The 57,671-nt window shown below is 66.6% G+C and carries 45 protein-coding genes and 1 tRNA gene (1 of these 46 running past the window's edge); 15 read left to right on the top strand and 31 right to left on the bottom strand.

Translation table 11 applies throughout. The features are described 5' to 3' along the window. The 3 genes from pepN to ACUJ46_RS11300 all read left to right on the top strand — a co-directional run. Positions 1-2,000, top strand: the 3' portion of a protein-coding gene (gene pepN, locus ACUJ46_RS11310; protein WP_445390598.1) for an aminopeptidase N. It extends 574 nt beyond the left edge of the window; the window shows 2,000 of its 2,574 coding nt (coding positions 575-2,574); its start codon lies off the left edge, out of view; the stop codon is at positions 1,998-2,000. Next, entirely contained in the window at positions 1,997-4,858 is a 2,862-nt protein-coding gene (locus ACUJ46_RS11305; protein WP_445390597.1) for a M16 family metallopeptidase, read from the top strand. Before pepN ends, ACUJ46_RS11305 begins: the two co-directional genes overlap by 4 nt. 70 nt (positions 4,859-4,928) lie before the next feature. After that, entirely contained in the window at positions 4,929-6,857 is a 1,929-nt protein-coding gene (locus ACUJ46_RS11300) for an FAD-dependent oxidoreductase (protein WP_445390596.1), read from the top strand. A gap of 130 nt (positions 6,858-6,987) precedes the next feature. On the opposite strand, the gene pnp is transcribed toward ACUJ46_RS11300, so the two are convergent. From pnp to mutM, 9 genes are all read right to left on the bottom strand, one after another. Next, positions 6,988-9,300, bottom strand: coding sequence for a polyribonucleotide nucleotidyltransferase (pnp, locus tag ACUJ46_RS11295; RefSeq protein WP_445390595.1), 2,313 nt, complete (start codon positions 9,298-9,300; stop codon positions 6,988-6,990). A gap of 161 nt (positions 9,301-9,461) precedes the next feature. Continuing rightward, on the bottom strand, positions 9,462-9,731 hold the full coding sequence (gene rpsO / locus ACUJ46_RS11290; RefSeq protein WP_445390679.1) for a 30S ribosomal protein S15: 270 nt from the start codon (positions 9,729-9,731) through the stop codon (positions 9,462-9,464). Positions 9,732-9,741: 10 nt separating this feature from the next. Further along, the gene (gene truB, locus ACUJ46_RS11285) at positions 9,742-10,650 is read right to left on the bottom strand and encodes a tRNA pseudouridine(55) synthase TruB (RefSeq protein ID WP_445390594.1); all 909 of its coding nucleotides are present in this window, start codon (positions 10,648-10,650) and stop codon (positions 9,742-9,744) included. Then, a complete protein-coding gene (locus tag ACUJ46_RS11280) occupies positions 10,647-11,477 on the bottom strand; it encodes a YbaY family lipoprotein (RefSeq protein ID WP_445390593.1) in 831 nt (276 codons plus the stop codon). Before ACUJ46_RS11280 ends, truB begins: the two co-directional genes overlap by 4 nt. After that, positions 11,474-14,269: a DNA polymerase I gene (polA, locus tag ACUJ46_RS11275; protein WP_445390592.1), complete on the bottom strand. Its 2,796-nt coding sequence runs from the start codon at positions 14,267-14,269 to the stop codon at positions 11,474-11,476. The genes ACUJ46_RS11280 and polA overlap by 4 nt, the downstream gene beginning before the upstream one ends. Before the next feature lie 42 nt (positions 14,270-14,311). Beyond that, positions 14,312-15,763 carry a coniferyl aldehyde dehydrogenase gene (locus ACUJ46_RS11270; RefSeq protein ID WP_445390591.1) on the bottom strand — a complete coding sequence of 484 codons (1,452 nt, stop codon included), beginning with the start codon at positions 15,761-15,763 and terminating at the stop codon, positions 14,312-14,314. Between the two features lie 90 nt (positions 15,764-15,853). Further along, positions 15,854-17,296 (bottom strand): chromosomal replication initiator protein DnaA, encoded by a 1,443-nt coding sequence (gene dnaA, locus ACUJ46_RS11265; protein WP_445390678.1) that lies wholly within the window; start codon positions 17,294-17,296, stop codon positions 15,854-15,856. Between the two features lie 1,186 nt (positions 17,297-18,482). Next, the gene (rpsT, locus tag ACUJ46_RS11260) at positions 18,483-18,746 is read right to left on the bottom strand and encodes a 30S ribosomal protein S20 (protein ID WP_445390590.1); all 264 of its coding nucleotides are present in this window, start codon (positions 18,744-18,746) and stop codon (positions 18,483-18,485) included. Positions 18,747-18,915: 169 nt separating this feature from the next. Next, entirely contained in the window at positions 18,916-19,728 is an 813-nt protein-coding gene (mutM, locus tag ACUJ46_RS11255; protein WP_445390589.1) for a bifunctional DNA-formamidopyrimidine glycosylase/DNA-(apurinic or apyrimidinic site) lyase, read from the bottom strand. A 248-nt stretch (positions 19,729-19,976) separates the two neighbouring features. Here mutM and ubiE point away from each other — a divergent pair, with 248 nt between their 5' ends. Next, a complete protein-coding gene (gene ubiE / locus ACUJ46_RS11250; RefSeq protein ID WP_445390677.1) occupies positions 19,977-20,675 on the top strand; it encodes a bifunctional demethylmenaquinone methyltransferase/2-methoxy-6-polyprenyl-1,4-benzoquinol methylase UbiE in 699 nt (232 codons plus the stop codon). A 7-nt stretch (positions 20,676-20,682) separates the two neighbouring features. Then, positions 20,683-22,233 carry an AarF/UbiB family protein gene (locus ACUJ46_RS11245; protein ID WP_445390588.1) on the top strand — a complete coding sequence of 517 codons (1,551 nt, stop codon included), beginning with the start codon at positions 20,683-20,685 and terminating at the stop codon, positions 22,231-22,233. A 5-nt stretch (positions 22,234-22,238) separates the two neighbouring features. On the opposite strand, the gene ACUJ46_RS11240 is transcribed toward ACUJ46_RS11245, so the two are convergent. The 13 genes from ACUJ46_RS11240 to ACUJ46_RS11180 all read right to left on the bottom strand — a co-directional run bounded on the left by ACUJ46_RS11240 (position 22,239) and on the right by ACUJ46_RS11180 (position 37,186). Continuing rightward, positions 22,239-23,387, bottom strand: a complete 1,149-nt coding sequence (locus ACUJ46_RS11240) for a GNAT family N-acetyltransferase (RefSeq protein WP_445390587.1) — start codon at positions 23,385-23,387, stop codon at positions 22,239-22,241. Between the two features lie 24 nt (positions 23,388-23,411). After that, positions 23,412-23,870 carry a RidA family protein gene (locus ACUJ46_RS11235; protein WP_445390586.1) on the bottom strand — a complete coding sequence of 153 codons (459 nt, stop codon included), beginning with the start codon at positions 23,868-23,870 and terminating at the stop codon, positions 23,412-23,414. Next, positions 23,867-24,475: an HAD family hydrolase gene (locus ACUJ46_RS11230; RefSeq protein WP_445390585.1), complete on the bottom strand. Its 609-nt coding sequence runs from the start codon at positions 24,473-24,475 to the stop codon at positions 23,867-23,869. The genes ACUJ46_RS11235 and ACUJ46_RS11230 overlap by 4 nt, the downstream gene beginning before the upstream one ends. Then, positions 24,472-24,705 carry a DUF3572 family protein gene (locus ACUJ46_RS11225; protein ID WP_445390584.1) on the bottom strand — a complete coding sequence of 78 codons (234 nt, stop codon included), beginning with the start codon at positions 24,703-24,705 and terminating at the stop codon, positions 24,472-24,474. The genes ACUJ46_RS11230 and ACUJ46_RS11225 overlap by 4 nt, the downstream gene beginning before the upstream one ends. 178 nt (positions 24,706-24,883) lie before the next feature. Beyond that, positions 24,884-25,051, bottom strand: coding sequence for a 50S ribosomal protein L33 (gene rpmG / locus ACUJ46_RS11220; protein WP_445390583.1), 168 nt, complete (start codon positions 25,049-25,051; stop codon positions 24,884-24,886). Between the two features lie 84 nt (positions 25,052-25,135). Further along, positions 25,136-27,379, bottom strand: a complete 2,244-nt coding sequence (locus ACUJ46_RS11215; RefSeq protein WP_445390582.1) for a ribonuclease R family protein — start codon at positions 27,377-27,379, stop codon at positions 25,136-25,138. A 164-nt stretch (positions 27,380-27,543) separates the two neighbouring features. After that, positions 27,544-30,150 (bottom strand): type I DNA topoisomerase, encoded by a 2,607-nt coding sequence (gene topA / locus ACUJ46_RS11210; protein ID WP_445390581.1) that lies wholly within the window; start codon positions 30,148-30,150, stop codon positions 27,544-27,546. A 57-nt stretch (positions 30,151-30,207) separates the two neighbouring features. Then, on the bottom strand, positions 30,208-31,326 hold the full coding sequence (gene dprA, locus ACUJ46_RS11205) for a DNA-processing protein DprA (protein ID WP_445390676.1): 1,119 nt from the start codon (positions 31,324-31,326) through the stop codon (positions 30,208-30,210). Between the two features lie 62 nt (positions 31,327-31,388). Next, on the bottom strand, positions 31,389-32,003 hold the full coding sequence (plsY, locus tag ACUJ46_RS11200) for a glycerol-3-phosphate 1-O-acyltransferase PlsY (protein WP_445390580.1): 615 nt from the start codon (positions 32,001-32,003) through the stop codon (positions 31,389-31,391). Positions 32,004-32,088: 85 nt separating this feature from the next. Then, complete coding sequence (locus tag ACUJ46_RS11195) at positions 32,089-34,545, bottom strand: TonB-dependent receptor (RefSeq protein ID WP_445390579.1); 2,457 nt, start codon at positions 34,543-34,545, stop codon at positions 32,089-32,091. 209 nt (positions 34,546-34,754) lie between these two features. Further along, positions 34,755-35,300 carry a translation initiation factor IF-3 gene (infC, locus tag ACUJ46_RS11190; protein WP_445390578.1) on the bottom strand — a complete coding sequence of 182 codons (546 nt, stop codon included), beginning with the start codon at positions 35,298-35,300 and terminating at the stop codon, positions 34,755-34,757. A gap of 169 nt (positions 35,301-35,469) precedes the next feature. After that, on the bottom strand, positions 35,470-36,339 hold the full coding sequence (locus tag ACUJ46_RS11185) for a pirin family protein (protein ID WP_445390577.1): 870 nt from the start codon (positions 36,337-36,339) through the stop codon (positions 35,470-35,472). Beyond that, entirely contained in the window at positions 36,308-37,186 is an 879-nt protein-coding gene (locus ACUJ46_RS11180; RefSeq protein WP_445390576.1) for a glycosyltransferase family 2 protein, read from the bottom strand. Before ACUJ46_RS11180 ends, ACUJ46_RS11185 begins: the two co-directional genes overlap by 32 nt. A 139-nt stretch (positions 37,187-37,325) precedes the next feature. On the opposite strand from ACUJ46_RS11180, the gene ACUJ46_RS11175 reads away from it, so the two are divergent. Together ACUJ46_RS11175 and ACUJ46_RS11170 are read left to right on the top strand one after the other, a co-directional pair. Continuing rightward, the gene (locus ACUJ46_RS11175) at positions 37,326-37,622 is read left to right on the top strand and encodes a DUF952 domain-containing protein (protein WP_445390575.1); all 297 of its coding nucleotides are present in this window, start codon (positions 37,326-37,328) and stop codon (positions 37,620-37,622) included. Beyond that, positions 37,619-39,364, top strand: coding sequence for a right-handed parallel beta-helix repeat-containing protein (locus tag ACUJ46_RS11170; RefSeq protein WP_445390574.1), 1,746 nt, complete (start codon positions 37,619-37,621; stop codon positions 39,362-39,364). Before ACUJ46_RS11175 ends, ACUJ46_RS11170 begins: the two co-directional genes overlap by 4 nt. Before the next feature lie 49 nt (positions 39,365-39,413). Here the strand turns inward: ACUJ46_RS11170 and ACUJ46_RS11165 are convergent, their stop codons facing one another. Beyond that, on the bottom strand, positions 39,414-41,162 hold the full coding sequence (locus ACUJ46_RS11165) for a right-handed parallel beta-helix repeat-containing protein (RefSeq protein WP_445390573.1): 1,749 nt from the start codon (positions 41,160-41,162) through the stop codon (positions 39,414-39,416). Between the two features lie 256 nt (positions 41,163-41,418). Next, positions 41,419-42,051, bottom strand: coding sequence for a glutathione S-transferase family protein (locus ACUJ46_RS11160; protein WP_445390572.1), 633 nt, complete (start codon positions 42,049-42,051; stop codon positions 41,419-41,421). Positions 42,052-42,183: 132 nt separating this feature from the next. Here ACUJ46_RS11160 and murA point away from each other — a divergent pair, with 132 nt between their 5' ends. Next, entirely contained in the window at positions 42,184-43,467 is a 1,284-nt protein-coding gene (gene murA, locus ACUJ46_RS11155; RefSeq protein WP_445390571.1) for a UDP-N-acetylglucosamine 1-carboxyvinyltransferase, read from the top strand. Then, complete coding sequence (locus ACUJ46_RS11150) at positions 43,460-43,876, top strand: DUF2948 family protein (RefSeq protein WP_445390570.1); 417 nt, start codon at positions 43,460-43,462, stop codon at positions 43,874-43,876. The genes murA and ACUJ46_RS11150 overlap by 8 nt, the downstream gene beginning before the upstream one ends. 9 nt (positions 43,877-43,885) lie before the next feature. Here ACUJ46_RS11150 and ACUJ46_RS11145 read toward each other — a convergent pair whose 3' ends face one another. Continuing rightward, positions 43,886-45,202, bottom strand: a complete 1,317-nt coding sequence (locus tag ACUJ46_RS11145; protein WP_445390569.1) for a hypothetical protein — start codon at positions 45,200-45,202, stop codon at positions 43,886-43,888. An 86-nt stretch (positions 45,203-45,288) separates the two neighbouring features. Continuing rightward, entirely contained in the window at positions 45,289-46,290 is a 1,002-nt protein-coding gene (locus tag ACUJ46_RS11140) for an NAD-dependent epimerase/dehydratase family protein (protein ID WP_445390568.1), read from the bottom strand. Positions 46,291-46,415: 125 nt separating this feature from the next. Here ACUJ46_RS11140 and ACUJ46_RS11135 point away from each other — a divergent pair, with 125 nt between their 5' ends. The 4 genes from ACUJ46_RS11135 to ACUJ46_RS11120 all read left to right on the top strand — a co-directional run bounded on the left by ACUJ46_RS11135 (position 46,416) and on the right by ACUJ46_RS11120 (position 51,659). Then, positions 46,416-48,029, top strand: a complete 1,614-nt coding sequence (locus tag ACUJ46_RS11135) for an O-antigen ligase family protein (protein WP_445390567.1) — start codon at positions 46,416-46,418, stop codon at positions 48,027-48,029. 12 nt (positions 48,030-48,041) lie between these two features. Beyond that, on the top strand, positions 48,042-49,484 hold the full coding sequence (locus tag ACUJ46_RS11130; RefSeq protein WP_445390566.1) for an SLC13 family permease: 1,443 nt from the start codon (positions 48,042-48,044) through the stop codon (positions 49,482-49,484). A gap of 24 nt (positions 49,485-49,508) precedes the next feature. Then, positions 49,509-50,618 (top strand): acyltransferase family protein, encoded by a 1,110-nt coding sequence (locus ACUJ46_RS11125; RefSeq protein WP_445390565.1) that lies wholly within the window; start codon positions 49,509-49,511, stop codon positions 50,616-50,618. Between the two features lie 99 nt (positions 50,619-50,717). After that, positions 50,718-51,659, top strand: a complete 942-nt coding sequence (locus tag ACUJ46_RS11120) for a ribose-phosphate pyrophosphokinase (RefSeq protein ID WP_445390564.1) — start codon at positions 50,718-50,720, stop codon at positions 51,657-51,659. Between the two features lie 28 nt (positions 51,660-51,687). On the opposite strand, the gene ACUJ46_RS11115 is transcribed toward ACUJ46_RS11120, so the two are convergent. From ACUJ46_RS11115 to ACUJ46_RS11100, 4 genes are all read right to left on the bottom strand, one after another. Beyond that, on the bottom strand, positions 51,688-52,089 hold the full coding sequence (locus ACUJ46_RS11115) for an MmcQ/YjbR family DNA-binding protein (RefSeq protein WP_445390563.1): 402 nt from the start codon (positions 52,087-52,089) through the stop codon (positions 51,688-51,690). Positions 52,090-52,100: 11 nt separating this feature from the next. Further along, on the bottom strand, positions 52,101-52,685 hold the full coding sequence (locus tag ACUJ46_RS11110) for a DUF2059 domain-containing protein (protein ID WP_445390562.1): 585 nt from the start codon (positions 52,683-52,685) through the stop codon (positions 52,101-52,103). A 59-nt stretch (positions 52,686-52,744) separates the two neighbouring features. Further along, positions 52,745-53,551 carry an undecaprenyl-diphosphate phosphatase gene (locus tag ACUJ46_RS11105; RefSeq protein WP_445390561.1) on the bottom strand — a complete coding sequence of 269 codons (807 nt, stop codon included), beginning with the start codon at positions 53,549-53,551 and terminating at the stop codon, positions 52,745-52,747. Between the two features lie 68 nt (positions 53,552-53,619). Further along, positions 53,620-54,606 (bottom strand): complex I NDUFA9 subunit family protein, encoded by a 987-nt coding sequence (locus tag ACUJ46_RS11100; RefSeq protein WP_445390560.1) that lies wholly within the window; start codon positions 54,604-54,606, stop codon positions 53,620-53,622. Between the two features lie 88 nt (positions 54,607-54,694). Here ACUJ46_RS11100 and ACUJ46_RS11095 point away from each other — a divergent pair. Together ACUJ46_RS11095 and ACUJ46_RS11090 are read left to right on the top strand one after the other, a co-directional pair. After that, positions 54,695-54,781, top strand: a tRNA-Leu gene (locus ACUJ46_RS11095). A 166-nt stretch (positions 54,782-54,947) separates the two neighbouring features. Next, positions 54,948-56,174, top strand: a complete 1,227-nt coding sequence (locus ACUJ46_RS11090; RefSeq protein ID WP_445390559.1) for a tyrosine-type recombinase/integrase — start codon at positions 54,948-54,950, stop codon at positions 56,172-56,174. A 117-nt stretch (positions 56,175-56,291) separates the two neighbouring features. Here the strand turns inward: ACUJ46_RS11090 and ACUJ46_RS11085 are convergent. Continuing rightward, a partial coding sequence (locus ACUJ46_RS11085; RefSeq protein WP_445390558.1) for a hypothetical protein occupies positions 56,292-57,671 on the bottom strand: 1,380 nt, incomplete at its 5' end.

Raw genomic sequence — 57,671 nt, 5'->3', positions numbered from 1 at the left:
TGGTGGCCGGCGATCTCGCCGCGCTGGAAGACAGTTTCACCACCCGCTCGGGGCGCAAGGTTGCGCTTTCCATCTGGGTGGGCGCGGCCGATGTGCCGCGCTGCCGCCACGCGATGGAAAGCCTGAAGGCAGCCATGGCCTGGGACGAGGCGGCCTATGGCCGGGAATATGACCTTGATGTCTTCAACATCGTGGCCGTCCATGATTTCAATTTCGGCGCGATGGAGAACAAGGGCCTCAACATCTTCAACGCCAAATATGTGCTGGCAGACCCGGACACCGCGACCGACTGGGATTTCGACGCCATCGCCGCCATCGTCGGACATGAATATTTCCATAACTGGTCAGGCAATCGCGTCACCTGCCGGGACTGGTTCCAGCTATCCCTGAAGGAAGGCTTCACCGTCTTCCGCGACCAGCAATTCTCCGCCGCGCTCGGTTCCCCGGCGGTGAAGCGGATCGAAGGCGTGCGCGCGCTGCGCGCCAGCCAGTTCCCCGAAGACGCAGGGCCGCTTTCCCATCCGGTCAGGCCCGATCACTATCTCGAAATCTCGAATTTCTACACCGCCACCGTCTATGACAAGGGGGCGGAACTGATCCGCATGATGGCCGGGCGTCTCGGCCCGGACCGGTTCCGCGCCGCCTGCGACCGCTATTTCGCCGACAATGACGGCAAGGCCGCCACCGTCGAGGATTTCCTTGCCGCCATGCAGGCCGAAGGGCTGGAAGCCCCGCTGTTCGCGCGCTGGTACGAGCAGGCGGGCACGCCACATGTTGCAGTGGAGGCGCGGCATGAGCCCGGCGCCGCGCGGCTCGAGCTGCTGATCCGCCAGTCGAACCCGCGCGCGGCAGACGCGCCGCCCCTGCCCATTCCCTTTCCCTTTGCCCTGTTCGCGCCCGACGGGCGCAAGCTGGCCGAAGAGCCGGCGCTGCTTCTCACCGAGCGCGAAACCCGGCTGTCGATCGATGGCGTGGGCGAGCCGCCCATCCTTTCGCTCAACCGCGGCTTCGCGGCCCCGGTCATCACCCGGCCGGCCCCCGGGCGCGCGGCGCTGTCCGTGCTTGCTGCCCATGAGGATGACAGCTTTGCCCGCTACGAGGCGATGCAGCAGCTCATGCTTTCGGCGCTGACGGATTCGGTGGTGCGGGGTTCTGCCGAAGGCGTCGAGGATGTGGCACGCGCCATGACGGCCGCGCTCGGCCAGTGGCGGGACGACCCGGCACTCGTCGCCGAAACCATCCTGCTGCCCGCCGAATCCCTCATCGGCGACCAGATGCCCGAAGTGGACCCGGAAGCGATCCACGCCGCGCGCGAAGGGCTGCGCCGCGCGCTCTTCGCCCGCCTCGGCGACCAGCTGTGGGACATATGGCACAGCTGCGACACTGACGGGCGTGACCTCTCCCCCCAGGCCAAGGGCCTGCGGCGGCTGAAGGGCATTGCGCTCGGCCTGCTGCTGGCAACCGACGATCATGAAGCAACCGCCGCCGCCTTCCTGCAATATGCAGACGCCAGCTCGATGACGGACCGCATGTCGGCGCTCACTGCGCTCAGCCATGGCAATGCAATCGAGCGGGTCGAGGTGCTAAAGCTTTTCCACGACCGCTATCGCGGCCTGCCCGAAGTGCTCGACAAATGGTTCCTGGTGCAGGCCGCCTCCACCCGGCCCGACACGCGCCGCGTCGTCGAGCATCTGGCAGGCCACCCCGCCTTCGACCCGCGCAACCCCAACCGGCTCAGGGCGCTGGTGCTGGGCTTCGGCATGAACCAGGCCCGCTTCCACGACCGCGAGGGCGCCGGCTACGCGCTGCTCGCCCGGCATGTGCTTGCAACCGACAGGCTGAATCCGCAGTCCGCCGCCCGGCTGGTACAGCCGCTGACGCGGTGGCGGCGCTTCGCCGCGCCCTGGGGGCCGCTGATGCGGGCCGAACTGGCGCGCATCGGGTCCGCGCCGGATCTTTCGCGCGATCTCACCGAAGTCGTGCAGGCGGGGCTGGCATGATCGGTCGCATCGCCACAGCCCTTCTTCTTGCCCTGGCGCTGCCGGCGGCTGTTCAGGCCCAGACAACGGCCCGGGCGCCGGCCACCACGGCTGAGGCAGGCCTTGCAGCGCCCGCCCCCATCGCGGCGCTCGTCAAGGGCGTCGACATTCCGTTCGAGCGCTTCACCCTGCCCAACGGCCTCGATGTTGTCGTCCACACCGACCGGAAGGCGCCCGTCGTCCATGTCGGGGTCTGGTATGCCGTCGGCTCGGTGGACGAACCGGCCGGCCGCTCCGGCTTTGCCCATCTCTTTGAACATCTGATGTTCTACGGATCGGCCCACCACCCGGATGATCATTTCAAGCCGCTGGAGGCGATCGGCGCGACCGATTTCAACGGCACCACCAGCTTCGACCGCACCAACTATTTCCAGACTGTGCCGACCCCGGCACTCGATCTGGCGCTGTTCCTCGAATCCGACCGCATGGGCTGGCTGCTGCCGGCGCTGACGCAGGAAAAGCTCGACGCCCAGCGCAAGGTGGTGCTGAACGAGAAGCGCCAGGGCGACAACCAGCCGGGCGGGCTGGTCTATTACCATCTGCTGTCGGCCCTGTTCCCGCCGCATCACCCGATGAGCCTGTCCACCATCGGCACCGAGGCCGATCTCGCCGCCGCGACGCTGGACGATGCCCGCGACTGGTTCCGCGATCACTACGGCCCCAACAATGCCGTTCTGGTTCTGGCCGGCGACATCGACGCCGGAACAGCCCGGCCAATGGTGGAACGCTGGTTTGGCCAGATCCCGGCTGGCCCCGTTCCGGGCCGCTTTGCGGCTCCCTTGCCGCAACGGCGGGAAACGACGCGCGCCGTCATGCACGACAAGGTGGCGGCCCCACGTATCTCGCGTTTCTGGGCGGTGCCCGGCCGCGGCACGGCCGATGCCGTCAATCTCGAAATCGCCATCGCGATCCTCGCCAGCGGCCCGACCTCCCGGCTGGATGATGCCCTTGTGCGCCGGGAACGGCTGGCCGTAGGAGTCGGCGGCTCGCTATCGGCGCAGAAACTCGCCGGAATCGCCAGCCTGTCGGCCGAAGCAGCCCCCGGCATCGATCCGGCAAAGGTCGAGGCGCGGATAGACCAGATTCTCGCCCGCTTCCTCGCCGACGGCCCCACGGCCGACGAAGTGGAGCGTGTGGCCATGCGCGCCGTATCCGGCACCATCCGCGGGCTGGAAAAGGTGGGCGGCTTCGGCGGCAAGGGCGTGGCGCTTGCCGAAGGGCAGCTTTACGCCGGCGACCCGGCCGACTGGAAACGCGAGCTGGCGCTGTTTGCCGAAGCGACGCCCGAAAGCGTGCGCGATGCGGCACGGCGCTGGCTGGCGCGCGGCGATCACCGGCTGACCCTTCTGCCCGGCGAGCGCCAGCCCAGGGACTTTACCCCGCCGCCCGCCATCCGCACCCTGGCCGTGCCGCCCCGGCCTGCCTCGCCCGGACAGACGGTGGGCGAGGCCGCAGACCGCACGCGGGGCCTGCCCGAAGCCGGCCCTGCCACCCGTTTCAGCCTGCCTGCCATCACGCGGGCGCGGCTATCCAACGGGCTGGAAGTGGTGCACGCCCGCCGCGACAGCGTGCCAGTCGTCCGCATGGCGCTGAGCTTTCCGGTCGGCGTTGCGGGCGATTCGCGCGAAAAGCCCGGCACCCAGCGGATGATGCTCGCACTGATCGACGAAGGAACCGACGGCCGCCTCGGCCGGCTGGACGGGCCGGCGATCGCCCGGCTTTCGGAAAGGCTGGGCGCCAGCATCGGCAATGGCACAACGCTCGACCGCACGCGCATCACGCTCAATGCGCTGTCGGCCAATCTGCCGCAATCCGTGCGCCTCTTCGCCGACATCGCGCGCCACCCGCTTTTCCCCGAGGATCAGATGGAACGCGTTCGCACCCAGGCGCTTGCCGCGCTGAAGCGGGAAGCGACCGACCCGAACGGCCTTGCCATGCGCGCCCTGCCGGCCCGGCTCTACGGGCCGGCGCACCCTTATGGCGCAAGCTTCAGCGGCTCGGGCACGCAAGCCGGGCTGGCGGCCATCACCCGCGGGGATATCGCGGCCTTCCACCGGCAGCTCGACCCGGCCGAAGCAAGCCTCATCGTGGTCGGCGATGTCGGGCTCGATACGCTGATGCCGCTGCTGGAGGAGAATTTCGGGGACTGGCAGGCGGAAGACCCCGCCCGTGGCACGGCAGCACCTGCACCGGCGCCGGCGGCTGCCGGCCGCATCCTGCTGATCGACCGGCCGGATTCGCCGCAATCGCTGATCGTGGCGGCTGCCCCGGCCAGCCTCACCGGGCGGGATGACATAGTGGCCGCAAACCTTGCCAACGACATCTTTGGCGGCCTCGCCTCGTCCCGGCTGAACCAGGAGCTGCGCGAAAGGCGCAACTGGTCCTATGGCGCATGGTCGAGCCTGCTGCCCACGCGCGAGGCCATGCCCTTCCTGATGACGGCGCCCGTGGAAACCGCCGCCACCGGCAGCAGCATCGCCGCCATGCGCGACCTGCTCGCGGCCTTTCAGGGCGATGCCCCGCCCACGCCCGGGGAAATCGCCCGCGCCCGCGCCAATCTCGTCCGCTCGCTTCCCGGCGACTTCGAGACCGGCGGCGCGCTCCTGTCCTCGCTGGAGCGCAACATCAACCTCGGGCGGGCGGACGATTATCTCGAAACCCTGCCGGAAAGGCTGATGGCCCTGCCGGATGCCGCCGTCGCTTCGGCCCCGCTGCCACGGCTCGGGGATCTGACATGGATCGTCGTGGGGGACAGGCGCCTCGTGGAACCGCAGCTGAAGGAACTGGGCCTGCCGGTAGAACATCAGGCCCCGGAATGAGGATGCCCCACAGAAGAACGGGGTGACGCCCCCGCCCGCAGCGGCTTTCATGGCCATGGGAGGAGACGTCATGACAAACGAATCACGCAAACCCTCGCGGGCGGATTTCGAAGCTGCGCTGCTGAGCACCCATCTGCCGACCCTGGCCGTGGTCACGGCACAGGCCGCCGGCGAAGACAGCCTGCTGGAAGCCGAACGCCCGGATTATGATTTCTTCGGCGATGGCATGGGCGGCTTCAGCGAAGCCTTTGCCGCCCGCATCCGTGCCGAGGCGGACAATATCCTCTGGCCGATCATCACGGGTGAAAAGCGGCCGGCCCCACCGCCGTCGGCATCCCGCGTGCGCCACATGATCGACTGGATCGCCGGGGCCGAGGTTCCGGCCCATTATCTGCCCTTCCTGATGGAAGAGCTGATGCTCGACGGAATCGATCACCGCGAACCCGCTCCCCTGCCCGAGGCCGGGCGGACGCTTTCGGCCATCGTCATCGGGGCGGGCATGTCGGGCCTTCTGGCCGCCTACCGGCTGCGGCAGGCGGGCGTGGATGTCACCATAGTGGAAGCCAATGCCGATGTCGGCGGCACCTGGCTGCTGAACCGCTACCCCGGCGTGCGCGTCGATACGCCGAACCACCTTTACAGCTATTCCTTCGAGCCGAACCACGACTGGCCGGAATTCTACAGCCAGGGCGATGTGCTGCTCGGCTATTTCCAGCGTTTTGCCGATCACCATGGCCTGCGCGCCGTCACCCGCTTCGGAACGCGGGTGGAGGAATGCCGCTGGCATGGCGACCGCGGCAAATGGTCGGTGCGCGCCAATGGCGGATCCGTTTCGCTCGAGGCCGACATGCTGGTTTCGGCCGTCGGCCAGCTGAACGAACCACGCTACCCCGACATCGAAGGCCGCGAGAGCTTTGCCGGGCCGAATTTCCATTCCGCCCGCTGGGATCATTCCGTCGATCTGAAAGGCAAGCGCGTGGCCGTGATCGGCACCGGCGCGTCGGCCTTCCAGTTCGTGCCGGAAATCGCGCCGGATGTCAGCCACATGGAGGTGTTCCAGCGCACGCCGCCGTGGCTCGGCCCGACGGACAATTACCATGACCCGGTGCCCGAGCCCTTCCAGTGGGCGGTGGAGCATATCCCCAACTATGACAAATGGTATCGCTTCTGGCTGTTCTGGATGATGACGGACGGCATCCTGCCGGCCGTGCGCGCGCAGGAAGGCTGGAACGGCCCCGAAGGCACCATCGGGCCGGAAAATGCCGAGCTTCGGGCCGCCCTGGTTGAAAAGGTCAAGGAGCAGCTGACCCGCCGCCCCGGCCTTCTGGAGCATGTTGTCCCGCGTTATCCGCTGGGCGGCAAGCGATCGCTGCGCGACAATGGCGTGTGGCTGAAGGCGCTGCAGCGCGACAATGTCGACCTGGTGACAAACCCCATCGCCCGGATCGAACCGGACGCCGTGGTGACGGAAGACGGCAAGCGCCACCCGGCCGACGTGCTGATCTATGGCACCGGCTTCCATGCATCCGATTTCCTGCGCAGCTTCAAGGTGATCGGCGAAGACGGCGTCGAACTGCATGACCGCTGGGGCGGCGATGCGCGCGCCTATCTGGGCCTCACCGTGCCCGGCTACCCCAATTTCTTCATGCTCTACGGGCCGAACACCAACATCGTGGTCAATGGCTCCATCATCTTCTTCTCGGAATGCGCCGTCCGCTATCTCGTGGAATGCGCCCGCATGCTTGCGGAATCGGGTGCGGTGGCGATGAAGGTCAGGCCCGAGGTGCATGACAGCTTCAACGCCCGCGTCGATGCCGAAAACGAGAAGATGGCGTGGGGGCAGCCCGGCGTGACGAGCTGGTACAAGAACGAGAAGGGCCGCGTGAGCCAGAACTGGCCCTTCGCGCTGGTCGATTACTGGAAGGCGACCCTGAAGCCGGACCCTGAGGATTATGATCTGGTACCGCCGCCATCCGAAAGGGCTGCAAGAGCCGCCTGAAAATCCCGCCCGGGACGATCAGGCGGACGCAGCGCAAAAGAAAAGCCGCCGGCGGATGACCCGCCGGCGGCTTTTTCGTGCCTGATGTCCGTCAGGAGGTGGCGCCGGGGAATAGCCCGGCGCCATCCTGTCAGTCGTCGTTGCCGGTCAGGAAGGAGGGCAGCGGCACATCGCCACCATCCTTGTCTTCCGACTGTTCACGGCGCGGGCCACGGTCGCGGCGCGGGCCGCCCCTTCCGCCATCGCGGCCGCCGTCACGACCACCCTCACGGCCGCCTTCGCGGCGCGGGCCACGGTCGCCGCCTTCACGATCGCCGCGCGGTTCGCGGGGCGGGCGCGTGTCCGGCAGTTCCTCGCCGGTTTCCTGGTCCACAAGACGCATCGACAGCTTGACCTTGCCGCGGTCATCGACGCCGATCACCTTCACCTTCACCATCTGGCCCTCGGACAGCACGTCCGACACCTTTGCCACCCGCTCGTTGCGGATTTCGGAGATGTGGACGAGCCCGTCGCGGGCGCCGAGGAAGTTCACGAAGGCGCCGAACTCGGGCATCCCCACGACCTTGCCGGAATAGATCTTGCCCACTTCCGGCTCGGCGATGATTCCGAGGATCCACTGGCGCGCCGCCTCGATCTTGTCGAGATCGGACGAGGCGATCTTCACCGTGCCGTCATCCTCGATGTCGACCTTGGCGCCAGTCGTCGCGACGATTTCGCGGATGACCTTGCCGCCGGTGCCGATGATGTCGCGGATCTTCTCCTTGGGCACCGACATCGTCTCGATGCGCGGTGCGTGGGCGGAAAGCTCCGTGCGCACTTCGGTGATGGCCCTCGACATTTCACCGAGGATATGGGCGCGGCCGGCATTCGCCTGGGCGAGCGCCTGACGCATGATCTCTTCGGTGATGCCGGCGACCTTGATGTCCATCTGCAGGCTGGTCACGCCTTCGGAGGTGCCAGCCACCTTGAAGTCCATGTCGCCCAGATGATCCTCGTCTCCGAGGATGTCGGAGATGACGGCAAAGTCCTTGCCCTCGAGGATGAGGCCCATGGCGATGCCGGCGCATGGACGCTTCAGCGGCACGCCTGCATCCATCAGCGCAAGGGAAGCGCCGCAGACCGTCGCCATCGACGACGAGCCGTTCGACTCGGTGATGTCGGACAGAACGCGGATCGTGTAGGGGAATTCTTCCTTGCTGGGCAGCAGCGGGTGGATCGCCCGCCAGGCCAGCTTGCCATGGCCGATCTCGCGGCGGCCAGGGGCGCCGAAGCGGCCAACCTCACCGACCGAATAGGGCGGGAAGTTGTAGTGCAGCATAAAGCGCTCATACTTCAGCCCGTCGAGACCATCGATCATCTGTTCCGCGTCGGCGGTGCCGAGCGTGGTCGTGACGATCGCCTGTGTCTCGCCGCGGGTGAACAGCGCCGAGCCATGGGTGCGCGGCAGGAAACCCACCATGCTTTCGATCGGACGCACGGTGCGCGTGTCGCGACCGTCGATGCGGCGGCCTTCCTTCAGGATCGCACCGCGGACGATGTCGGCTTCCAGCTTCTTGAAAAGCTTGAGCGCCTTCATCTGCTCCTGCGGGGTTGCGTCGGCGAACAGTGCCTTGGCCTTGGCCTTGGCCACTTCCAGCGCTTCGCGGCGCTCGCTCTTGCCGAGCATGCGGTAGGCGGCATCGATGTCGGAACCGACTTCCGCCTTCAGCTTCGCCAGCATGTCGCCGCCATCGTCGGTGGCTGCCAGCTCCCAGGGTTCCTTCGCAGCCTTTTCGGCCAGTGCGATGATCGCCTCGATCACCGGCTGCATGGACCTGTGGGCAAACATCACGCCGCCCAGCATGACCTCTTCCGAAAGCTCCTTCGCTTCGGATTCGACCATCATCACGGCGCTCTGCGTGCCGGCGACGACGAGGTCGAGCGCGCCTTCCTTGAGCGATTCCCGCGAGGGGTTCAGCTGATATTCGCCATCCTTGTAGCCGACGCGGGCAGCGCCGATGGGGCCGAGGAAGGGAACGCCGGAGAGCGTGAGCGCAGCCGACGCCGCGACCAGCGCCACGATATCGGCCTCATTCTCGCCATCATAGGAGAGAACCTGGGCGATGACGTTGATCTCGTTGTAGAAGCCTTCCGGAAACAGCGGGCGCACCGGACGGTCGATCAGGCGGCTGGTGAGCGTCTCATGCTCGGTCGCGCCGCGCTCGCGCTTGAAGAAACCGCCCGGAATACGGCCGGCGGCCGAGAATTTTTCCTGATAGTGAACGGTGAGCGGGAAGAAATCCTGCCCTTCCTTAACCGACTTGGCGGCGGTGACGGCGCAGAGCACGACAGTCTCGCCATAGGTGGCGAGGACGGCGCCGTCGGCCTGGCGGGCGACGCGGCCTGTCTCGAGCGTCAGCTTGCGCCCGCCCCAGTCGATTTCCTGCTTGTGAATGGTAAACATCGGTCAGTCTGCTCTCTTCAAGCCCCTGACCAGATGCCAGAGGCAGTTCGGACAAATGCCTCGGCCGCCCGATCGGGCGGCCTTGGCGAACATGGGCCCGGCGCATGCGCTCTTCGGGCCCGCTTGCGAAAACGGCCCCGTTTCCGGGGCCGTTCGTCAGCCTACTTGCGCAGGCCGAGTTTGGCGATCAGCGCCTGGTAGCGGGCTACATCCTTCCGCTTCAGATAATCGAGAAGGGAGCGCCGCTTGTTGACCAGCATCAGAAGACCGCGGCGGGAGTGATTGTCCTTGGCGTGGGTCTTGAAATGCTCGGTGAGATTCTGGATCCGCTCCGTCAGGATGGCGACCTGGACTTCGGGGCTGCCGGTGTCGCCCGAAGCGCGGGCATTGTCGGCGATGAGAGCGGCCTTGCGCTCGACAGTGATCGACATCATCAATCTCCTACGTCAGGTTGAACCCCCGCAGGACGCGCACGTCCTGTTCGGAAACCTCGACCAGCGCAACCGGAACAGGCCCGTCGGTTGCGAGATATTGGCCGGGCTTCACACGGGACCCCGTCAAACGCCGGCCCTGTCTGAGGGCTTCGGCATCGCGGGTGTCGACTGCCAGGGCCGGGATGTCGTCCAGTCCGGCAGTCAGTGGCAAAAGGGCCTGTTCGAAGCCGGCCCCTTGCACCAGTTCCTCCCATTTGTCCAGCGGGGCGGCATCGGCCAGGGCAAACGGCCCGGCGCCCGTGCGCCGCAACATGCCGACATGGCCGACCGTGCCCAGCGCCAGCGCCATGTCCCGCGCCAGGCTGCGGACATAGGTGCCCTTGGAACAGCGGACATCGAAGGTCGCGCTGTCAGGGCCTGTTTCCACCAGTTCCAGGGCATGGATCGTCACCATGCGCGGGGCAAGTTCGGGCGGGGCGCCGGCGCGGGCGAGATCATAGGCGCGCCGGCCATCGACCTTGAGCGCCGAATAGGCGGGCGGGCGCTGGCTGATCGGGCCGGTGAAGCGCGGCAGCAGGGCCTCGATCGCCGCCCGGCCGGGGCGGGCATCGCTCGTTTCCACGATGTCGCCTTCGGCATCCTCGGTGCTGGTGGCGGCCCCGAACTGCAGCGTGAAGCGATAGGCCTTGGGGCCGTTCAGCAGATAGCCGGTCAGTTTCGTCGCCTCGCCCAGCGCCACGGGCAGCACGCCGGTCGCCAGCGGATCGAGCGTGCCGCCATGGCCGATCTTCACCTTGCCATGGCCCGCCTGCCGCAAGGCGCGTTTCAGCCGGCCCACCACTTGCGCCGATGTCAGGCCCAGCGGCTTGTCGACGATGATCCAGCCGTGAAGGGGCAGCGCCTTCGTCGCTGTCATTCGCTCCCGCCGACCCGGGCAAGCAACAGGTCCGCGGGCTGGGGCGGGACATCCTCTTCCAGTACGAAATGCGCCCTGTCGGTCACGTAGAGCAGCTTCCCGGCCGGCGACATCGCGCGCGCCTGCAGACGATAGCTGTTGCCACGCGGGAGCACGCGATCAGGCGCATAGCGCAGCAGGAAATTGAGCGGCATCTGCGTATCGGTGGTCACGAGTTCCTGGGAGGCGATCTCGATCGCGGGGGCATCGGCGCGCGCGGCATCGACCAGCATGACCTTGACGATGGTGCCAGGCTGCAGGGCCATGCGGTCCAGCTTCGTCACCGTGCCCCAGAGGGCGCCGGCTTCCGGCGCTGCGGGGCGGAGAAGGCAGGTCTGGCGCAGTGCACGGCCGCGCAGCAGCCGGATCTGCCCGTCGCGCATGATGATCGTGTCCTCGTCGGCCGCGAAACGCATGGCCCGGCGGCTCACCAGTCGTTGCAACACGAAGGTCTCGCCACTGCGTGTCACCTGCAACACGCCGGCGGGCTCGTCATGGAACAGGGTGACGAGTGCGCCATCCGGGCAGACATAGGCGGGACGCGCTGCCGCAACAGCGGTCTCGGTGGAATCAGGCGCCGTCTCCGTCGCGTCGTCAGGCGCGGCAGCGGCTTCCTCGCGCAGGATATCCTGCGGAGAGGGAAGCGGATTCGTGACCTGTCCAGGGGCAGGGGCCTGCGGCGCCTCCTGCGACGCCTGCTGCGGGACGTCCTGTGGCATGGCCTGTGCACTGGCCGGTATCGCGGGCGCCGCCAGAAGCGCGGCGACAAGAAGGCAGGTGGGTTTCAATGCGCGGCTCCCCAGTTCGGCCCCGTCCCGATCTCCACCCCCAGCGGCACGCTGAGTTCGAGCGCCGGGCCGGCGGCGGATTCCATGACATTCCGGATGACGTCGCGGGCCTTGTCCACATCCGCTTCCGGCACTTCGAACACCAGTTCGTCATGCACCTGAAGCAGCATGCGCACGCCCGTCAATCCGGCTTCTGCAAGGGCCGGCTCCATCCGGACCATGGCGCGCTTGATGATGTCGGCGGCAGTGCCCTGCACCGGCGCGTTGATCGCCGCCCGCTCGGCGCCGGCGCGCTCGGACTGCACCTTCGAGCGGATCATCGGCACATGGATACGGCGGCCCAGAAGGGTGGTGACGAAGGCATCCTCGCGCACGCGCGCCACGGTTTCGGCCATGTAGCGTCGGATCCCGTGATAATGATCGAGATAGCGTTCGATGAAGGCCTGCGCCTCGCCGCGTGCGATTCCCAGCCGCTGGGCGAGGCCAAAGGCGGAAATGCCGTAGATGATCGAGAAATTGATCGTCTTGGCCCGCGCGCGCAGCTCCCGGTCCACCGGGGCATCGGGGGTGAGGCCGAAAATCTGCCGCGCCGTCAGGCTGTGGATGTCGACGCCATGATTATAGGCGTCCTTCAGCTCGGGCACGTCGGCGATGTGGGCCATCAGCCGCAGCTCGATCTGGTTATAGTCGGCTGCCATGATGACATGGCCTGGCGGCGCGACGAAGGCGTCGCGGATGCGCCGGCCCATTTCGGTGCGGATCGGGATGTTCTGGAGATTGGGGTCGGTCGATGCCAGCCGCCCGGTGGATGTGGCCGCCATGGAAAAGCTGGTATGCACCCGGCCGGTTTGCGGGTTGATCTGCTGCTGCAGCGCCTCCGTATAGGTGGAGCGCAGCTTCTGCACCTGCCGCCAGTCGAGCACGAGGCGCGCGATGTCCGCGCCGCCTTCCGCCAGCCGCTCCAGTTCGGTCACGTCGGTCGACCATGCGCCCGACTTGCCCTTCTTGCCGCCCGGAAGCCCGAGCTTGCCGAACAGGATCTCGCCCAGCTGCTTCGGGCTGCCCAGGGTGAAGGGCTCGCCCGCAAGCGCATGCACCTCGGCTTCCAGCCGCTCCATGGCGCCGGCGAACTCGGCTGACATCCGGGACAGTTCTGCCCGGTCCACAAGAACGCCGCGCCGCTCCATCCGCGCCAGCACCGGCACCAGTGGCCGGTCGCACCATTCATGCACCCGCGTCACCCGTTCCCGCCACAGACGCGGGCGCAGCAGGCCATGCAGGCGCAGGGTGACGTCCGCATCCTCGGCAGCATAGGCCGTCGCCTTGTCGAGCGGCACTTCGGCAAAACCCGTCTGCGCCTTGCCGCTGCCCGTCACATCCTTGTAGGCGATGGGCGTGTGGCCAAGGTGCCGCTCGGACAGTTCATCCATGCCATGGCCATGCAGCCCGCCGGCCAGCGCATAGGACAGCAGCATCGTGTCGTCGAAGGGGGCGATGGCGATGTCGTGGGCAGCCATCACCACCATGTCATATTTCAGATTCTGGCCCACCTTGAGCACGGCAGGGTCTTCCAGCAGCCCCTTCAGCCGCCCGAGCGCCGCCTCGATGCCGATCTGGGCCACCGGCTCCGCCAGCAGCCCCTCGCCCGAGACATGGGCAAGCGGCACATAGCAGGCCCGGCCGGGCACCGTGGCGAGCGAGAATCCCACGATCCGCGCGGCAACCGCATCGAGGCTCGTCGTCTCGGTATCGAAGCCGACAACGCCGAGACGACGCGCCTCGTCGATCCAGGCATCGAGACGCCCCGGGGTCGTCACCGTTTCATAGGCGCCATGGTCGATGGGCACGGTCTCGGGCGCGGCCATCCCCGGCACTGCATCCGGGTCGGACGCCGCAATAGTCGCGGCGGCCGCCTTCCCGGCATCGCCCAGGCGGGCGAGAAGCGTGCGGAAGCCATGCTTTGCCAGAAAGGCCGCCAGCTTCTCCGGATCCTCGCGATGGTCGAGCTTCAGGCTCTCGAGGGGCGGGTCGAGCGGCACGTCGCGCTTCAGCTCGACAAGCTTGCGCGACAGGCGCACCCGGTCCGCATGGGCGGCGAGATTTTCCTTGAGCTTCGGGCCTTTCACCTGGTCGATGCTGGCCAGCACCTGCTCCACGTCTCCGAACTGGTTGACGAGGTCGGCGGCCTTCTTCGGACCGACGCCGGGCACGCCGGGCACATTGTCGACACTGTCGCCCATCAGGGCCAGCACTTCGGCCAGCATGTGCGGCGGCACGCCCCATTTCTCGCGCACCTCGGCTTCGGCGAAGCGCTTGTTCTGCATGGTGTCGAGAAGAGTGAGGCCCGGCCGCACCAGCTGCATCAGATCCTTGTCGGAGCTGACGATGGTGACGGCCATGCCCGCCCCGACCGCCGCCTCGGCATAGGAGGCGATGAGGTCATCCGCCTCATAGTTCGGCTTTTCGATGCACGGCACGCCAAGGGCTGCGACCGCATGGCGGATCAGCGGAAACTGCGGCACCAGGTCTTCGGGCGGTTCGGGCCGGTTGGCCTTGTAGTCGGGATAGAGTTCGTTGCGGAAGCTCGTCTTCCCGGCATCGAGGATGACGGCGAGATAATCATCCTCGGGCGATTTGCGCGCAGCCTCGATCAGGTTCCACAGCATCGCGGTGAAGCCGAAGACCGCGCCGACCGGAGTCCCCTCCGGGTCGGTCAGCGGCGGCAGGCGGTGATAGGCCCGGAAGATGAAGCCGGAACCATCGATGAGGGTAAGGTGGGGCGGGTTGGCCATGACGACCATCTAGCCCGCCCCAACGGGAATGGCGAGGCGGCTTCAGCCCTTCAGCTGGCTGGCCAGGGCCTTGCGGGTCTTTTCGCCATAGGGCGGCTTGAAGCCCGCCATGCCGGCCAGATCGATCTTCGGCTGGCGGTAGACGCTCTTCGGGTGGCTGAAGGTCTTGAAGCCGTCGTGGCCATGGTAATTGCCCATGCCCGCCGGGCCGATGCCGCCGAACGGCAGGTTTTCCACCGACACATGGAAGACGACGTCATTCACCGTCACGCCGCCGGATATGGTGCGGTCAAGCACCTGCCGCTCCTCGCCACGGTCGGTCCCGAACCAGTAGAGGCCAAGCGGGCGGTCGCGGCGGTTCACATAGTCGATCGCCTCCTCGACACGCTCGTAGCGCTTCACCGGCAGCACCGGGCCGAAGATCTCCTCCTGCATCACCGTCATCTCGTCCGTCGGGTTGCGGATGATGGTGAGCGGCATCTTGTTGGTGTTCTGCTTCGAGAAATCGTCATTTGCAGGGTTCACCTCGATCACCTCGGCGCCCTTGGCGCGGGCATCGGCGACATGGGCTTCCAGCCTGTCGCGGTGCCGCTTCGAGATGACGCTGGTGTAATCGTCATTGGCGAGAAGCGAGGGATACATGCGCGCCGTCGCGGCCTTCAGCCCCTCGATCACGGCATCTTCCTGCTCGGCGGGAACGAGCAGATAATCGGGCGCGAGGCAGATCTGGCCGGCGTTCATCATCTTGCCCATGGCCACCCGCTCGGTCGCCATGGCGACATCGGCCGACCGGCTGATGATGGTGGGCGACTTGCCGCCCAGTTCGAGCGTGACGGGCACGAGATTCTTCGCGGCCGCCGCCATGACGTGGCGCCCGATGGACGTGGCGCCGGTGAAGATGATGTGATCGAAGGCGAGTTCCGAAAAGGCCCGCGCCACCTCCGGCCCGCCCAGGACGACCGCCACTTCCGTCTCGTCGAAGAAGCGGGCGAAGGCGCGCTTCATCAGCTCTGACGTGGCAGGCGTGAATTCCGAGGGCTTGATCATCGCCCGGTTGCCTGCGGCGAACACATTGGCGAGCGGGGCGAAGGTGAGGTTCACCGGAAAGTTCCAGGGCGCGATGATTCCGACGACACCCTTGGGCTGCCACTCGACCATGGCCTTTGCCCCCAGAAGGCCGAGCGGGAAGTCGAGCTTGCGGCTTTCGGGTCGCATCCATTCATCGACATGCTTCAGCGAATGCTTCAGCGGCTTCACCGAGCCCATGATGTCGGTCACCATGGATTGTTCGATGGAGCGGTGGCCGAAATCATCGGACAGCGCCCTGGCGAAATCATCCTTGTGTTCCAGCACCAGCTGGATGGCGCGTTTCAGCCGGTCCTTACGGACGGCTGCACTGACGGGCAGCTCGGCGGTGAAGGCGTCGCGCTGCGCCTTCAGCAGCGCCTGCATGGCGGCGGTGTCACGCGCGACGGCGTCTTCTGCGATGGACATGAAGCTTCTCCCTCGGATCCTGATTGCCCCCCTACATAGGGCCGGGCCCGTGGCCCGCAAGCTAATCAAGAAACGGGAAGGAAGACAGCCTCAGCCGTCGAGCGCGCGGCGCAACTGGTTGATGTCGCGGTCGAGTTCGTGATCCGTCGCGCGCAGCGCCTCGATCCGCTTCACCGCATGCATCACCGTGGTGTGATCGCGACCGCCGAAGCGGCGGCCGATTTCCGGCAAGGAGCGCGGCGTCAGCATCTTGGCCAGATACATGGCCACCTGCCGCGGGCGCGCCACCTCGCGCGCCCGGCGCGGCGAAATCATGTCGTTGATTTTCAGCGCATAATGGTCGGCTACCCGGCGCTGGATCTCGTCGATGGTCAGCTTTCGGCTGTGGGCACGCAGCACATCGGCCAGCACCTCGCGGGTGAAATCCAGGTCGAGCTTGCGGTTGACCAGATTGCCATAGGCGATGACCCGGTTGAGCGCGCCTTCAAGTTCCCGGACATTCGCCTGGATCTTGCGGGCGAGGAACTGCACCACGTCATCGGGCACATGGGCCTGGGGCATGGTGGCCAGCTTGGCGCGCAGGATGTTGTAGCGCAACTCGTAATCGGCCGGGTTGATGTCGGCGACAAGGCCCCAGGCAAGGCGGGAGAGGATCCGGCTTTCGATTCCCTCGAGATTCTGCGGCGACCGATCGGCCGAAATCACCAGCCAGCGCCCGGCCGAGATGATCTCGTTCATGGTGTGGAAGAATTCCTCCTGCGTGGAATCCTTGCCGGCAATGAACTGCACATCATCGACCATGAGGAGATCGGCCGAACGCAGCCGCTGCTTGAAGCTGAACGTGTCCCGTGCACGCAGCGCTGCCAGGAACTCGACCATGAACTTCTCGGCCGAAAGATAGACGACCTTCGCCGCCGGATTGGCCGCCTGCACCGCGCTGCCGATGGCGTGCATGAGGTGGGTCTTGCCGAGGCCGGTGGGGCCGTGAAGAAACAGCGGGTTGAACCCTGCCGACCCGCCACCGGTGGCAGCACCGACCATCGCCTGGGCGGCATTGAAGGCCAGTTCATTGGCCTTGCCGACAACGAAGCTGTCGAAGCTGTAGCGCGGCTCGAACTGGCTGAAGCTGTCAGCGGCCGGAAGGGCGGCTGGCCCGGCTGCTTGCCCGGCGGATGAGAGGGCTGCCGGCAACGGGGAATCGGCCGCTGCCATGGCCGGAGCGTCCGCGCCTTGGGCAAGGCTTCCGTCCATGCCACCGTCGGATGGCCAGCCGGATGTTTCGGCATGAAAGGCCGGCGCTGCGGCAACCTCGACCTGAACCGCCCTGACCCCGGGCAGATGCGCTGCAAAGGCATGTCGCAGCCTGTCCGCATAATGGTTGCGCACCCAATCCGCCCGGACATGCGAGGATATGGACAGCTGCACCACGCCATGCCGGACCGAAACCAGCTGCAGTGGCTTCAGCCAGCTGTCGAAGGTCTTTGCGCCGAGATCGGACAGAAGGTGCGCCCGCACCAGCCCCCAGGCGCGAATGGCCTGGGCATCAAGCCCGTCCTGAAGCCTGCCCTCCTCGACAGCCGGCGACTGCCTGCCGGGCTGGGCGCTCTGGCCGGGCTGGCCCGGCTGGAACGACAGCGGCTCGTCCGGCACCGGGTCGGGCCATGCGGCGGCTTGCTTGGTCAATGGTCTGGCGTTGCGGGGTAGCATGATGAAACCTGACAGAAAGAAACGAACGATGAAGGGCCTTTCGGCGGATCGGCCCAGGGATCGGAACCGGCCCTCAGGCCGGGCACGTCTCCCGCTGTCCGGTCTCCCGCATGCTGTGCCAGAAGGCGGTGCTTGGCCTGAAAGCCATCGAATCCTGAAATGGACCCTGAAAAACAGGGGAAGAACGGGGACGCAGCCGGGACTTGTGCATGGACGACAGGTGCCTGCCCGGTCGTGCGGTGGCGCCAGGGCCAGCATTGGACCGGAGCTCGTTCCGACTTGCGTGTCGACCCATTTTGTCAGAGCCCTCCTTTATCTCGTCCTCGACGCTCTTGCGGCCTTGCAGCCACGAACGCCCGTTTTTCGTCAGGCAGACAGGGGCATTTTCGACGGACAGGTCCGTCGAACTTATGTGCCCATCCCGCTTGCCAGCTCGCTGGCAGCCAGGGGTGCTGCTGATGATCCTCCGCTTTGGAACAGGGCCGGATGCCAGGCGATTCGCGCCGGCCAACCCAATTTCCGCAGCGGCTTGCCTGAGACTAAAACAGCCTCGCGCGCCGGGCACAAGGCCGCAAAATTCACCGCAGGCCAAATAATCCGGGTTGACAGGCCAAGGCCCGGATTTTCAGGGATTTTTGCCTAAGTTGCTGAAAATAAACGATTAACTTTTTCGCTTCGATTCTCTTCCCCCATTCTCCTCCCCAGGGTGCGCCGGTGCTGGCGCCCCCGATCGCTGCGAGCGGCCATGCCCGTGCGAAGGGGCCGAAGAGGGACGATGCAACAAGGCCGAGACAGCAAAAAGGCGGGCGGTCATAGACCGTCCGCCACAAGGCTCGATACCCGCGCCACAAGGCTCTGCGATCGGCTGTACAAGGAAGCCGCAATGGGCAGGAACGGGACTGGAAGGGCGGCTGGCCAAGGCATTGGGGGTAGCGTGCCCCCTGTTACCGCCATGGCGCCGCAGCCCGCCCTCACCCGGCCGCCCGCATTCTGCAGGTAGCCCGATTCGGCCTCAGGCCAGCGCCGAGACCTTCTTGGTGAGGCGCGAAATCTTGCGCGCCACACTGTTCTTGTGGAGCACGCCCTTGGAGACGCCCCGCATCATTTCCGGCTGCGCCTGCTTAAGCGCGGTTTCGGCAGCGCCCTTGTCACCGGAAAGAATGGCCGACTCGACCTTCTTCACCTGGGTGCGGATGCGGGACAGACGGGCCTTGTTGACGGCAGCGCGCCGCGCGTTGCGACGGATGCGCTTTTCGGCCTGCGGGGTGTTCGCCATGACGTCCAAATTCTCCAAGACAAGCGTATCGGCCAGGCAAGAAACCCGCCGGGAAAGGCGGCGTCATTACCGGCCGGGGCGGGGGGCGTCAAGCGGGACGCCGATTCGGGCGGCAGCCGATTCGGTCGGCGCTGGCGCGGCTTTCCCGGCAGGGCGTGGCTTTCCGGGCCTAGCGCTGGCAGCGGGGGCAGTGAAAGCTCGACCGACCGGACTGCACAATGCGCCGGACAGGGCCGTCGCAGGCCGGGCAGGGTTCGCCCGCCCGGCCATAGACGAGGAAGCGATGCTGGAAATAGCCGAGTTCGCCCGAAACCTGCGCATGGTCCCGCAGGGTCGAGCCGCCGGCCTCGATCGCTTCGGCCAGCACGGCCTTCACGGCATCGGCGAGGGCATCGAGGCGGGCGCGGGCGATCCGGCCAGCCGCGCGCGTCGGGCTGATTCCGGCGCGGAACAGCGCCTCGGACGCGTAGATATTGCCGATTCCGGCCACCACCCGCTGATCGAGCAGCAGCGCCTTGACGGGCGTGCGCCGCCCGGCCGCCACATGGGCCAGCGCCGCACCATCGAAATCCGGCCCCAGCGGTTCCGGCCCGATGTGCGCGAGCAGCGGATGGGCCGCCGCCTCCGCCGTGGGAACGAGATCCATCGATCCGAATCGGCGCGGGTCGGCATAGGCGAGGCGCAGGCCGCCAGCCTCGAAGAGCACATGGTCGTGCGGGCCGGGCAGGCCTTCCAGCGGGTGGAATCGCCCCGACATGCCGAGGTGAAAGACGAGGGTGTCGCCCCGGTCGGTTTCCATCAGCCCATATTTGGCGCGGCGGCGGATGGCGGTGACGCTGGCCCCGGTCAGGCGCTGGCCGAGATCGGGCGGCAGCGGGCGGCGCAGATCCGGCCGCCGGGCGACCACCCGGTCGAGCCGCCTGCCAAGGAGCATGGGCCTGAGGCCGCGCACCACTGTCTCGACTTCGGGAAGTTCGGGCATGGGGCCGCCCTGCCACGCCACCGGGGCCGCCGCAATGTGGATCACGGGCGCGGATTACAGGCGCGGATCACGGGTGCTGGACCATGCGCGCATCAGGCAACTGGCGGCGCGGCGTGCAAGCCGCTAGAGCACAGGCCGTGACACAGGACATCCCCCCCCAGGCGGCCGTCGCCGACTCCGCTGAGAGATCCGCTGAGAGATCCACCGAGAGATCCGCAGACAGGCTCGTCAGCCTCGGCTTCCGCGATGTGCGGCCGGATGAGAAGACCCGCGCCGTGGGCGATATCTTCGCCCGCGTCGCCGGTCGCTACGACCTGATGAACGACCTGATGTCGGGCGGCATGCACCGGCTGTGGAAGGATGATTTCGTCCGCAAGCTGAAACCGCAGCCGCACGAACATGTGCTGGACCTTGCCGGCGGCACCGGCGACATCGCCTTCCGCATCGCGGCGCGCGGCGCGCAGGTGACCGTGGCCGACATCAACCCCGAAATGCTGAAGGTGGGCATGGCGCGGGCGGAAAAGCGCGGCCTTGCCGGCCTCTCCTTCGTCGAGGCCAATGCCGAGGCCATGCCCTTTGCCGACCAGAGTTTCGATGCCGCCACGATTTCCTTCGGAATCCGCAACGTGACCGACATTCCGAAGGCGCTGAAGGACATTCACCGCGTGCTGAAATGGGGCGGGCGCTTCTTCTGTCTCGAATTCTCCACCTGCGAATGGCCCGGATTCGCGAAAATCTATGATGCCTATTCCCTGAAGCTGGTTCCCAGGATTGGCGCAGCCGTCGCCCAGGACGAAGAGGCCTATCGCTATCTGGTCGAATCGATCCGCCGTTTCCCCGACATGCAGGGCTTTGCGCGCATGATCGAGGCCGCCGGCTTCCGGCAGGTGCGCGTGCAGCCGATTCTGGGGGGCGCCGTCGCCATCCACAGCGGCTGGAAATACTGATCCGGCCATGGGCGGCTGGCTGCATGGCTGGCGGCTGGCGGGCGATGCCCGCAGGATCGCCCGGCACGGAGGCCTCAGGCCGTTCGAAACCCACCCCGATGTCCCGGCCCCCGCCCGGCTTCTGGCCCGGCTGCTGCGGCTGGGAACGGGCGCGCCCGAAACGCCTGACCATGCCGCCGGCCTGCGGGCCTGCGGGCCGGCGGCCATCAAGCTTGGGCAGGTGCTTGCCACACGGCCCGATCTCGTCGGCCCCGAAGTGGCCGAGGGCCTGCGCCGCCTGCAGGACAATCTGCCCCCCGCCCCCTGGGCCCGGATCGAAGCAGAGCTGGACAGGGCGCTGCCCGGAGGCTGGCGCGCCCATTTCAGCAGCATCGCCGAAACCCCCGTCGGCGCCGCCTCCATCGCGCAGGTGCATCGCGCCACCACCCATGACGGGCGTGTCGTTGCGCTCAAGGTCTTGCGCCCGGGCGTCGAGGAAGCCTTTGCCGGGGCGCTGGCCAGCTATGGCTGGGCCGCGGCGCGGCTGGAACGGCTGGGCGGCGATTTCGCCCGGCTGAAACCCCGGCTGGTGATCGAGACCTTCCGGCAATGGACTCTGGCCGAACTCGACCTGCGACGCGAGGCGGGCAATGCATCCGAACTGGCCGAGGCCGTCCGGGGCGAACCGAAGGTGGCGGTGCCCAGGGTTCACTGGGATCTCACCACCCGGCGCACGCTGGCGCTGGAATGGATCGATGGCGCCAGGCTGACCGACCCTGCCGCCCTTGCCGCCAGCGGGGCAGACCGCCCGGCGCTTGCAGCGGCGCTGGTGCGCGCCTTTCTCGCCCAGGCGATCGGCCAGGGCTTCTTTCACGCCGATCTCCATCAGGGCAACATCATCGTCACCGCCGATGGCAGGCTCACCCTCATCGATTTCGGGATCATGGGCCGGCTCGACAGGCGGGCGCGCGTCTATCTTGCCGAAATCCTGCATGGCCTCATTGTCGGCAACTACCGGCGCGTGGCCGACATCCATTTCGAAGCCGGCTATGTGCCGCCCCACCATGACCCTGCTGCTTTCGCCAGCGCCCTGCGCGCAGTGGGGGAACCGATCCGCGGGCGCAGCACGCGCGACATTTCCGTCGCCAATCTTCTCGACGGCCTGTTCGCCATCACGCGCAGCTTCGACATGCCCGTCCAGCCCCATCTTCTGCTGTTGCAGAAGACAATGGTGATGGTGGAAGGCGTCGCCCTTTCGCTCGACCCGGACGTGAACATGTGGGACGTGGCCAGCCCCTATGTGCGTGACTGGATCCGTGACGAGCTTGGCCCCGAGGCCTGGCTGGCCGACGGCATCGTCGCCAATGCCCGGATGCTGCGCGGCCTGCCTGCACTGGCCCGGCGCTTCGTCCGCCAGATACCGCCCGAATCGGCAGCGCCGCCGCTTCCGCCCCTACCAGCGGCGGAACCCGTGCCAGCATGGATTCCGGCACGGATTCCGGCGCGCTGGCCGGCGGCCCTGTGGGGCGCGGCGGCGGGTGCGGCCATTGCCATCATCGCCATGCTGCTGGCAGGCTGACCGGCTCAGCCGGCGCGGAAGGGCAAGGCCTCGGCCAGTGCCCGTGCCTCTGCCTCAACCGCCGGGCGCTCGCGTTCGAGATAGTCGGCAACTGCAGCGCGGAAACCCGGATCGGGCAGATAGTGCATGGAGCGAGTGAGAACCGGCTGATAGCCGCGCGAGACCTTGTGCGCCCCTTGCGCGCCGGCTTCCACCCGCGCGAGCTTCCTGTCTCCGGCAATGTCGATTGCCTGATGGTAGCAAAGCTCGAAATGCAGGAAGGGAATATCCTCGATACAGCCCCATTGCCGGCCATAGAGACACTCCGCGCCAAGGAAGTTGAGCGCGCCGGCAACGTGGCGCCCGTCCTTGCGGGCCATCACCAGCATCACCCTGTCGGCCATGCGCTCGCCAATCAGCGAGAAGAAGGCGCGGGTGAGATAGGGCCGCCCCCATTTCCGGCTGGAGGTGTCCTGGTAAAAGGCCCAGAAACTGTCCCAGGCGGCCTCTGTGAGATCGCTGCCGGTCAGCCACTCTATCTCGTCTATGGCCGACAGGGCGGCTTCCCGCTCGCGCCTGAGGGCCTTGCGCTTGCGTGAACTGAGCGCGCCGAGAAAGTCCGCGAAGCCCGAAAACCCATCGTTGCGCCAGTGGAACTGAATGTCATTGCGTTCGAGCCAGCCAGCCGATGCGAAGATTTCCGCATCGGTGTCGCCCAGAAAGGTTGCGTGCGCGCTCGACAGGGCATTGTTCCGGGCCAGCGTCTCGCTCGCCGCGACGAGGCGGGCGCGGACCAGCGGGTCGGCCGACAGCAGTTTCGGCGCGCTGGCCGGGGTGAAGGGCGTGGCGTGCTGGAGCTTGGGGTAATAGCGGTGCCCGGCCCTTTCCCAGGCGTTCGCCCAGCCATGGTCGAACACATATTCGCCCTGGCTGTGCGATTTCAGATAGCCGGGCAGCAGGCCGGTGGGCGTGCCATCGGCGGATTCGGCCAGCAGATGCACGGGCTGCCAGCCGGCGTGTGCCGTGGCGCTGCCCGAATCCTCGAGAGCGGTGAGAAAGGCGTATGAGGAAAAGGGGTTGCCCGCACCGGCAAGCCTGTCCCACGCGGCCGCCGGAAGATCGGCGGCGCGAGACAGCAGCCGGATGGCCGGCTCCCTGCCCTGCCCCCCGATCACACCAGTTCGCTCATATCGGCTCGATCAGGCCAGCTCGATGATGGCGTCGACCTCGACGGCGACGCCGCGCGGCAGGGCGGGGACGCCAACGGCGGCACGGGCATGCTTTCCGGCATCCCCCAGCACTTCGACCATAAGGTCGGATGCGCCGTTCGCCACTTCGGGCTGCTTGGTGAAATCGGCTGTGCACTGGACGAACACGCCCAGCTTCACCACGCGCTTCACGCGCTCGAATCCGCCCAGCGCCGCCTTCACCTGCGCCAGGATCATCAGCGCGCAGCGGCGGGCGGCGTCCTGGCCGGCCTCGACGCTCATGTTCTCGCCAAGCCTGCCGGTGATGAGGCTTCCATCGGCGGCAAAGCTGATCTGGCCCGAAACATGAAGCAGGCCATTGGCCTCGACAACCGGCACATAGGATGCAACGGGGGCGGCCGCTTCCGGCAGGGACAGGCCAAGCGCTTCGAGCTTCTGTTCGACAGTCATGCTTTCAATCCTTCCAGATGGGTGCGGATCCAGCGCCCGGCATCGTCCCAGCGGTCGATCCGGGCATGGGCGTCGGGTGCAGCGGGAATGAGCGGGCGCAGCCCGGCATCCGCCACCATGTGCAGGCGGCCGACATCTGGGGCATGTCTGGCGGCGCTGCTGTGGTGCGGGGGCAGATCGTCGACGAAGACGGCCGGCCGGCCGGCCGCCAGCTCCTTCACCATCCGCCCCTTCGGCCCGTCATTGGCATGGACCGGCACATCGAGGCCATGGCCTTTCAGGATGTCGAGCCGGATGTCCCGCCAGCGGGCGGGTATGTTGGTCAGCACCACGATGTCCATTTCGCGGCGAAGGTCGGCGAGCGTCTCGAGGGCATTTTCGGCAGGGGCCTGAAGATGCTGGCCATGTTCGAAGAAGCCGTCGAGAAGCGCCGGGAATTCCTGCGCCTCGACGGGGCGGCCATCGGCGATGTGGCGCATGTTGCCTGTCAGGGCGAAGCTCTCGAACTTCAGCTCCACGTCCCGCGCTTCGCGCAGCCAGCGGGCGAAGGGGGCAGCGAATTCCAGGATCACCTCGTCGCAGTCGAGGATGAGAATCGGCTTCATGCGCGGGCTCCGGCAAGGATTTCGGGGGTGACGGACAGCGCCGCGGCGGTCTTCACGAGATCCGGCTCATGGGCGCAGAGAAAGGCGATGACGGCGTCGAGAACGTCAGCCTCACCGGCGCGGGCGCGCAGGGTCTGCGGGTCATAGCCGGTGAGCGCGAGGAAGCGGTCGCGCAGGGGCTCGTCAGCCATGACGGCGGTGAGGGCACGAAGGGCGAGAATGTCGTTCACAGGCCCTGCTCTAGCCTGCCCGGGCAGGGCAGGAAAAGCACGGAATGAAGAGGACCGGAGGACAAATGGAAGCGGCGCGGGGGTTGCCCGCGCCGAATGGCCCTGCGTGGGGCCAGTACCAGTCCTGCCGCCATGATCCGGCCCGAAAAAGACCGGAAAACAGGGGGACGGAGCCGGATTACTTGATCTTGGCTTCCTTGAACTCGACGTGCTTGCGCGCGACGGGATCATATTTGCGGAAGTTCAGCTTTTCCGTCTGGGTGCGCGGGTTCTTCTTGGTCACATAATAGTAACCCGTGTCCGCCGTGCTCACCAGCTTGATCTTGACCGTCGTCGGCTTAGCCATGTCGTCCTCGAACCATGCAGAATGGGGCCGGAAGGCGATGCTTCCGGGAAAGGACGCGGCCTTAGGGGAGAATCAGGGCCGAGGTCAACCCCGGCGCCCCCGGCGGACGCCCGGCGGCGGGCCGCCACGGCGCGGCAATGGCGCGCGCGGCTTTTGCCCGTCGCGCCCGTCCCGGCGAAAGCGCGGACCCTTCCGTTCGGCGGGCGGCACATCGGGAAGCGAGAATCGCAGCGATCCCGTGGCCGGGTCGGCTTCCTCGAGCCTGAGGTCGAGATACTGGCCGACCGCATAGCGGGTGCCTGTTTCCGCGCCTTCGAGAAAGCGCCCGGCCTCGTCGAAGCGGAAGCGTTCGGCCCCCAGCGTCGACACCGGCACCAGGCCGTCGCCGCCGATATCGGCGACCGTGGCGAAGAAGCCGAAAGCCTTCACGCCGGAAATCCGGGCGCGCACGATCTCGCCGACATGGTCGGCAAGGTGGCGGGCGATATAGCGGTCGAGCGTCTCGCGCTCGGCTTCCATCGCCCGGCGCTCGGTGAAGCTGATATGTTCGCCGATGGCGCCAAACCGGTCGCCCGCGCCATCGGGCAGCCCGCCCTCGCCCAGCCGGAAGGCCGAAACGAGCGCGCGGTGCACGCAGACATCGGCATAGCGGCGGATAGGTGAGGTGAAATGGGCGTAGCTGCCCAGCTGAAGCCCGAAATGGCCGGTGTTGCGCGGGGCATAATAAGCCTGCGTCTGCGACCGGAGGACGGCTTCGGAAATGTCCTGGATGTCCGGGCGGTCACGCACCCTGTCGATCACCCGGTTGAAGACCGCCGGCGTGATCACCTGCCCCAGCGCGAAGTTCACGCCCAGCGTGTCGAGATAGGCCTTCAGGCTGACGAGCTTCTCGCGGCCGGGCTCTTCGTGGCAGCGGTACATCACCGGGGCCTTGCGGCTTTCCAGCGCCCTGGCTGCCGCCACATTGGCCGCGATCATCATGTCCTCGATCAGCCGGTGCGCTTCCAGCCGCTCACGGACGGCGATTCCCGCCACCCGCCCCTCGGTATCGAGCACGACACGCTTTTCCGGCAGCTCCAGCTCCAGCGGGCCGCGCGCCGCCCGTGCCTTCTCCAGCGCCCGCCAGCAGCCCCACAGCGGCTCCAGCACGGCATCCTTCAGCGGGCTGTCCGCGTGGCCGTCCATGATCGCCTGGGCGGTTTCATAGGCGAGATTCTCGGCGATGCGGATCCGGGCGCGGTGAAAGCTGAACCCCATGATCGCGCCATCGGCCGAAAGCCGGATGCTGGCGGCAAGGGCTGCCTTGTCCGTGCCGGTCTTGAGGCTGCACGCACCGGCCGACAGGGCCTCGGGCAGCATCGGCACCACCTGATCGGGGAAATAGACGCTGTTGCCACGGTCGAAGGCGCTGCGGTCGAGCGGGGAGCCCGGCCGGACATACCAGCTGACATCGGCAATCGCGACCAACAGCCGCCAGCCGTCGCCATCCTTCTCGGCCCAGACGGCATCGTCATGGTCGCGCGCGTCGGGCGGGTCGATGGTGAGGAAGGGAATGCCGGTCCAGTCCTCGCGCGGGCCGAGGGCGGATTGCCCCATGCGTTCGGCATCGGCCTCGACACCCTCGGGAAAGCTGTGGGGGATGCCCTTGGCGGCGATGGCGATGGAACTGAGGGACAGGCCCTGGAACGGATCCCCCAGGCGGTCGGTGACATGGGCTGCGGCCTTGGCGCCGCTGCCCTTCAGTTCAGCGCGCACCAGTTCACCCGGAACGACCTCACTGCCATGGTGGATGGGCCACTGGCGCCGCTCGCGCCGGTCGATGGGGCTGAGCGCGAGATTTCCGCGCGCATCCTTGCGCACGACGCCCATCAGCATCGCATGGCCACGAGCCAGCCGCTTGATGATGGTGCCGAGATGGCGCGGCGCCTCGCCCTCGATCCGGGCGAGGATTCGGTCGCCGGCTTCGAAACGCTCGCGCCGGCCGCCGGCATGGCCAGCCCGGCCACGGCCGCGCGGCCCGGCCGCCGCCACCAGCACCTTGGGCGGCGCGCCCTCGCCTTCCCAGCGTTCCGGCACGGCGAGGATGCGCGCGCCCTCGGACGACACGACCGTAAGGACCGCCACGCGCGGCAGGCCGCCCGCCCGGTGCAGCATCCGCCCCGGCCCGATGGCGAGAAGCCCCTCCTCCTCCATCTCGCGCAGAAGGGCCTTCAGCGCCTCGCGCTCGGCCCCTTTCAGATTGAAGGCGCGGGCAATCTCCCGCTTGCCGACGGCTGATGGCGTCTGGCGAATGAAATCCAGGATCGCGTCCCGGTCAGGAAAGGTCATGCCCGCTTATCCTCCAGCCGGCGGCAGCGGACAAGAGCATCAGACAGGAACATCGGACAGGAGCATCGGACAGGAGCATCGGACAGGAGAACCGGTCAGGGGCGGTGAAAAGCGCCTGACCGGAGGAAGCGGCGGGCCTGCCCTGCCCTGAGCGTCCAAGACCCCTAGGCGTCCCCGGCCTTTTCTGCCGCAGATTTCTTCACGGCAGGCTTTTTCGCGGCAGGCTTTTTCTCGGCGGGTTTCTTCGCGGGCGCTTTTTTCGTGGCCGTCTTGCCTGTGGCGGCGACCTTTGCCGTGGCGGCCTTCCTCGCCGGCTTGCGGGCTGGCTTGCGGCCCCCGGCCGGCCCCTTGGCGGCCTTTTCGGCCAGCAGCGCCACCGCTTCATCGAGCGTCAGGCTCGCCGGCTCGCGGTCCCTGGGAATGGTGGCATTGACCGAGCCATCGGTCACATAGGGGCCATAGCGGCCCGGCATCACCTTCACCTCGGCGCCGCTTTCCGGGTGCTGCCCCAGCACGGCCACCGGTTCGGCCTTGCCACGCCGCGCCGCGCCCTTCGGCTCCGCCAGCTTCACGACAGCCGCGTTCATGCCGATGTCGAAAAGGTCCGCGGTGTCCTTCAGATTGGCGTATTTGCCATCGTGCAGCAGATAGGGGCCATAGCGGCCAAGGTTGGCAATGATGGGCAATCCGGTTTCCGGGTGAAGCCCCACCTCGCGCGGCAGCGACAGAAGCTTCAGCGCCAGGGGCAGATCGAGATCCGCCACATCCTTCGGGATCGAGCTTCGCTTATCCCCGGATTGCACATAGCGTCCGAAACGCCCGCTCTTCACTTCGACGGGAAGCCCGGTTGCCGGGTCATCGCCCAGGGTGCGCGGGCCTTCCTGGTCCCCACCGGCGAACTGGCGGGTGAAGCGGCATTCCGGATAATTGGAGCAGGCAATGAACGGCCCGTAGCGGCCCACCTTCAGCGACAGCCGGCCCGCGCCACAACCGGGGCAAAGGCGCGGATCGACGCCATCGGCCTGCGGCGGGAAAAGATGCGGCGCAAGATATTCGTCGAGCGCCTGCTCGACTTCCATGGGGCTGCGCTCCAGCACTTCCCTGGTGCGGGGCTGGAAATCCTCCCAGAAATTGCGCAGCACGGCGAGATATTCGGCATCGCCGGCCGAGATGTCATCGAGCTGGCCTTCGAGGCCAGCCGTGAAATCATATTCCACATAACGTTCGAAATAACGCTCGAGGAAAGCCGTGACGATCCGGCCCTTTTCCTGCGGCCGGAAGCGTTTCTGCTCCAGCACGACATAATCCCGATCCTTCAGGACCTGGATGATGGAGGCATAGGTGGAAGGCCGGCCGATCCCCAGTTCCTCCATCCGCTTCACGAGGCTTGCTTCGGTGAAGCGCGGCGGCGGCTGGGTGAAATGCTGCGACTTTTCCACCCGGTCGATCGCGGGGCGGTCGCCCACTGCAAGCCGGGGCAGGCGCGCGCCATCCTCGTCCCCGTCGTCGTCCGTGCCTTCGGCATAGAGGGCGAGGAAGCCCGGAAAGACGACGACCGTGCCGGTCGCGCGCAGCTCGGCCGAACCATCGTCGGCGATGAAATCGACTGTCGTGCGCTCCAGCTGGGCCGAGGCCATCTGCGAGGCGACGGCGCGTTTCCAGATGAGGTCGTAGAGCCTCGCTTCGAGGTCGGAGACACCGAGCGCGCCGGCCGTGCGGGCGAAATCCGTCGGGCGAATCGCTTCATGCGCTTCCTGCGCATTCTTTGCCCTGGAGGAATAGACGCGCGGGCGCTCGGGCACATGCTCGCGGCCGTAGCGCTCCATCACCACATCGCGGGCGCGGGAAATGGCGCCCGGGTCCATCGCCACACCATCCGTCCGCATGTAGGTGATGTGCCCGGCTTCGTAGAGCTTCTGCGCGGCGCGCATCGTGTCCTGCGCGGAAAGGCCAAGCTTGCGCGCGGCTTCCTGCTGCAGGGTGGACGTGGTGAAAGGCGGCGCAGGATTGCGCACCGCCGTCTTCACATCGACGGCGCCGACGGACAGGCGCGCTTCCTCGACCACGCGGCGGGCCGCTTCGGCCGTGGTTTCATCCGGCAGGGCGAACTTGTCGAGCTTCCTGCCCGACAGCGCCGTCAGCCGTGCACCGAAGGCGTGGCCGCCAGGCCCCTTCATCCGCGCTTCCACGCTCCAGTATTCGCGCGCCGTGAAGGCTTCGATCTCGCGTTCCCGCTCGACGATGAGGCGAAGCGCCACGCTCTGCACGCGGCCGGCGCTCCGCGCGCCGGGAAGCTTGCGCCACAGCACGGGGGAAAGCGTGAAACCGACAAGATAATCCAGCGCGCGGCGGGCGAGATAGGCATCCACCAGCGGCTGGTCGATGTCGCGCGGGGCGGCCATGGCCGCCTTCACTGCATCCCTGGTGATGGCGTTGAAGGTGATGCGCTGCATGCCGCCCGGCGGCAGGGCCTTCTTCTGCCGCAGGATTTCGGCAAGATGCCAGGAAATGGCCTCGCCCTCGCGGTCAGGGTCGGTCGCGAGGATGATGCGGTCGGCCTTCTTAGCGGCATCCGTGATCGCCTTCAGCTGCTTCTGCCGGTCGGCGGAAACTTCCCAGCGCATGGCGAAATCATGCTCGGGATCGACGCTGCCGTCGCTGGCCGGCAGATCGCGCACATGGCCGAAGCTGGCGAGAACCCTGGTTCCCCCACCGAGATAACCCTCGATCGTCCTGGCCTTTGCCGGCGACTCGACGATGACGAGATCCATGCCAATTCCTTCCTTGCGGCGCGGGCCAATAGCCGCGACCCGCCCGCCTGTCCAACTTCAGGCCGCCAGCGCCACCCGGCCGCCCGCCAGCCGGATCACCCGGCCGTCCAGCTCCAGATCGCTCAGGAGGCCCTGAACCGCACCCGCCGGAAGCCCCAGCGCGCGCACGATTTCGTCAACCGCTATGCCCGAAGGCGTCAACAGCGAAAGCAGCGCATCGGGCCCGTCTTCGGGGAGCCGGTCTGCCGCAATGGCTGCCGGTGCCGCCACGCCGCGCGCCGGCTCTGCCGACATGGCGGGCCTTGCGGCCGGGGCCGGGCGCGGCGCCAGCGCCAGCTGGAACGGGCTGAGCGCATCGAGCACATCAGCCGCCGATTCCACAAGCACCGCCCCGTCGCGGATCAGGCCGTTCCCGCCGCGCGATCGCGGATCGAAAGGGTGGCCCGGCACCGCCATCACCTCGCGGCCGGCTTCTGCCGCGAGGCGCGCCGTGATCAGGCTGCCCGAACCGGGCGCTGCCTCCACCACGACCAGACCGCGCGCCACGCCGGCAATCAGCCGGTTGCGGCGCGGGAAATGCCGGGCCTGCGGCTCGGTTCCGGGCGGCAGCTCGGAGAGCAGCAGGCCGTGTTCGGCTATGGCGTTCTGCAGCTTCGCATTTTCAGGGGGATAGGCGATATCCACCCCGCCCGCCACACAGGCGATGGTGCCATTGGCAAGCGCGCCTTCATGGGCCGCGGCATCGATTCCGCGCGCCAGCCCCGAGGCCACGACCCAGCCGGCCTCCGCCAGCGCGCGCGCCATGTCGCGCGCAAGGCCGCGCCCGGCCGCGCTGGCATTGCGCGCCCCCACGATCGAAACCAGCGGCCGCCGGGCAAGCGCCAGATCCCCGACAGCGACAAGCACAGGCGGCGGATCGGCCAGTTCGGCCAGAAGCGGGGGATAATCAGCCTCGCCAACAAAGACATGCCGTGCGCCCAGCGCCATGGCGCTGGCCATTTCGGCTTCGGCCATGCCAGCATCTGCCACGGGCTTGCCACGCGCTGCGAGTGCGTCGAGCGCTTCCCCCGCATGCCTATGGCGCCGCAGCAACTGGCCGTAGGTGACAGGGCCGACCCCTTCGCTGCGCACCAGCCGCAGCCGTGCCAGCCGCTCTGCAGCGGATAGCCGGCCCAGCCCTGAAACTGGCCCTGAGACTGGCCCTGAGACTGGCCCCGAAACTGGCCCTGAAAGACGTGTCACCCCTTGCGGCCGATCCGTGGTTCCGTGCCTGCACGCAGGCGGGCAATGTTTTCCCGGTGGGTCCACAGAACCCAGAGGCCGAGAAGGAAGAGGATGAAGCTGGCCTCAGGGCGATCGAGTGCAGCCAGGGCGGCAGCCGCCGCAAAGCCGCCCGCCATCCCCCCCGCCGACGAGATGCGAGAGAGTGCCGCAACGCCAAGCCATGCAAGGGCGAAGGCGAGCCCGGCCTGCCAGGCCAGCGCGAACGAGATGCCAAGAAGGGTCGCAACCCCCTTGCCGCCCCGGAACTTCAGCCACAGCGGGTGGAGATGGCCGGCGAAGGCCCCGAGACCGGCCGCCAGTGCCGCAGCCTCGGTTCCGGCCTCGATTCCGGCGAATCGACCGGCCAGCCACACGGCAAGAACGCCCTTGCCCGCATCCAGAAGCAGGGTGGCGGCCGCAACGCCCTTCTTGCCGGTGCGCAGAACATTGGTGGCGCCGATGTTGCCGGAGCCGATCTGCCGGATATCCCCGCCACCCGACAGGCGGGTGAGGATAAGGCCGAAGGGAATGGAGCCGAGAAGATAGCCGATGCCAGCCCAGAGCAGCAGGTGTAGCAGGGTTTGGGACATGGGCCGGACGCTAGACGACGCACCGGCCGCGTCAAGCATGGCCAGCGCCGGGAAAGCCCGGAAAGGGCCAGCTTCGAGCCCAGCCTCAGAACTGGCGACGCGCCCGCAGCACCCAGCTTCGCGGCATGTTCAGCGTCTCGACCCCGGCGATCGCGGATTCGGCCAGCGTCCGGTCAAGGCAGTTCATGCATTCCAGGCTGAGCCGCCAGGTCTCGTCATCGGTGCGGACGGCGATTCCGGCATTGACGATGAGCGCTGGCCCGCTTTCCGAGCCCGTGACGGCAGGCCCCGAAAGCGTATTGGCAGCAAAGACCGTGCCATCGAAGGCAGGCGTCGATACGCCGGAGCGGATGGTCGCGTTCGAGGCCGAAAGCTCCTCCCGGTCGCGCCAGCTGATGTGGACCGTGGGCACGAGGGTGATGCCGGCAGGCGGGATCGGATGCTCCCAGCTGCCACCGACGCTGAAGCGCCAGTCTGGCGCATTGGCCGGGCGGGCAAGCATCCCGTCAGCGGTGACGACGCCGCGCGCGCAGCTGGCTGCCGCCCAGGGGGCAGGCGCGAGCGGCAGGAAGCCGGCGGCAAGGTCGGCCCGGCAATCGGCAAGCTGGCTGGCGACATCCGAATCGCCGAGGCGGTAGCGGGCCTTCTGCCAGACAAGACTGGCCCACAGGGACAGGCCCTTCGCCGGGCGGGCGGCAAGGTCGAGCTCCACCCCGCGGTTGCGGAAACGGCCGACGTTGAAGGCATCGACGAGGAGCGCACCCGAAAGCGGATCGAGCGCGGCGCTTTCCACCTGCGCATCCTCGATGTTCATCAGAAAGCCCGCCAGCTGGTAATCGAGCGCGCCATCGAAAAGCGTTCCGCGCGCGCCAAGCTGATGGGTTGTGCCGGCTTCGGGCGCGAAGGGGCGCACCCCTTCGGGCGTGGGCGATGCGATCGCCCAGCCACCGGGCCGGTAGCCGCGGCCGAGGCTGTAGAAGACGCCCAGCCATTCCTTCGGCCGGACCGAAAAACCGAAGGACGGAGTCCAGATGCCGTCGCGCTGGCGGGTGGGGATGCCGGGTGCATGCGCGCCGCCGAGGGTGAGCGTTTCGCGCGTGTGTCGAAGGCCAGCGGTCAGCGCCACGAAACTGGCCAGACGCACATCGACGAGGCCATAGCCCGCCAGCGCCTCGCGGCGCATCGTGACCAGACGATCGGCCAGGAGGACAGGGACGCCCGTGGCGCTGCCGTCATCGAAGGTCCTGAGGTCGGCGCGGTCGAGTTGGGTGCGGACATTTTCCAGCTGGCCGCCGACACGCCAGTTGATCACATCGACCCAGATGGTGCCCGACAGGCTGAGATCGTGGAAGTCGCGCGTTTCGCGGCGGTCCGTCCGCCAGGTGTAGCCGCCTTCGGCAAAGCCGCGCGCCGGCTGGATGGGCGTGGCGAGATCGGGAAAGGCGCGGCCATCGGCCAGATCGAGCGCGGAGCGGCTGCGGCTGTCGACATGGCCGCTGACGAGCGCAAGCCCAAGCGATTCGCCTTCCCACGCCAGCCTGGAGGTGAGAAGGGTCGCCTCTGTCTCGCGGCCGAGGGTGAAGGCCGCCTTGCCCCCGGCAAGCGGAAAGGCGGACTGGTCCGGGCCGGGCAGATCTGATTCGAAAAGGCCGGTGGACACGCGGCGGCCGCCGCAGTCGCCCGGGTCAGCCGGGCCACAGCGGACAGACGGCAGGCGCTCGCCACGTTCGCGCACCGAGGCGACAGCGACTGTCCATCCGAGTTCATCGGTCGCATCGAGCCGGCCGGCGAGGCGGATGCCGGTGCGGTCGTTTTCGTTCACCCGCTCGCCTGTCACGAGGTTGCGGGCATGGCCTTCGTCCGTGTCGGCATAGGCGGAAAGCTTGAAGCCGATGGAATCCGACATCGGCAGATCCACCGAGGCGCGCAGAAGGCGGCGGCGGTATTTTCCGAAGCCGCCCTCGATCTGGCCGGAAATCCGGTCACGCGGGGCGGCGAGGGAAAGGCGCAGTGCGCCCGCCGTCGTGCCGGCCCCCAGCCGCGCGCCCTGCCCGCCGCGAAGCAGCTCGATACCCTTGGCGTCGAACAGCATCAGCCCCATGGCCGCATCGAGCGGGACAGGAACATCATTCACGAAAAGGCCGAGCGCAGGGGCAAGCTGGCCCAGCGGCTCGCCGCCGCCCAGGCCACGAAGCGACAGCTTCGGCCCGCCCGGGCCATCGGCGCCGTCGAGCCCGGGGAGGTGCCCGGCGAGATCGAGCGGCGTGACAATGCCGCGCCCTTCGAGCGCACCTGACAGCAGCACATCCGAGAGGCCCGGCTCGACCGGATCGGCGGGCTCGGCTGCAAGGCCAGGGCGGATCGGCAGATCCTGGCGAGGCTCACTCGCGAATTGGGCGTAAGCCGGAAAGCCCGCCGGGCAAAGGGCCAGCGCCAGCAGGGCCGGGAAAGGAAGACGGCGCTTCAGCCGGGACGGAATGGAATGGGCCGTTACCGCTGATGCCGGGGCCGGACGGATGCTTTGGAAAATCGCCTTTTGCATGGCTCGTCTATGGCGCGGCTTGGCGCTCAGGGAAACGGGCCGATACTGCCAGCTTGCAGCATCCGCGCCGGGCCGATGCCATGATCCGACGGGAAGCAGGGCGCCGGAAGGTGCGCAAAGAGAAGGCGCCCGGCACCATCAGGGGTGCCGGGCGCCTGTTCAGGGCCTTGATCTTGCATCGCCAGACCGGAAATCAGGCCGGGGCGGTATCAGACGGGCTTGGGCGCCATGATCATGAGCATCTGCCGGCCTTCCATGCGCGGCAGCTGCTCGATCTTCGCATACTCCAGGGAATCGTCACGCACGCGTTCCAGAAGCTTCAGGCCAAGCTGGCCATGGGCCAGTTCGCGGCCACGGAAGCGCAGGGTCAGCTTCACCTTGTCACCCTCTTCGATGAACTTCTTCACCGACTTCATCTTGACCTCATAATCATGGTCATCGATGTTCGGGCGCATCTTGATCTCCTTGATCTCCTGCACCTTCTGGGTCTTGCGGGCGGCGGCTGCCTTTTTCTGGCTTTCATACTTGAACTTGCCGACATCAAGGAACTTGCAGACCGGCGGGTCCGCGTTCGGACTCACCTCGACCAGATCCAGGCCGATTTCCTGCGCCATGGCGACCGCTTCTCGGGTGGCCAGCACCCCGACATTCTCGCCATTTTCATCGATCACGCGCACCTTGGGCACGTTGATCCATTCATTGTATCGAGGGCCGTTCAACGGTTGCGGGGCCGGCCCGATCGGGCGCCTCATCATCGGCGGTCTTATGGTCGTCTCTCCTTCTTTCCTGTTTCGGTGCTTTTCGTTTCAATCTGCCCCGCCAGCCTTGCAGGCCGACCGGGCGAACATGGGCAAGATAAGCCTTTTCCGCCCCCAAGCAAAGGGGGGACAGGGCGCAAGCGCATCAAACGGCATGGACCGGCCGTCAATCCGGCAGCGGAATATGCTCCGTCTCGCCCGGAATCGGCCCGAAATGGCCGGCAAGGGGCCTTTCGCCCCATTCTGTCTTCGCCCTTTCGATCAGCGCCCGGTCGCTCGCCACGAGGTTCCACCAGACATGCCGTGCCCCGTCGAGCGGCGCACCCCCGCACAGCATCAGGTGGCAGGCCGTATCCGCCTCGAACAGGCTGTCGGCGCCATCATCGGCCACCAGCATTTCGCGCGTGGCCATGGCGGCATCGCCCAGCCGGCCGGCGCCCTCCACCATGTAGAGCGCGCGCTCGCCCCAGTTCGCGGGAAGCGCCAGCCGGGCGCCCGGTTCCAGCCGCAGTTCGGCCTGGAAGATGGGGTGCGGATATTCGACGGGGGAGTGCGCCCCCCACAGCCGGCCGGCGATCAGGCGCGCCGTGCCGCCCGGCAGTTCGACCTGCGGGATGCTGCCCGACTCGTGGTGCGCGAAGGCGGGCGCCATTTCCTCGTGGCTTTTCGGCAGCGCCACCCAGGTCTGAATGCCGTGCAGGCGATGGCCGCGCGCGCGTTCGGCTGGCGGCGTACGCTCCGAATGGGCAATGCCGCGCCCGGCTGTCATCCAGTTGACCGCGCCCGGCCCGATATCGATTTGCGTGCCCAGCGAATCGCGATGACCGAGCGCGCCCTCGAAAAGATAGGTGACCGTGGCGAGCCCGATATGCGGGTGCGGACGCACATCGATTCCCTGGCCAGGCTGGAAATCCGCCGGTCCTATGTGGTCGAAGAAGATGAAGGGCCCGACCGTGCGGCGGCGGGGCGAAGGCAGCACCCGGCCAACGGAAAAGCCGCCCAGGTCATGCGCGCGTGCCGCTATGCGCAGTGTCATTGGCCTGCTCCTTGCTGCTGCCGCCCTCCCAGGGCTGCGCCCGCAGCACCGTATCCTTCTGGCCGCGCGCGGCAAAGCGGGGGCCAAGGAAGCGGTAGAAGAACCAGTCCTTCGTGGCGGGCGGTGTGAGATGATAGAGGATGCGCTCGAACAGTGTCCAGCGCACGCCCTTGCGGTCGGCGCGGCGGTCTGATGGCGTAACCCAGAGGTCGGAGGCATAGGCGATGCGGCCGAACCGGGTCAGCCGGTTCACGAGTTCGTGATCCTTCAGCACATAGGGCCAGAGCGCCGCCGAATAGCCGCCCGATTCCTTGAAGGGCGCCGTGCGCATCAGATGGGCATAGCCGCCGCCATGCGCCTGCCGCCTGAGGATGCGGGGAATGACATGGGTGTAGACAAAGCGCTTCAGCCGCCAGCGCGGGGCATCGGGGTTGCCGCGCACATCATGGGCGATGAAGCCGACCACGTCAGGCCCGGCGGCTTCCATGTTGGCCGTGGCGGCTTCGAGATAATGCGGCGGATAGAAGGTATCGGCATCGCAGATCGCCAGCCATTCGCTTGCGGCAGCCGCGATCCCGGCGGCCAGCGCATGGACCTGCCCCGGCGTCGGCTCGTCGATCAGGCTGACTTCGATGCCCTGCTGCCTTGCCGCCCACTGGCGCGCCAGTTCCGGCCCGCCATCGGTGGAGCCATTGTTCACCAGCACCAGCCGGAAGGGCCGCAACGTCTGGTTCGACAGGCTTTCGAGCGTCGCCGGAAGCCAGCGCTCCTCGTTGTAATAGGGGATCACCAGCGTCCAGCGGACAGGGCCGCGCGCCGGGCCGGATGGGGTTTCAGCCTGTGCCATGACCAGCCGGGGCTTAGCCGCACGGGCCGTGAAGCGCCAGACTCGGGAGGGGCCCGGGCAGGAAAAGACACGGGCACGAACAGCCGGGCCCGCAACGCAAAGCTTGTGCGGCACGAGCCGAAAGGCCAGACTTGGCCCCATGGCCATCTACAAGATCTTCCGCGCCGGTGAGTGGGCCGCGTTCGAAGCCGGGGGCCGGTTCGAAGGCTCCGCCGACGACCTGCGCGACGGGTTCATCCACCTGTCCACCGGCGAACAGCTCGAAGGCTCGATCAGCCGGCATTTCTCCGGCGAACGCGGGCTTGTCATCGCGGAAATCCGCGCCGGGGACGACCCCGCCCTGCGCTGGGAGGAATCGCGGGGAGGGGCGCTGTTCCCGCATCTTTACCGCCCGCTGCTTCTGGCCGATGTCGCCAGCCGGGAAGTCCGCTCGTGAAACGGGCGCCGCTTCTCGCCCTCGGCCTGCTGGCCGCCTGTGCCGAGGCGGGCGCCGCCGGCCGGCCCGATGGCCCGGCGACATGGCATGTCGATTTCGCACAGGGCAATGACGCCGCCGACGGGACAAGCCCCGAAACCGCCTGGAAACATGCCCCCGGCGATCCGGAAGCCACCGGCAGGCCAGCCTCCGCCCGCCTTGCGCCCGGTGATACGGTCCTGTTCCGGGCCGGCGTGCCCTATCGCGGCCGCATCCACCTGCAGCACAGCGGCACGGCGGAAAAGCCCATCACCTACACCGGCCTTGGCTGGGGCAAGGGCATGGGCATCATCGATGGCTCGGACCCTGTCGGCAGTGTCCGCCCCTGCCGCGATGCGGCGGACTGCGGCGGCGCTGCGCAATGGCAGGAACTGCACCGCCTGGATTTCAGCCCCCCCGCAACCCGGCGCATCATCCTGTTCGGGCAGAAAGGCCCCTACATCCTCTCGCAGCTTCCGGCGCCGCCCAATGCACTGTTCGTCGATGACCGGATGACCTTCGCGCCGGTTTCGAAAGCGCAGCGCGCGCAGCTGGAAGCGGGCATTCTGGAAGCGCCGGCGCTGGCGGCGGCCGCACGCGCGGGCGGCGGGCAGATGGAACTTGCCTTCTGGGTGCTGCCCAATGTGGTCGAGCGGCGGCCTGTCCTTTCGGTCGAGGGGGACAGCATCCGCTTCCCGGCGGACGGGCTAAGCTTCTATCCCAACCGCGACGGGGCCGTTGCGCTGAACGGCAGCTTCGCCGGGCTCAACCAGCCCGGAACGGTTGTCTTCCTCGGCCCGGGGCATGGCGTGGCGCGGCTGCACGAGGGTGACGGGGCGGGCACCCTGTCCATCGGCAATGGCCGCCACGGAATCGAGTTCGGCGGCCAGTCCCATGTACGGATCACGGGCCTTTCCTTCCGCAACCTCGCCGGCAGCCGCAAGGCTGCGCGCGAGGGGCGCGCGCTGACGGATTTCTCCGGCAAGGCCAGCCATATCGAGATACGCGGCAACCGGATCGGACCGGCAGCGCTTGAACATGGCGGCGGCGCCATCCACCTGTTCGGCACCGAGGGCGTGCGCATCACCGCGAACCGGATCGAGGACATCGCCTTTGGCTCCGGCATCCGGGCAACCGGCGGCACGCCGCGCAACCTCGGCATCGAGGGCAATGTCATCCGCCGCATCGGCCGGGCCGGCATCGGTCTTCTCGGGGTCGAGGGCGCGCTGGTGCGCGGCAATGTGCTGGCCGAAATCCAGGGCGTGCACAGCAACGCCATCACCATCTATCTCGCCAACCGCGACATTCTTGTCGAAGGCAATTGTGTCATCGCCTCGCCCCGGCCGCTCACCTTCCATGGCAGCCGGGAACCCGACATCCCGAACCGGCTTCGGATCATCGACAACATCTTCATCTCGACCCCGGACGGGCAGGCCGCCATCAACAGCTGGGGCCGCAACATGCGGGACGTGGAGATCAGCGGGAATGTGCTGATCGGCCCGAAATTCGGCCTGATGCTGAACCAGGGCGACATCGACGTGCGCGTGACCGGAAATGACACCAACGGCATCGAGACGCGCGGCCCCATCCCGCCGGGCTGGGTGATCCGCGACAATGGCGAGAGCCTGTCGATGGCGGCCGCGCTGTCAGGCCAGTTCGGCGAGGAAGGCTGCAGCGTACCGGCCAGCCGGATGAAGCGCACCACCAGCCGCAGCCCAGACTGACACGGCACGGCACGGCACTGCCCCGCAGCATGGGCGGGGCAGGCACGGCTCAGCGGCAGTGGCTTTCAGGCACGTCGTCATTCTCGCGCGCGGCGGTCAGGATCGCGCCATTGCCGTCCACGGGGTGCATGCTGTTCGCCCCCGGGTCGAACAGGCCCGACCCCTTCGGCATCACCACCTCGCCGATCACGATGTTGCCGCGGGCATCGGCGCTCTGGTCGGTGGAAGCGAATTTCAGGGCGAAGCGCGGGCCTGACAGGAAATTGTCGATCAGGGCGAGGTTGCGCGAACGGCCCCAGCTGCTGGCGGCGCCATCGGCCATGCTGTTGCCGATGAACACATTGTTCGCCACCCTGACGCCGGGCATGCCATCGGCATGCCAGTCCTTCGCGGGGCCATGGGTGGTGAAGGGGCGGGCCGAATCCGTCACCACATTATGGGTGACATGCACGTTGCGGCTGTCGTTGTAGATGGTGATGCCATTGCCGTGCGGGCCGTTGATGCCCCACAGCCGGTTTGCCCTGACGGTGCCATTGGCGGCATTGTTCAGCCGGATGCCGGTGCGGCCGAGCATGCTGATGCGGTTGCACTGCACGAGCGACGGCCCGGGGCTGTTGTCCACCATCACCGCCGAGGTCCAGGGCATGGCGGTGAACTGGTTGCGGAAGACCTTCAGCTTGCGGGCGTTGATGGTGTGAACCGCACCGAAACCGGCGGTCATGTTAACCACGCCCCGGAAGCCGTTGTCGCGGATCTCGATGCCGGGCCGTCCGCTGTTGGTGAGGATGGCGATGCCACTGGCGTGCACCCCCCTGGCGCCGGCGAAATTGGCGAAGGAAAAGCCGCGGACCCGCACATGTTCGGCAGCCGACAGGTTGAAGCCGCCGCGCCTTCCGCCGACGCTGACATGGGATACATGCCGGCCTCCCGGACGAAAGATGACAACACCGTCCTTCGGGCTCATGGCAAAGGTGCCCGGCCGGCCGACCATGGCGGGTGCGTTCATGATGGTGAAGCGGCCGTCGCGGTCGGTGTAGGGATTGTAGGTGCCACCATCGAAGCGGGCGGTGGCGGGATCGAGCGTGACGCCGTTTGCGTTCACCTGCATGTCGGTCGTGAAGGCGACCACATTGGGCTTCACCCAGAGGCCCAGCACCGGCATGCCCCTTTCGAGACCGTGCGGAAGCGGATGGCGGATGGTGCCGGCAAGGACTTCGGCTGCCTGCGCCTTCGGAATGGCGAGATACTCGGCCACCCTGTCCGCCCGCTCGGGCGGCAGGTCGGGATATTGGGCCGGCTGCAGCGGCGTATCATTGACGAACAGCCAGTCGGTCCAGCTGACGCCGGCTGGCAGATCCGCCCGCCACAGGGTCTGCCAGGCCGGGTTGCCGAGGCAGTCCGCGGCCGACTGGCATTGCCGCACGCCCGAAAGCGGCTCGCTGCCATCGATGATGGCGCGGGAAAGACCCCAGGAAGAACCGTCAAAGACGACCGGCGCTTCGGCCGTGCCGGTGGCGCGCGGCACCATGTACCCACGATAGCGCACGCCACCCCGGAACCGCACCACGTCACCGGCAGCCAGAACCGTGCTGCGCGCCTTGCCGGTGGCGCGGCTGTCCCCGGGGGCATGTTTCCAGGCCGTTGCCTGCGAAAGGCCATCCGCCGTGTCCGACCCGGCGGCATGATCGACATGGAAGATGCGCCCCTCGGCCATGAGAGGGGCAGCGGGCGCGGCGGCTGCAACCACAAGCGCGGGCAGCGACCCTGCCGCACGCATCAGCTTCGCGAACTGGCTCATCGTCCTTTTCTCCCGTCCTTTCGGGCCGGAAGCGCGACAAGCGCCCCGGCATCAACGGGGACGGGCGCACAAGCTGATGTTTCAAAAAGTGAATCGGTTAACGGATGGCAGCATTCAGGCGGCATCCTGCCAGCGGGGGAGCCATGCCGGGCATCCGCTAACCTTTGGCTCAGAGCCGCGATTCAGGATCGGTGAATCCATGGAAAGGGCGGCTTTCCGCGCTTCAGCAAACGGGCGGCCGCGCCTTGCCTGCGGTTTACCCTTTTTTCGCCGCCTCCTGTGCGGCGCGGGCCTTCCGGTAACCATCGCGGGCCTGGCAGCGTTCCCACCAGGCGCGGGTTTGCGGGCCGAGCCCGTCGAGAAGGCCGAGCACGCCCGCCAGCAGGCAGGCATAGCCGACAGCAATGTCGGCGGAGGTGAAACGGCCGGCCACCAGCCATTCGCGGCCATCGGACAGAAGCTGTTCCACCCAGCCCATCCGGGCGGTGAACCAGCGGGCATAATCCTCTGCAACCTGCGGCTGGCGGCGCTCTTCCGGCTCGAAGACACGGTAGCGGAGCACGAGGGTCTGCGGGAAGGTGAAGGTGGCGTCTGACTGGAACAGGAGGTTCAGCCAGGCGCCATAGGCGGGTTCGTCCGGCTGCACATGCAGCCGTGTCGGGCCGTGGCGCTCGGCCAGATAGACGAGCATGGCGCTGCTTTCGGTGAGCGCCTGATCCGCATCGCGCAGATAGGGGATGGTGCCCAGCGGGTTGATCTCGAGATAGTCCGGCGCGCGCACGCGGGGCGGGAAGGGCAGGAGATGCAGGCGATAGGGCAGGCCCATCTCCTCCAGCATCCACAAGGGGCGGAACGAGCGCGCGTCGGCGCAATGCCACAGTTCGATCATCGGATGCTCCCCTCTCAAGGTCATGGCCCTTTCCAGCTGCCCTTCCCCGCACCTGTGGGGGCCGGGGCAACGGAAGGCAGGGCCCAATCAGAAGTGGCGTAGCGGGCGCGCCGCCGCTATTCATCCTGCCTTATGGACCAGATACGCATTGCAGGCGGCAAGACGCTCAAGGGGCGTCTTCCCATTTCCGGCGCAAAGAACGCCGCCCTCACCCTCTTGCCCGCCGCCCTGCTGACGGACGAGCCGCTGACGCTGCGGAACCTGCCACGCCTCGCCGATGTCGACACCTTCGGCCACCTGCTGAACCAGTTCGGCGCATCCACCCATACCCAGGGCTCGCGGCCCGAGGATTTCGGCCGCGTGATGACGATGTCGGCCAATCGCATCACCTCGACGACGGCGCCCTATGACATCGTGCGCAAGATGCGCGCCTCGATCCTTGTGCTGGGGCCGCTGCTGGCGCGCGAAGGAGTCGCTACCGTATCTCAGCCGGGCGGATGCGCCATCGGCAACCGCCCGATCGACCTGCACCTGAAGGGACTGGAAGCGCTGGGGGCGGAGATCGAGCTGACCTCGGGCTATGTCCGCGCGCGCGCGCCATCGGGCGGGCTGCGCGGCGGCCGCATCATCTTTCCCGTGGTGTCGGTGGGCGCGACGGAAAATGTGCTGATGGCCGCCGTTCTCGCCCGGGGCGAGACGGTGATCGAAAATGCCGCCCGCGAGCCCGAGATCGTGGACCTCGCCCGCTGCCTCGTCGCCATGGGCGCACACATCGAGGGCATCGGCACCGAGCGGCTGCTGGTCGAGGGCGTCGACCGCCTGCATGGGGCGACCTATGCCGTGATGCCCGACCGGATCGAGGCCGGTTCCTATGCCTGCGCCGCCGCCATCACCGGGGGCGAGCTGCTGCTCGTGGGCGCCAGCCGCGAGCTGCTCGGCTCGTCGCTTCCCGTGCTCGAGGAAGCCGGCGTCCGCTTCGAGGACCAGCGCGACGGCCTCCTCGTCAGCCGGCCTGATGGCCTGCACGGCGTGACGGCGCAGACTGCCCCCTGGCCCGGCTTCGCGACCGACATGCAGGCCCAGCTCATGGCGCTGATGACGGTAGCCGAAGGCGCCTCGGTGCTAACCGAAACCATCTTCGAAAACCGCTACATGCACGTGCCGGAACTGGCGCGCATGGGGGCTGACATCACCGTGCGCGGCCGCTCGGCCTTTGTGCGCGGCGTGCCGAAACTGACCGGCGCGCCGGTCATGGCAACCGATCTGCGCGCCTCGATGAGCCTGGTGATCGCCGGGCTTGCCGCCGAAGGGGAAACGATCGTGCGCCGGGTCTATCACCTCGACCGGGGCTATGAGCGGCTGGAGGAAAAGCTTCAGGCGGTCGGCGCGGACATCGAACGGGTGAGCGGTGACTGAGCGCCTGCACCTGCGGGCCGAGGACCGCGACGACCTCGCGGCGATCTCGGCCCTTGTGCAGGACATGGCGGTGAAGACAGGGGACATCGGCTGGTTTCCCCGCCGGCGCGAACTGGTGCTGCTGGGCAACCGCTTCCGCCACGAAGCCGCCGACAGGGACCGCGCGCCCACGCGCATCCGCTCGGCCCTGCGGATCAGCTTCGTTGACGCCGTGCGCCGCCGCGCATGGCCTGAAAGTCAGGACAGGGTGCTTGCGCTGCTTGCGCTGACAGAAGAAGACGCGGGCGATGCGCTGCTCCTCAGCTTTGCAGGCGGGCCGATGCTGAAGCTTTCAACCGAAGTGATCGACGTGACGCTGGAAGATATTTCCGGCCCCTGGGGGGCGCGGGCCGTTCCCGATCACGGCTGAAGGCCTGAATCACGGCTGAAGGCCAGAGCCTTCACCCACCGCATGGCGCGGGATGAGCCGGCGCGCCATGATCCACGCACCCAGCCCCCGCACCACGAGCGGCAGCGCCTGCGACAGCGCCGCGCCCGTCAGCCCGTACAGCGGGATCAGGGTCAGGCTCGCCACAAGGCCGACGACGACGCCGAGGATGGTGAGCTTCAGCTGCACGCCATCATGGCCGGCCATGGTCAGCATCGCACCCAGTGGCCCGCGCGCCACATGCACCACCTGGCCGACGGCCATGATGGCTAGCGCCGTGGCGGCGACAGCGAATTCCGGCCCAAAGGCGGTTTCCAGCAGCCAGCCCGGCGCCAGCAGCGAAACAAGCACGACCGGCGACGCCAGCACCGCCATCAGCGCCGTGGCCCGGCGGTGGCGGCGCCAGACAAGGTCGTAGCGCCCCACCCGGACATCCCCGGCGATGCGCGGGGCGACATAGGTTTCCGATGTCATCACGATGGTGAGGATGATGGTGATGACCTGGAAGGATACGCGGAAGGCCCCGACATCGGCTGCATCCATGGACGAGGAGATCTTCGCGAGGATCACCCAGTCCGTCAGCTGCTGGAGAAAAAGGCCGGCCATGAGCGGCGTGCCTGTCCACAACAGGCCGGCCGGGATGTCGCGCCCTTCGTCCCAGGCGCGGATGCGCGGCGCCATCAGCAGCCAGGAGCCCAGAGTGGCCAGCGCCTGGAAGCCGATCACGAGGCCCGTTGCCAAGGCTTCGCCGGGCGCTTCGCCCGCCAGCCAGAGCGAAACGAAGGCAAGTGGCAGCAGCAGGGTGGGCAGGGCCTCGAAGAACTGGCCGAGGACCGGCATGCCATTGGCGCGGATGGCGGAATAGCCGAGGCGCAGGAACGGCACGACCAGTATGCCGGCCCCGACCAGCGCCATCGAGAGGAAATCGCCCTCGAGCCAGTCATTCAGGCCGGTAAAGAAGAGGACCAGCAGCCAGAGGATGGAAACGGCCAGCGCCATCAGGCCCACCCGGCCTGCAATGGCCCCGATGGCGGCGCGGGCCTGCCCGCTTGCGCCCTCGCGCAGGTCGCCGGCGACCTGGCGGATGAGAATGCGATCGAGGCCGAACAGAGCAAGACTGGCGAGCAGGTTCACCGTGGATATGGCGAGCGCATAATGGCCGATCACCGCCGCGCCGGAGATCCGCGCCAGCAGGAAGGTCGAGAGGAAGGACGCGACGGCGACACTGCCTGAAATGGCATAGGCCATGAGGGCAGGCGATTTCGCAAGCCGCAGGACTGTCCTGAACAGGCTGTTGGCGGGCGGCATCGCGGCGGGAATTCCCTATTCTCGGCCCGGTCGGGCAAGCTCGCCCTGCCCTAGCGGCACGGCGTGCCGGTGGCAACGCGTGCCGGTCAGAGGCCGGACCAGCCGCGGAACCATTGCACGAAGCGCGGGATTCCCGCCTCGATGGGCGTGGACGGGGCAAAGCCGTGATCACGGGCGATCGCCGAGACATCGGCATAGGTGTCGGGCACGTCTCCGGGCTGCATGGGGTGAAATTCCCTTTCCAGCCGGCGGCCGCAGGCCTGCTCGATCAGGTCCACAAGGCGCATCAGCTCTTCGGAACGGCTGTTGCCGATGTTGTAGAGGGCATGGGGGGCATGGCTTCCCCCGGGCTTTTCCTGCCCGTCATCAGCCGGGGGCCGGTAAAGACAGGCAAGCACGCCGGCGATGATGTCATCGACATAGGTGAAATCGCGCCGCATGCGCCCATGGTTGAAAATGCGGACCGGCTGCCCCTTCAGGCAGCTTTCGGTGAAATGCCAGACGGCCATGTCCGGCCGGCCCCATGGCCCGTAGACGGTGAAGAAGCGCAGGCCGGTGAGCGGAATGCGGTAGAGATGGGCGTAGGTCTCGCTCATCAGTTCGTCCGCCTTCTTGGTGGCAGCATAGAGCGAGACGGGATGATCCGTCCTGTCCTCCACGCGGAAAGGCAGGCTCGCATTGGCGCCATAGACTGACGAGGAGGAGGCATAGACCATCGGCACCCGCAGCCGCCGCGCCACTTCCAGCATGTTGAGATGCCCGGCAAGATTGGAATGGGCATAGGCATGGGGGTGGTCGATGGACCAGCGGACGCCCGGCTGCGCGCCGAGATGCGCAATGGCGCTGATCGGCCCCAGCTTCGCGGATGCCCTGGCGATCGCGGCATCGAGGGCCGCCATGTCTGCGAAATCGACCCGCAGATCGAGAAAGCCGGGCCTGTCCAGTCCGGCGAGGCGCGCGCGTTTGAGGGCGGGGTCGTAATAGGGTGTCAGGTTGTCGATCCCGGCAACCGTCTCGCCGCGATCGAGAAGCGCGCGGGAAAGATGATGGCCGATGAAGCCCGCAGCACCGGTAACGAGGATGCTCATGCGGACCACTTTCTGCCGTGCTGCCGGCGAAACCCGAGGTGAAAAACTGTTGCCTTGGCCATCAAAGCGCAGATGCGCCGGTTTTCAGGGTGGAGCAAGCGCCGCATCTGACTTACTAATCGGGCATGAGCGAGCAAAGGGCACGGATTCTCAGACCATACACCCAGAGGGTGCGCGATGCCCGTTACCTTGCCGGCAAGACCATTGCCGTCACGCTTCTTGTCATAACCGCGATGTTCATGGGGCTCACGCTGGCCCTGTTCGGGCTGCCGGGCCTGTTCATCCCGCTCACGCCGATCCTGATCCTGATCGGGTTCATGCTGTGGCTTTCGCCCGATTCCGACCCGGATCTCGACAAGCCGATCGAGCGGACCTTCTATTTCTTCTTCGCCGTGGCGCTGATGTGGCCCAATTACATCGCGCTCAACATTCCCGGCCTGCCCTGGGTTTCCTTCCAGCGAATCGTCGCCCTCGTCATCATCGCGCTCGGCTTCTACGCGATTTCCTCGTCGAAGCGCGTGCGCGGAGAAATCGGGGAGGTGCTGCGGTCGAGCACGCCCATACGCCGCCTCTTCCTGGCATGGGTCGCCCTGCAGTTCATCATGCTGTTCGTGGCCCGGCTGGAAACGATGGAACGGTGGGTCCATTACCAGCTCGTCTGGAACTTCATGTTCCTCATGGCCTTGTGGGTGATGCGCCGGCCTGGCCGGCCGCAGCGGATGCAGTATCTGCTCATCATCGGCATCATCGTGACTTCGCTGCTGGTGATACCCGAAGTCCGCCGGGAACAGGTGCTCTGGGCCACCAGCATCCCCAGCTGGCTGGGCGTGGACCCGGAGGTGCAGGTCAAGCTGATCGAGGGCAGCCGTCGAAGCGGCCTTTATCGTGCGATCTCGATCTACCTGACATCGGTCACCTATGGCGAATATATCGCCGTTTCGGTGCCCTTCGTGCTCTATGCCATCTTCCATGCGAAGACACCCATCCGCTTCGCCCTCGCGATCGCCGTCTTCGCCCTGCTGTTCAACGCCGCCTACCAGACCAACACCCGCACCTCGATGGTGGGCTTCGTGATTGCAACGGGCGTCTTCTCGGCCCTGTGGATCGCGCGCCGCTTCCGGGAGAATTTCCACAAGCGCGACGTGCTGTCGGCGGCCATGTTCTGGGGCTTCCCGGCTGCGGGCCTCGCGTTCCTGTCCGTGATCCTGTCGGTCAATCGAATCCGGGTCAGGGTTCTGGGCGGCAGCGAGCATGAGGCAAGCGATGCGGGCCGGGATGCCCAGTGGGACATGGCCATTCCCAAGATCATCCGGAACCCGTTCGGATATGGCGTGGACACGGTTGGTATTCACGTGCCCTACACGAACCTCGCCGGCATCCCCACGATCGACAGCTACTTCATCAACCTGCTGATCGATTATGGCATTCCGGGCTTCCTCATCTTCCTCGGGCTGTTCATCGCCGGATCGATCACCGGGGCCAAGGTCTACATCAATTCGGAAAACCGGGACGAGGACATTGCCGGGCCTGCCGCAGTCAGCCTCTTCATCTTCCTCTTCACCCGCTCGGTGCTGAGCTCCGAAGGCGCGCAGTTCCTCGCCTTCATGCTGACGGCGATGATCCTGGCGCTGCACTGGCGACAGCAGCAGCGGGCGCCCGCGAAAGCGCCGGCGCAACCTGTGGAGCCGCTGTACAGGCTGCCCCCCCGGCGCATCGGCGCGCTGGCCCGCAACCGCTAAGCCCGCTTCGGGATGACGGCGCATGAATCAACCGCCGCGCGCGCCGGTTCGCCGCGGCCGCTGGTGATCGCCCTGGCCGTCGCGGGCTTTCTCGTCCTCAGGCTGCTGCCGCCGCCCGCCGGGCTGGGGCCGGATGGCTGGGCGGTCGCGGCGCTTGCTCTGCTGATGGCGACGCTGTGGCTGACGGAGGCGCTGCCCCTGTCGATGACGGCGACCCTGCCCTTTCTGCTGCTGCCCGTGATGCGGGTGATGGAGCCTGACGAGATCGCCGGTCTCTACTGGTCCCCCACCATCTTCCTGGTGCTCGGGGGCGCCATCGTCGCCATCGCCCTGGAGCAGCGCGGCCTGCACCGGCGCCTTGCCCTTGGCATCGCGCGGATGGCGCCGGACTCGCCGGCGGGCCTTCTGCTCGCCCTGATGGCGGCCACGGCCATCACCTCGATGCTGGTGTCGAACACGGCCTCGGCGCTCATCATGATGCCAGTCGCTCTGGCGATGGCGCGGTCGATCGGCGCCGAAGGCGGTGCGCAGGCCGGCGGCCATTCCGGCCTGACGACCCTTCTGGTTCTGGGCGTTGCCTATGCGGCAACCATTGGCGGCTTCGGCACGCTTGTCGGCTCCCCCACAAATGCGATCGCCACCGGAATCATCGAGCGCAGCCTGAACCTCAGGATCGATTTCCTGACATGGGCCATGTTCGGCCTGCCGCTCGTCATCCTCGCGGTGCCGCTGGCTGCCGGGCTGTTGTTGCTGATGTTCCGCCCGGCGCCCGGCACGCGCCTGCCCCGCATCGGGCCGGCGACACGGCTGCCGGCCATGGGCAAGGACGAAAAGCATGTCCTTGCCGTGGTCTCGGCCCTCGTCCTTGCCTGGATTTTCACGCCGCTTGCCGGCCCGGCGCTCGGCCTGCCGCGCATCGATGACGGCATGATCGCCATTGCGGCGGCCCTACTTCTGCTGGCCATGCCGGCCTCGGGCGGCGGCCCGCTCCTGCCCTGGCATGCCCTGAAGCAGGTGCCCTGGGACATATTGCTGATGTTCGGCGGTGGTCTCGCGCTGGCGGGCGCCATTTCGCAATCCGGCCTTGCTGCATGGCTCGGCGCCGGCCTCTCGGGGCTTTCGGCGCTGCCGGCATGGGGCCTTGCCGCCCTGATGATCGCGGCCATCATCCTTGTCACCGAATTCGCAAGCAATGTGGCCACCGCGTCGGGCTTCGTGCCCGTGGTCGCGGCGGTGATCCTCGCCACGGGGGCCGACCCGCTGTTCTTCGCCATGTGCGCGGCACTTGCCTCGTCCTGGGGCTTCATGATGCCGGCTGGAACCGGCCCCAATGCCATCGCCTATGCAACCGGTGAGGTGAGCGTGCGCCAGATGGTGCGGACAGGCTTCATCCTCAATCTTGCCGGCATACCGCTGCTGGTTGCCATTTGCGCCCTTGTCGCGAAAATGATCTGAAACGCCGGGGAGACAGAAACGACCATGAAGACCCTGGGACTGGCACTGGAAGAGCATCGCGGCTTCGGGCCGGGCTTTGATTTCGTGCGGCTCTTCCTGGCTTCGGGGGTCGTGCTCTGGCACTGTTTTCCGATCACCGCCGGCAGCGCCCGGCTGATCGAGGCGACGCCTTTCTGGTTCATCGTCAGTTCCATGGTGCCGATGTTCTTCGCGGTTTCGGGCTTTCTCGTGATCGCCAGCGCAACGCGCGTGCCCGTGGGACCGTTCCTGATGAACCGCGTGGCCCGCATCTTCCCCGCGCTGATCGTCGTCGTGGGGCTGATGGCGCTCGCCGTCGGGCCGCTGATCTCGTCGGTTCCGCCCGGCATCTATTTCGAAAGCAGTCGCCTGTGGCGCTATCTCGCGACAGGGCTGGGACTGGTCTCCTTCGACCTGCCCGGCGTCTTCGAGGCGAACCCCTATGCGCGGGTGGTGAACGGCAGCCTGTGGACCGTGCCGCACGAGATCCTGTGCTATCTCATGGTCGCGGGCCTGATGATCCTGGGCCTGGCCGGGCGCTGGTGGGCGCTCACGCTTCTGTTCGCCCTGATCTTCCTGCTCGCCTTTCTTGGCCAGTGGGCGCCAGTGGGCACGCTTCCCGGTCCTGTCGAGATGCTCGTCCGGTCGCCGCATTTCGCACAGGGCTCGAAGATCATTCCCTTCTTCCTGCTGGGCGCCATCTTCTACCTCGCGCGGGGGCGCATTCCGCTGGACTGGCGGCTGGCGGCCCTGTCGCTCGTGGCGGTGATGGCGATCGGCACCCTTGTCGACCCCTCGGCGCGCAAGGGGGCGCTGCTGTGGCTGGCGGCAGGGCCGCCACTGACCTATCTGACCGTCTGGGCAGGCATGGTGCGCCTGCCGAAGCCGAATTTCCTGGGCGGCGGCGATTTCAGCTACGGCGTCTATCTCTGGCATTTCCCGATTCTCCAGTTGCTGGTGATGGCCTTCGGGATCGGCAGCTGGTGGGTGCTGGGGCTGGCGAGCATCCTGCCGGTGATGCTGGTGGCGGCGGCTTCATGGCATTTCGTGGAAAAGCCGGCGCTCGCATGGCGCAAGCGCCATTCGCTGGCAGGCGCGCGCGCCGCAAAGGGCTGAACGGGTCCGGCGACGCGGGAAAGCGGCTTTCACGGCTCAAGCCCGTTGTCGGGCGCAGGCGTTTGGGCTAGGCCCCCCGCAAGCACAAGGACCGGTCGAATGAAACTGCTTGCAGCCAACAGCAACCCCAAGCTGGCGGAAGATATCGCCCGCTATCTCGAACTTCCTTTGACGGCGGCCAGCGTGCGCCGCTTCGCCGACGAGGAAATCTTTGTCGAGATCCATGAGAATGTCCGCGGGCAGGACATGTTCGTGCTGCAATCCACGTCGGCGCCGGCCAATGACAATCTGATGGAGCTGCTGATCTGCATCGATGCGCTCAGGCGCGCATCGGCCCGGCGGATCACGGCGGTCATCCCCTATTTCGGCTATGCCCGGCAGGACCGCAAGCCCGGACCCCGCACGCCGATTTCGGCCAAGCTCGTCGCCAATCTGATCACCGAAGCAGGCGCATCGCGCGTGCTTTCCGTCGATCTTCATGCCGGTCAGATCCAGGGCTTCTTCGACGTGCCGGTGGACAATCTCTTCGCCGCCCCCGTGATGTCAGCCGATATCCAGGCCCGCTACCCGGATTACCAGGGCAAGCTGATGGTGGTTTCGCCCGACGTGGGTGGCGTGGTGCGCGCCCGCGCCCTCGCACGCCGCCTCGACAATGCCCCGCTCGCCATCGTCGACAAGCGGCGCGAGCGGCCGGGCGAATCGGAAGTGATGAACATCATCGGCGACGTGCGTGACCGATTCTGCATCCTGATCGACGACATCGTCGATTCGGCCGGCACGCTGTGCAATGCCGCCAAGGCGCTGATGGACGCGGGCGCGGCCGGCGTTTCCGCCTATGTGACCCATGGCGTTCTTTCGGGCGGAGCCGTTGCGCGCGTCGAAGGCTCGGCGCTGAAGGAACTGGTCATCACCGACAGCATTCACGCAACATCGGCCGTGAGCGAGGCGAAAAAGATCCGCGTGCTCACCATCGCGCCGCTCATCGGGGAAGCGATCCGCCGGATTTCCGACGAAAGCTCGGTTTCCAGCCTGTTCGACTGAGCCGCCTCCGCACGAAACGGCAGCCATCTCACCCCAGTTCGCGCACCAGCCGCTTCGGGGCCACGGCCCTGTAGCTTTCGACGACCCAGCCCGGAATCAGATCCGGGTCGAACGGCATGTCCCCCGCCTCGGCGGGCATCAGGCGGCATTCCACCCATCCATGAGGGCCTAAACCATAGCGCGCGGGCGTGCAGCCATTGAACATCAGGGCAAAGTCGGCGGAAGCGGGCAGCTTCAGCAGTAGCGAGAGACCGGCATTTGCAGCCGCCGTCTGCCCCGGCGCGATTGCCCCAGAGGACAGAAGCGCGAAGATCCTGCGGCCAACCTTGAACGCTTCCGCGCCCCATGGGTTGTCAGCCCAGGCCCCTGGAAGGGCGAGCGCCTGCGCGCGCACCAGTGCGCCAGGCCTGTCCATGCTGGACAGCGCCATTCGGCCAGCCCCTATTTCGGGGCGCCCGTGGCCGACGGGAACAGCTTGCGCAGTTCGGCATCCAGCTTCGGCGCAATGGCCTTTTCGGCGGCCTGCATGCGCGGGCCGAAACGCTGCTGGATCTGGCGGTTCACGCCAGCCAGAACCGCCGGCTGCCGCGCCCGCAGCTTCATGCCCGCAGGCGAGCTGTAGAAGGCCGTGATGGCCTTGAGCTCGGCCTCGGTGAACTCGCGGGCATAGGCCTCGATCGTCAGCTGCCGCGACACGGGCTGCATTTCGCGCATGACAGGGCCTAGCGCATCCGCCTGCATCGCGCCCATGCGGGCTATGGCCGCCTTGAAGGCGGGCTGGTTCTTGGCGGCCTCGGCCCGGTATTGTGGGCTGTTGCGCAGCATCGAGCGTATGGCGGCGCCCTCGCGCATCTGTTGCAGCTGGCTGTCAAGCCCGGCCTTCTGGGCCGCGGGCGGTGTCAGCAGGTCGACAAGGGCCGTGGCCGCCTGCGTGGTTGCAGCGGACTGCGCCAGAACCGGGCTGGCCGCCAGCAGGGCAAAGCCTGCCACAAGCACGGGAAAGCGCCCCTTCATTGCCATCACCATATTGAAACTCCTTGCAAAGGCCCTCGTGGGCTGCCCCGCCAGCCGGGCAGGGGTGCGGGTCATCGTGTCATCAACCAGACCAGAGAGACAGACCCCAGAATGATGCGGTACCATGCAAAGGGCGCGAAGCCGTGGCGGCTGACAAAGCCCACAAGCCAGCGGACAACCAGAAGCGCTGCCAGGAAGGCCGTGACGAAACCGACCCCGATGAGCGTCATATCATTGAAATCGAGGACGTCTCGCTCCTGCCAGAGGGCATAGACTGTCGCGGCGCTCATGGTGGGAACAGCCAGGAAGAAGCTGAACTCCGCAGCGGTCCGCCGGTCGACACCCATCAGCAGCGCGCCCATGATCGTCGCGCCCGAGCGGGAGACACCGGGCACCATCGCAAGGCACTGGACGATGCCGATGCCGCCCGCAGTCTTCCAGCCCAGTTCCTCGACGGAGCCTTCCACGCGGACTGGAATGCTGCGCTCGATCAGGAGAATCGCGATGCCACCCACAATCAGGGCCACCGCCACGGTTTCGGGGCTGTTCAGCAGCGCGCGGATGCCTTCATAGGCAACCACACCAACGAGCATGGCAGGCACGAAGCCAAGGATGATGTTGCGGGTGAAGGCAATGGCGCCGGCATCCCGGCCGAGAAGGCCCCGCGCCACCCCCCAGAATCGGCTCCAGTAGACCACCATGACGGCCAGGATGGCGCCAAGCTGGATGGCGATCTTGAAGGCCGCCGATCCTTCACCCTTGAAGCCCAGCAACTCGGCGCCGAGAATCAGGTGACCGGTGGATGAGACCGGGATGAATTCGGTCAGACCCTCGACAAGGCCGAGAAGGAAAGCCTGGAGCAAGGGGGTCAGTTCCATCATCATCCTTGAATTGTCGTGGCATGGTGTACGTGGCTGGCGGAGGCCGAGCGACCCGCCAGCCTGCCTCAGGCCGCTTTCGCGAAGCGGCCGCCGGGGCGGTAGCGCTCAAGCCAGGCGGGCGCTGCGGCAGCCATGGGCATGGGCATGATTCCCAGTTCGGCAAGGCCGGAAGCGCCTGCGGAGACTACATTGTCCCTCTGCAGCATGAGCAGCTGATCGCGAGTGATGGGAGCGCCCGGCAGGAAGGAAAAAGCAGCCAGAAGCCCGGCCGCTGCATCGGGCACATCGACCAGCGGCTTTTCATGCCCGGTTTCCCGGGCGATGAAGGCCATGATCTCGCGCATGGAAAGCACATCCGGCCCGCCCAGCTCCCAGCAGCCGCCCGGCTGGCCTTCCATCTGGCGCGCCACGACAGCGGCGACAGCATCGGCCACATCGCTGACGAAGACCGGCTGGAACCGTGTGGCGGGCGCAACCACGGGAACGAAGGGCGCCCCCGCGATCAGCCGTGCAAAACGGTTGGTGAAGCCATCGTCGGCGCCGAAAACGAGGCTCGGCCTGAGGATTGCAGCCGTGGGGAAGGCGGAAAGCACACCGGCCTCACCTTCCGCCTTGCTCCGCCCATAGGCCGAGGGGCTGTCAGGATCTGCGCCGATGGCGGACATCTGGACGAAGGCCCGGCATCCGGCGGCGGCGGCGGCCTGGGCCACGACGGCAGCACCGCGCGCCTGCACCTCGGCGAAGCGCTGGCCGCCACGTTCGTCCAGAATGCCGACAAGGTTGATCACGGCATCGGAGCCGGCGACGGCCCCAGCAAGGCTTCCGGGCACGCGCACATCGGCCCTGACGGCGCCGATCTGCCCCAGATCGCCCAGCGGCTTCAGCCGCATCGCACGATCCGGATTGCGACAGGCGATTCGCACACGCCAGCCTGCACGGGCGAAAACTTCGGTTACGGCGGCGCCGATGAAGCCCGAACCGCCGATGATGGTGACGAGACCCCCCTTGGGGAGAAGGGGCGCTTCGAGCCCGGAAATGACCGCTGGTTTCATGCAGAAGCCTCTAGCCTTTGCGAAGCCCGGTTGACAATCGCCTCCGGCCCTCATAACGACCCGGCCTCGCACATGCGAACGGCACCTTGCCCAGGTGGCGGAATTGGTAGACGCGCAGGTTTCAGGTACCTGTGGCCGAAAGGCCGTGGAGGTTCGAGTCCTCTTCTGGGCACCATTTGTTCTTCTCAGAAGAACCCAGTAAGTGTATTAAACCCGCAGAAATCCAAGGGAATTGGCCCTTGGATCGTGCCGGATCGTCCCGCCTTTTCTCGGGGGTTCCGCACATTTTTGCGGGCCTTTTACGGGCCTTTGCGAAAACCACATTGGGAAAAGGCCCGCCCATGCCTCTGACCGAAACCCGGCTTCGCGCACTCAAGCCAAAGGACAAACCGTACAAGGTCGCCGACGACCGCGGATTGTACATCGAGGTGTCCCCATCGGGCGGAAAACTCTGGCGGTTCCGCTATCGAATCGGCGCCGTCGAAAAGAAGCTCTCGATCGGCTCCTATCCCGAAATCAATATCAAGGACGCACGCCAAGCGGCCTATGAGGCGCGGGTCAAAGTCGCGGCAGGCGGTGACCCGGCGATGGAGAAGCGAAAGCAGAAGATCCGTTCGGAATTCCTTTCCGCCCAGACATTCGAGGCGGTGGCACGCGAGTACATCGATGAGATGATGGTGCAGAACGGTCGCGCGGATGCGACCATCATTAAGGCCAACTTCTTCCTCGACCAGTTGACGGCCGCCATCGGCAGCCGTCCGATCGACGAGATTGAGCCGTTCGAAGTGCTGGCTCCCCTCAAGCGCCTCGAGGCGAAGGGGAAGCACGAGACCGCCAAAAAGACCCGGTCCTTTGCGAGCCGCGTGTTCCGCTATGGGGTTGCCACGACGCGCTGCAAAGGCGACCCAACGAGCATGCTTCGCGGGGCGCTGATAACGCCCAAGGCAAAGCACTATGCAGCGATCCTTGAGCCGAAGGATCTCGGTGGACTGCTGCGCGCAATCCAGGACTACACTGGCAACTTCATTACCCGGTACGCCCTGCTCATCGCACCTCATGTCTTTGTACGCCCTGGCGAACTGCGGCACGCCGATTGGAAGGAGATCGACCTCGACGAAGGCGTCTGGCGCATCCCAGAGGGAAAGATGAAAGCGCGCCGCCCACATGCCGTGCCGTTGTCCAAACAGGTAGTCGGATATCTCAAGGAACTTGCCGAGATGGTTGGCACCGAAGGGTATGTGTTTCCGTCAGCTCGCGCGTCCGTCCGCCCGATGAGCGAAAACACCCTGAATGCCGCTTTCCGACGAATGGGCTTCACCAAGGACGAAGTCACCGCGCATGGTCTTCGGGCTACGGCCTCCACCATGCTGAATGAAAGCGGCCTCTGGAATCCGGATGCGATTGAACGCGGCTTGGCGCACGGTGACAGCAATGCCGTTCGCGGCGTTTATCACCGCGGCAAACACTGGGATGAGCGCGTCCGCATGGCGCAGTGGTGGAGCGACTACCTCGATACCATCCGTGATGGCGGGAAGGTCATCAAGGGTGCGTTTGCTGGAAGAGCCTGACGAGGATGTGGACACCTTTCGGATTTAGCTGGAACTGGGACATTCCTGCGGGCCGCGGCCACTAATTGGAGCGTCCAGTGATGTATGATCCCCCAGACGGTCCGTGGTCTATTTTCCCTAGGGCGAAACAATTACTCGTAGTTCGGCCTCGGTGGTTTTTTTGAGATATAGCTCGGTCGTGCCCAGCAGCAGAAGGGCGTCGTTGTTCATGTTTGATGCCGATGCGCCGGGCTGAACGAGTATCATCTCGAACCGGAGGCGCGCGCGCCTCGCCTTCTCCTTGAAATAGGAGAGCTCTTTCATTCCCCCCTTGAGAAAACGTGTGTAGCCGTCTTGCGCCCAGAGTTCATGGCGGCGTTTTAGGTCGTGATAGAGTCTCGGCAGGCCCTGATGTTTTGCTACGATGCTTTTTTGAGCCTGGCCACAGACGGTATAGAAGTTGCGGATGTCTTGAGTAACAGCACCGCCGTGCGCGTTCTTACAATGTACAAGACACAGACGGATCGTTTCCTCGTCGACGTCTTTGAGGCATACGAGATCTGCCGCTTCGCCAGAACCGTCGTCATTGAAAACGACGTCGAACTCGGCCTCAATTTGCTGAAAAGTGTAATATTGGATGGTGGAACGGTCGACCAGTTTGCCGGCTGACTCGCGATTGAGTGGGATGCCGCTCCAATCCCAAGATTCCAGCCGGGATTTGTCGAACTGTCCAGCGTCCAGCCGAACTGGGATATGGTAGCAATTGTAGGAGTAGGTGCCATCAGCATAGCGGATTAGAAAAGGATCTTTTTGAAGATATTCCTCGAGCGCAATAGGGGCATCGTTCCCCTTGCAGAAGCGCACTTCCGGCCCCGAAACATGCTCGTGTTCATATCCCTTGGGCAGCTTGGCATCAATTCGAAGGCGGTAGACAGAATCTAATTGGCCGGATTGAATATGGATTGGAATGGCTCCATCGGCATCAGGTTCGTCGATTGCCAGATCGACCAGGTACAGCGGCACTGTCGCCCCATCGAATGTGACGGCCTGCCGATCGTTGAGGCGTAGCTGTGCCTGTTCGCCCCACATGGCTGCGATGGGCGGTGAAGACCAAGGGGCATCGATCTTCTCAGGTCGCAGGAAATCCTCGACGATGTTGCTCTCGTCACCGTTCTGCTGTTGCACCTTCGCCCAAGTAGCGCGGGTCCAATCGATCCATTCGGCAACATTGCCAGACCGCTGCTGCCATACCTTACCCCGTCGCTGAGCGGCTCCCCAGAGCACCCGTTCGCCGTTCTCGTATCCGAGACATGCGATGTTGTTCAGTTCAGACTCCCGCTTTTCAATCATTGCAAGCCCCTCGGTAACGTTGGGACCGAAGTAAGAGGTGAAGCTGATGGCGCCGATGCGTGATGAGCCGAGGCTCTTCGCGAGCGGCAGTTTGGTCTGAGCCCGTGGATTTCCTCCAGGTTTGAGTAGAGTCCGGTCCTTGAAGGAGTCGGATGGATATGAAGCGGA

The sequence above is a fragment of the Sandaracinobacteroides sp. A072 genome (assembly GCF_052616365.1).
This window is presented reverse-complemented; position numbering and strand designations above follow the sequence as displayed.

Excerpts from the sequence above, each read along its gene's own strand:
- ACUJ46_RS11305 (WP_445390597.1), top strand. The coding sequence starts at position 1,997 with ATGATCGGTCGCATCGCCACAGCCCTTCTTCTTGCCCTGGCGCTGCCG.
- ACUJ46_RS11300 (WP_445390596.1), top strand. The coding sequence starts at position 4,929 with ATGACAAACGAATCACGCAAACCCTCGCGGGCGGATTTCGAAGCTGCG.
- pnp (WP_445390595.1), bottom strand. The coding sequence starts at position 9,300 with ATGTTTACCATTCACAAGCAGGAAATCGACTGGGGCGGGCGCAAGCTG.
- rpsO (WP_445390679.1), bottom strand. The coding sequence starts at position 9,731 with ATGTCGATCACTGTCGAGCGCAAGGCCGCTCTCATCGCCGACAATGCC.
- truB (WP_445390594.1), bottom strand. The coding sequence starts at position 10,650 with ATGACAGCGACGAAGGCGCTGCCCCTTCACGGCTGGATCATCGTCGAC.
- polA (WP_445390592.1), bottom strand. The coding sequence starts at position 14,269 with ATGGCCAACCCGCCCCACCTTACCCTCATCGATGGTTCCGGCTTCATC.
- ACUJ46_RS11270 (WP_445390591.1), bottom strand. The coding sequence starts at position 15,763 with ATGTCCATCGCAGAAGACGCCGTCGCGCGTGACACCGCCGCCATGCAG.
- rpsT (WP_445390590.1), bottom strand. The coding sequence starts at position 18,746 with ATGGCGAACACCCCGCAGGCCGAAAAGCGCATCCGTCGCAACGCGCGG.
- mutM (WP_445390589.1), bottom strand. The coding sequence starts at position 19,728 with ATGCCCGAACTTCCCGAAGTCGAGACAGTGGTGCGCGGCCTCAGGCCC.
- ACUJ46_RS11245 (WP_445390588.1), top strand. The coding sequence starts at position 20,683 with ATGGGCGGCTGGCTGCATGGCTGGCGGCTGGCGGGCGATGCCCGCAGG.
- ACUJ46_RS11235 (WP_445390586.1), bottom strand. The coding sequence starts at position 23,870 with ATGACTGTCGAACAGAAGCTCGAAGCGCTTGGCCTGTCCCTGCCGGAA.
- ACUJ46_RS11230 (WP_445390585.1), bottom strand. The coding sequence starts at position 24,475 with ATGAAGCCGATTCTCATCCTCGACTGCGACGAGGTGATCCTGGAATTC.
- rpmG (WP_445390583.1), bottom strand. The coding sequence starts at position 25,051 with ATGGCTAAGCCGACGACGGTCAAGATCAAGCTGGTGAGCACGGCGGAC.
- ACUJ46_RS11215 (WP_445390582.1), bottom strand. The coding sequence starts at position 27,379 with ATGACCTTTCCTGACCGGGACGCGATCCTGGATTTCATTCGCCAGACG.
- topA (WP_445390581.1), bottom strand. The coding sequence starts at position 30,150 with ATGGATCTCGTCATCGTCGAGTCGCCGGCAAAGGCCAGGACGATCGAG.
- plsY (WP_445390580.1), bottom strand. The coding sequence starts at position 32,003 with ATGTCCCAAACCCTGCTACACCTGCTGCTCTGGGCTGGCATCGGCTAT.
- ACUJ46_RS11195 (WP_445390579.1), bottom strand. The coding sequence starts at position 34,545 with ATGCAAAAGGCGATTTTCCAAAGCATCCGTCCGGCCCCGGCATCAGCG.
- infC (WP_445390578.1), bottom strand. The coding sequence starts at position 35,300 with ATGATGAGGCGCCCGATCGGGCCGGCCCCGCAACCGTTGAACGGCCCT.
- ACUJ46_RS11185 (WP_445390577.1), bottom strand. The coding sequence starts at position 36,339 with ATGACACTGCGCATAGCGGCACGCGCGCATGACCTGGGCGGCTTTTCC.
- ACUJ46_RS11180 (WP_445390576.1), bottom strand. The coding sequence starts at position 37,186 with ATGGCACAGGCTGAAACCCCATCCGGCCCGGCGCGCGGCCCTGTCCGC.
- ACUJ46_RS11175 (WP_445390575.1), top strand. The coding sequence starts at position 37,326 with ATGGCCATCTACAAGATCTTCCGCGCCGGTGAGTGGGCCGCGTTCGAA.
- ACUJ46_RS11165 (WP_445390573.1), bottom strand. The coding sequence starts at position 41,162 with ATGAGCCAGTTCGCGAAGCTGATGCGTGCGGCAGGGTCGCTGCCCGCG.
- ACUJ46_RS11160 (WP_445390572.1), bottom strand. The coding sequence starts at position 42,051 with ATGATCGAACTGTGGCATTGCGCCGACGCGCGCTCGTTCCGCCCCTTG.
- murA (WP_445390571.1), top strand. The coding sequence starts at position 42,184 with ATGGACCAGATACGCATTGCAGGCGGCAAGACGCTCAAGGGGCGTCTT.
- ACUJ46_RS11145 (WP_445390569.1), bottom strand. The coding sequence starts at position 45,202 with ATGCCGCCCGCCAACAGCCTGTTCAGGACAGTCCTGCGGCTTGCGAAA.
- ACUJ46_RS11140 (WP_445390568.1), bottom strand. The coding sequence starts at position 46,290 with ATGAGCATCCTCGTTACCGGTGCTGCGGGCTTCATCGGCCATCATCTT.
- ACUJ46_RS11135 (WP_445390567.1), top strand. The coding sequence starts at position 46,416 with ATGAGCGAGCAAAGGGCACGGATTCTCAGACCATACACCCAGAGGGTG.
- ACUJ46_RS11130 (WP_445390566.1), top strand. The coding sequence starts at position 48,042 with ATGACGGCGCATGAATCAACCGCCGCGCGCGCCGGTTCGCCGCGGCCG.
- ACUJ46_RS11125 (WP_445390565.1), top strand. The coding sequence starts at position 49,509 with ATGAAGACCCTGGGACTGGCACTGGAAGAGCATCGCGGCTTCGGGCCG.
- ACUJ46_RS11120 (WP_445390564.1), top strand. The coding sequence starts at position 50,718 with ATGAAACTGCTTGCAGCCAACAGCAACCCCAAGCTGGCGGAAGATATC.
- ACUJ46_RS11115 (WP_445390563.1), bottom strand. The coding sequence starts at position 52,089 with ATGGCGCTGTCCAGCATGGACAGGCCTGGCGCACTGGTGCGCGCGCAG.
- ACUJ46_RS11110 (WP_445390562.1), bottom strand. The coding sequence starts at position 52,685 with ATGGTGATGGCAATGAAGGGGCGCTTTCCCGTGCTTGTGGCAGGCTTT.
- ACUJ46_RS11105 (WP_445390561.1), bottom strand. The coding sequence starts at position 53,551 with ATGGAACTGACCCCCTTGCTCCAGGCTTTCCTTCTCGGCCTTGTCGAG.
- ACUJ46_RS11100 (WP_445390560.1), bottom strand. The coding sequence starts at position 54,606 with ATGAAACCAGCGGTCATTTCCGGGCTCGAAGCGCCCCTTCTCCCCAAG.
- ACUJ46_RS11090 (WP_445390559.1), top strand. The coding sequence starts at position 54,948 with ATGCCTCTGACCGAAACCCGGCTTCGCGCACTCAAGCCAAAGGACAAA.